Raw genomic sequence first — 46602 nt, 5'->3', positions numbered from 1 at the left:
CGCTGACTCGGAGATTTGTATAAGCGTCAGCGCCGGTCTCGAGGCTCGGCCGGGGGTTGTGGGTGCCGCCGATCGGCCGCGCCGTCGGTCTCCTCGCCTTCGCCGGCCTGCTGATCGCCGCCCTGGTGCCGCTCGCCCGCCTGCGCTTTCCCTCGACGACGATCGGGCTCGGCCGGCTCGACCGCGATTCGGGCCTCGCCCATCGCCCCGCCACGGCAGCCGCCGACACCATCGCGACGCCCTCGGACGATCCCTGGTCGGTGGCGCTGTGGCGCGCCCATGTCGAGCGCTCGCTCGCCGCCGCCCGCGCCTTCCGGGTCGGCCTGCCGACGCCGCGCCTGGTCGGACGCGACCCGTGGGCCGTGCGCATGCTGGTGCTGCTGCTGGTCGCGGTCTCCTTCGTCTCGGCCGGCGGCGACCGGATGCGGCGGATTGCCGCGGCGTTCGATTGGCAGAGCGCCACCATCCCGAGCAATTTCCGCCTCGACGCCTGGGTGTCGCCGCCCGTCTATACGGGCCGTCCCCCCGTAATCCTGCCCGGCGTGCGGCCGGGCGAAACGGTGCAGAGCGCGCTCGCCGCCGTCACGGTGCCGGCCGGCAGCGTGCTGGTGGTGCGGGCGAGTGGCCAGGCGAGCCTCGACGTGTCGACCACAGGCGGCCTCGTCGAGGCGGCGGCCGACCCGGCCACCAAGGCGCCCGCCGGGGCCGAGGAGCGCCGCTTCACCATCAAGGAGCGCGGCACCGCGACGGTGCGCGGCCTCGGCCACGACCTCGCCTGGGCCTTCAACGCGACGCCCGACCGCGTGCCGACCGTCTCGCTCACCAAGGAGCCGGAGCCGCAGGCGCGCGGCGCCCTGCAGCTCACCTACAAGCTCGAGGACGACTACGGGGTGATCGAGGCGCGCGCCACCTTCGCGGCCAAGCAAGGCGCGACGACATCCGACGCGGCGGCGCGGCCGCTGTTCGACCCGCCCGACTTCACCCTGGTGCTGCCGCAGGCGCGCACCCGCAACGGCGTCGGCCAGACCACCAAGGACCTCACCGAGAACCCGTGGGCCGGCTCCGACGTGACCATGACGCTGACGGCCCGCGACGAGGCCGACAATGTGGGCAAGAGCGCCGCGGTCGACGTGCGGCTGCCCGAGCGGCTGTTCGTCAAGCCGCTCGCCCGTGCCCTGATCGAGCAGCGCCGCACCCTGGCGCTCGATGCCGACAGCCGCGACAGCGTCGCGGTGGCGCTCGACGCGCTCACCATCGCGCCCGACCGTTTCATGCCGGAGACCGGCACCTATCTTGGCCTGCGCTCGATCTTCTGGACGCTGACGCGGGCCAAGGGCGACGAGGAGCTGCGCGAGGTGGTGCGCGAGCTGTGGGCGCTGGCGACCCAGCTCGAGGACGGCAACGTGGCCGACGCCGAGGCGCGGCTGCGCAACGCCCAGGAGGCGCTGCGCCAGGCGCTGGAGCGCGGCGCCAGCGAGGAGGAGATCAAGAAGCTGATGGAGGAGCTGCGCGCCGCCATGCAGCAGTTCATGCAGGCGCTCGCCGAGGAGCTCCGCAAGAACCCGCAGATGGCGCGGCCGCTCGACCCCAACACCCGCCAGCTCCGCTCGCAGGATCTGCAGAGCATGCTGGACCGGCTCGAGCAGCTCGCCCGCTCGGGCGCCCGCGACGCCGCGCGCGCGTTGCTCGACCAGCTCCAGTCCATGATGGAGAACCTGCAGATGGGCCGACCGGGCCAGCAGGGCGACATGGACGACGACATGATGTCGGCGCTCGACGAGCTCGGCGACATGATCCGCAAGCAGCAGCAGCTCCGCGACAAGACATTCCAGCAGGGGCAGGACCAGCGCGGGCAACGCGGCCAGCGCGGACGCCGCGGCCAGCAGGGCGACCAGCAGCAGCAGGGCGACCAGCAGCAGCAGGGCGACCCGAGCGACTACAGCCAGCTCCAGCAGAACCAGCAGGGGCTGCGCGACCAGCTCAAGAAGCTGATGGAGCAGCTTCGCCAGCGCGGGCTCGGCCAGCCGCAGGACGGCAAGGGTGACCAACCGGGTGGCGACCAGCCGGGCGGCGACCAGTTCGGCCGCGCCGAGGACTCGATGGGCGACGCCGCCGGCGAGCTCGGCCAGGGCAATGCGGACGGCGCCGTCGACAGCCAGGGCCGCGCCCTCGACGCGCTGCGCAAGGGCGCCCAGGGGCTCGCCCAGCAGCTCCAGCAGCAGATGGGCCAGGGGCCCGGCCAAGGCCAGCCCGGCCGCATGGGGCAGCCGCGTGCCCGGCAGGATACCGATCCGCTCGGCCGGCCGCTGCGCGGCCGCGACTACGGCGACGACACCACCGTGAAGGTGCCGGGCGAGATCGACGTGCAGCGCGCCCGACGCATCCTAGAGGAGCTTCGCCGCCGCTTCGCCGATCCGCTGCGGCCGCAGCTCGAGCTCGACTATATCGAGCGCCTGCTGAAGGATTTTTGAGGCGCCACGGCTCGTCGGACGCGGAGCGCCTCTGCTCCTAGTCCGTCCCAGGCGCGAGACGCGGCCGAAGGCCGGCGTCTCGGACCATCAGGTCGCATCTGCGTCAGGCTGCGCCTGCGTGTCAGGCCGCGACCTTCCGGCATTCCTCGGCACAGGCGGCACACGCATCGGCGCACGCCTTGCAGACCGCGTGGTGGTCGGCGTGCTTGCGGCACTCCTTCTCGCAATCCAGGCACACCGCCTGCGCCAGCTTGGCCATGGCCGGGAGATGCGGCGAACCCGCGCTCGCGAGCTTGGCGAGCGCGCCGCACACGGCGCTCATCTGATCGACCGACCGCGCGCAGGCGGCGAGGCTGGTGTCGCCGGCGGCCAGGCTGTCGAAACAGTGGTTGATGCATGCCAGGCCCGCCCGCACGCAGTTCGTCGCGGCCGCCACCAGCGGCGCGTTCAGCCCCGATGGAGAGTCGTGGCCCGCGTGACCTTGGGCGAAGGCCGGTCCCGCGACGACGGCCAGGGCAGCGGCGGTCGTCAGCACATGTCTCCTGTTCATGCTGTATCTCCCTCGATCTCGACTGATGGGCGTCGAAGGCCCCGCGGCGCCCGAACGTCGGCAGATTAGTACCGGTCTCCCGGTCGTCCGGGAAGGCTCGGTATCGGGACGCGGGAGCCGAAGGCGTCAGCCGCCGCGGTCCGCACGCCCTCTGCCGCGCGCCCATAGGAAAAAGATCACGGCCAGCGCCAGGGCGAGGCTGAACCAGGTCAGCGCGTATTGCAGGTGGTTGTCGGGCAGGTTCGGCTGCAGCCTGGTGACGCGCGGCAGGCCGCCCGGCGCCGGCGGCGACTCCTGCTCGACGTAGAAGGGCGCGATCGTGATGCCCTTGGCCGCGGCGATCACGCCGGGATCGCGGGCGAACCACATGTTGCGGGCCGGATCGTCGGCGGGCGCGAACATCGGCCGCGCCTCGGGCCAGCGCATCACCGCGACGATCTCGACCGGACCGGCCACCTGCCCGGCCGCGCGCGCCTCCGGCGCCTTGTCGGCCTCGGGCACGAAGCCGCGGTCGACCATCACCAGGGCGCCGCCGTCGAGCCGGAGCGGCGTGAACACCCGGTAGCCGAGCCCGCCCGCCGCGGTGCGCGAGCCGGAGCCGATGGCGTAGACCAGCGCCTCCTTGTCGTGGAGAAACGTCCCGGCGAGCCGCACGCGGCGGAACTCGATCGCCTCGCGGGTCAGGCCCGGCCAGGCGGCAGGCGGCGGCAGCGGCACCGGATCGGCAGTCAGGCTCTCGGTGAGGGTGGCGATCAGGGCGCGTTTCCACGCCATGCGCTCGAGCTGCCAGACGCCGAGCCCGATCAGCACGGCGACCCCGACGAGCGACATCAGGGCCGGACCGAGCAGGCGGCGCCGCGGCGCCGCGGTGGATGCTGAATGGGTCATGGCATCGTCAGGGCGCGTCGTCGGGGCGAAACTTCCCCTCGGCCGCCTTGTGACGGAACTGCAGCGCGATCATCAGGCCCTTGAGCGGACGCAGCGGCGCCAGCGTGGTGATGAGGATCAGGGGCAGCCACAGCACCGCATGCAGCCAGAACGGCGGCTGATAGACGATCTCGGTGATCAGCGCGGCGGCCACCACCACGAAGCCGGAGAACGACATCACGAAGAAGGCCGGCCCGTCGCCCGAATCGATGAAGGCGAAGTCGAGCCCGCAGACCTCGCAATGCGGCCTGACGCCGAGGAAGCCGGCGAACAGCCGCCCCTGCCCGCAGCGCGGGCAGCGGCATCGCAGACCCGCTGCGAGCGGGTGCGAGATGGCCGGATGGTCGGTGCGCTCGTCCATCCTGTCTCAGTGTCCTCCCGCCGCCGCCCCGGCGCCATGGCCCCACACATAGATGCAGGCGAACAGGAACAGCCACACCACGTCGACGAAGTGCCAGTACCAGGCGGCGAACTCGAAGCCGAGATGCTGGGTCGGCGTGAAGTGGCCCGCGAAGGCGCGGGCGAGACAGACGGTCAGGAAGATGGTGCCGATGATCACATGGGCGCCGTGGAAACCGGTCGCCATGAAGAAGGTCCCACCATACACATTGCCCGAGAAGGCGAAGTGGGCGTGGGCGTACTCGAAGGCCTGCACGGAGGTGAAGCACAGGCCGAGCGCGACCGTGCAGATCAGGCCCCATTTGAGGCCCTCCCGGTCGTCGTGCAGCAGCGCATGGTGGGCCCAGGTGACGGTGGTGCCCGAGGTCAGCAGGATCAGCGTGTTCAAGAGCGGCAGGTGCCACGGATCGAAGGTCTCGATGCCCTTGGGCGGCCAGACGCCGCCGAACAGATCGGTGCGCGTGACCATGTTGTGCGCATCGGGGAACAGGGCCGAGTTGAAATAGGCCCAGAACCAGGCGACGAAGAACATCACCTCGGAGGCGATGAACAGGATCATGCCGTAGCGGTGCGATATCTGGACGACGCGCGAGTGGAAGCCGCCGTGCTCGGCCTCCTTGATGACGTCGCGCCACCAGCCCGCCATGGTGCCGAGCACCCCGGCCGCGCCGAGCGCGAAGATCCACGGCGCCGCCGCGAAGGCCTTGTGCATCCAGAAAATGGCGCCCACCGCCATGACGAAGGCGGACAGCGATCCGACCGCCGGCCACGGGCTCGGATCGACCAGATGATAGTCGTGCTGCTTGGCGGTTGCCTCGGCCATCGTCGCCTCCGTGTTGCCGGTCGTCTCGTCGGTGGTCTCGTCGCTGTTGCGAAGGCGCTGTCGCGCCGTCGCGAAAAGTCGGTGGTCAGGACCCGCCCGTGCGGGCCGCGGCCGGCTCGCGGGTCGGGTAGAACGTGTAGGACAACGTGATGGTGTTGAGGTCGTTCTGGTCGGCGTCCTTGGCGAGCGCCGGATCGACGAAGAACACCACCGCCATCTCGCGCGTCTCGCCCGCCTTCAGGCGCTGCTCGGTGAAGCAGAAGCAGTTGATCTTGGAGAAGTAGGCACCCGTCTGGGTCGGCGTCACGTTGTAGGCCGCCGTGCCCGAGGTCTCGCGCGCCGCCTGGTTGGTGACCGTGTAGTAGACCGTGACCACCTCGCCGAGCCTGACCTCGACGCTCGTCGCCTCGGGTGCGAACCGCCACGGCAGGCCGCGGCTGATATTGGCATCGAACCGCACCGTGATGCGGCGATCGAGCACCTCGCCGGGTCCGACGGTCGCCACCTGCGGGGTGCCGCCGAAGCCGGTGACGCTGCAGAACCAGGAGTAGAGCGGCACCGCCGCGAAGGCCGCCCCGACCATCAGCCCGACGAAGACGCCGCAGGCGAGCGCCACCGCGATGTCGCGGCGCTGGCGCGATGTGGCGGCCGGCCGTTCGGCTCGGGCGGACGGCGATCCAGAGGCGGGTGCGGCGGGGGTGTTCACGGCGCCCTCCTCACAGCGGCCGGTTCAGCACACCGGGGCCGAGCTTGACGATCGTGATGGCGTAGAACAGGACCACCAGCGCGCCGAGCGCCACCGCGATGGCGACCGAGCGGGCGCGTTGCCGGCGCTTCTGCTCCGGCGTGAGGATGATGCCGTCGTCGTGACGCAACGGGCGTCCGCTCATGACACACCTCCCAGACCGATCGCGGCGAGGCCGGCCGACACATAGGGTGCGACCCAGTGATCGACCAGCAGCACGGCGAACAGCACGAACAGATAGTAGAGCGAGAAGCCGAACAGCTTTTTGGCGAGCCGGTCGGTCGCCTTGGCGTCATCGGCGCGCCAGAGCCGCGTGGAAAGCCAAAGCATCTTGGCGCCGGCGATCGTCGCGACGACGCCATACAGGAGGCCGGCGCTGCCGAGCAGCCACGGCGACACGCCGACCGGCGCCAGCAGGGCCGCGTGGATAAGAATCTGCCGCTTGGTCTCGGCGACGCCGGAGACGACCGGCAGCATCGGGATGCCGGCGCGGGCATAGTCCTCGCTGCGCCACAGCGACAGCGCCCAGAAGTGCGGCGGCGTCCAGAAGAAGATGATCAGGAACAGCAGCACCGGCTCGACCGTCAGGCCGCCGGTCGCCGCCGCCCAGCCGATCATCGGCGGGACGGCACCGGCGGCGCCGCCGATGACGATGTTCTGCGAGGTCGCCCGCTTCAGCCACATCGAGTAGACGACCGCATAAAAGACGATCGTGAAGGCGAGCAGACCCGCCGCGAGCCAGCCGGCGACGAGGCCGAGCACGGCGACCGAGCCGACCGCGAGCGTGAGCCCGAAGGCGAGCGCCTCCCCCTGCGTCACCCGCCCGGCCGGGATCGGGCGGCACGCCGTGCGGGTCATCACGGCGTCGATGTCGGCGTCCCACCACATGTTGAGCGCACCGGCGGCGCCGGCGCCGACCGCGATGCAGAGGAGCGCCGCAAAGCCGAGCACCGGATGCAGCCGGTCGGGGGCCACCATCATGCCGACCAGCGCCGTGAACACCACGAGCGACATCACCCGCGGCTTCATCAGCGCCACGTAGTCGCGCACCTCGGCGAGGCTCGGCTCGACGGCGGCGACCATCGCGGGGGCCAGCCCGGGAGCGGTAGCGGGACGTGACAGATCGGCGCCGTCGGTGGCGAGGGACATGCGGGGGAGCTCGTACTCGGCAGTCGGATCTCAGCGTCGGTGTAGAAGCGGCGACGCGCGAAAAACCGGCGGCGCACCGCCGGTCCGTCTCATGCGAGGCGCATCAGCGAATGCGCGGCAGCACTTCGAACTGGTGGAACGGCGGCGGCGACGGAAGCGTCCATTCCAGCGTCGTCGCGCCGGCGCCCCACGGGTTCCCGGCGGCGTGTTCCTTGCGCAGAAAGGCGCGCGCGACGCCGACAAAGAAGATCAGCACCGCGACGCCGGAGATGTAGGAGCCGATCGACGACACCATGTTCCAGCCGTGGAAGGCGTCCGGATAGTCGGCGATCCGGCGCGGCATGCCGGCGAGCCCGAGGAAGTGCTGCGGGAAGAACAACAAATTCACGCCGACGAACGTGACCCAGAAGTGCAGCTTGCCGAGCCACTCCTCGTACATGTAGCCGGTGAACTTCGGGAACCAGTAGTACCAGCCGGCGAAGATGGTGAAGACGGCGCCGAGCGACAGCACATAGTGGAAATGCGCCACCACGTAATAGGTGTCGGTGAGCAGCCGGTCGACCGAGGCGTTGGCCAGCACGACGCCGGTGACGCCGCCGACCGTGAACAGGAAGATGAAGCCGAAGGTCCACAGCATCGGGGTGCGGAACTCGATCGAGCCACCCCACATGGTGGCTATCCACGAGAAGATCTTGATGCCGGTCGGCACCGCGATCACCATCGTGGCGGCGACGAAATAGGCCTGGGTGCCGGTCGAGAGGCCGACCACGTACATGTGGTGGGCCCACACGATGAAGCCGATGAAGCCGATCGACACCATGGCGTAGGCCATGCCGAGATAGCCGAACACCGGCTTCTTCGAGAAGGTCGCGACGATCTGGCTGATGATCCCGAAGCCCGGCAGGATCATGATGTAGACCTCGGGGTGCCCGAAGAACCAGAACAGATGCTGGAACAGCACCGGGTCGCCGCCGGCCTCGGGGGCGAAGAAGGCGGTGCCGAAATTGCGGTCGGTCAGCAGCATCGTGATGGCGCCGGCCAGCACCGGCAGGGCCAGCAGCAGCAGGAACGCCGTCACCAGGATCGACCACACGAACAGCGGCATCTTGTGCAGCGTCATGCCAGGCGCGCGCATGTTGAAGATCGTGGTGATGAAGTTGATGGCGCCGAGGATCGACGAGGCGCCGGCGAGATGCAGCGACAGGATGGCGAAGTCGACGGCCGGGCCCGGATGGCCGAGCGTCGACAGCGGCGCGTAGATGGTCCAGCCGGCGCCGACGCCGTTGGCGCCGGGCTCGCCCTCGACGAACAAGGACATCAGCAGCAGCGTGAAGGCCGCCGGCAGCAGCCAGAACGAGATGTTGTTCATGCGCGGAAACGCCATGTCGGGCGCCCCGATCATCAGCGGCACGATCCAGTTGCCGAAGCCGCCGATCAGCGCCGGCATCACCATGAAGAACACCATGATGAGACCGTGCGCCGTGGTGAAGACGTTGAAGGTGTGGGCCGAGGCGAAGAACTGCATGCCCGGGTTCTGCAGCTCGAGCCGGATGCCGATCGACAGCAAGGCCCCGACGACGCCGGCCATCATGGCGAACACCAGGTACATCGTGCCGATGTCCTTGTGGTTCGTCGAGTAGACGTAGCGTCGCCAGCCGGTCGGGTGGCCGTGCGCGTGGGTGTCGTGAGCCGTTACGGTCGCATCCATGGTCGGTTCCTCGAGTCGTCGGGGCTGCCGCCGCGCGGCCGGCGCGCGGCGAACCGGCTCAATCGGTGATCCGGGGTGCGGCGGCGACCGCCACGGGCGCCGGAGACGGCGCCGGGAACGGGCTCGCGGCGAACTTCTTCTTGGCGTCCTCGACCCAGGCCGTGAAGGCCTGCTCGCTGACCACCCGCACGGCGATCGGCATGAAGGCGTGGTCGCGGCCGCACAGCTCGGAGCACTGCCCGTAATACATGCCCTCGCGCTCGGCCTTGAACCAGGTCTCGTTCAGGCGGCCCGGGATTCCGTCCATCTTCACGCCGAAGGACGGTACTGCGAAGGAGTGGATCACGTCGGCGCCGGTGACCTGAACGCGCACGACCTTGCCGACCGGAACCACCATCTCGTTGTCGACCGACAGCAGCCGCGGCTGGCTCGGCTTGAGCTCGGCGTCGGGAACCATCAGCGAATCGAACTCGAACTTGCCGTTGTCCGGATAGGCGTAGCTCCAATACCACTGCTTGCCGGTGGCCTTGACGGTGATGTCCGCCTGCGGGGTGTTGAGCTGCACGAACATGATGCGGAAAGAGGGCACCGCGATGACCACCAGGATGATCACCGGCACCACGGTCCAGATCACCTCGATCAGCGTGTTGTGGGTGGTGCGCGACGGCGTCGGGTTGGCGCGCGCATTGAAGCGCACCGTAACGACGATCAGCAGCACGAGGACGAGCGCGACGACCGCCGCGATGATCCACAGCAGCAGGGTGTGGAACCACACCACGTCGGTCATCACCGGGGCCGCCGGTTGCTGCATGCCGAGCTGCCACGGCGAGGGCTGGCCGAGGCCGGCCCAGGCGGACCCACCGATGGTGAGCAAGGCGGCGGTGGCGAGCGCCACGCAAAGCAACCGGAGAACTCCCTGCATCGTGGTCTCTGCTCCTTCGTCGGTTGACGGGCATCCGCAACACCTGCCGGGGCTGCGCACGCGAGGCGGCGAAAAGCACGGATCCAAAACCGGATGAAGTCAGGAGGTTCCGCGGCGCACACGAAGGGCGCATCTGCGGACGGCCTCGACGGCACCGGGGGTATGCACCGCGATTGAACCTTTCAAACCACACTTCCGCCCTACTCGCAATGTGCCTCATGGGGCGATGCGCACGGAATCGACGCAGGTGCGAAACGAGCCGCCAGCCGACTGTCGGCACCCGCCGCGGACGAGGACGTGAAGCAAACCGACAAGCGCCTTTGACGGCGCGACCGTGTACACAGACGGCGTGATTCCGTATCAAGACCTTAGTCACGCTCGTCCTTCGATTCTGGGGCGGCGCCGCGGACGAGGATCCGCCGCACCGTCCGACCAGGGAGCCCGCGATGGGTGCGTTCTCGAAACAATTGGCGGCTGCGCGCCGAGGGCTGCCGTCCCTCGTGCTGCGATTCGTGCTCGCCGTCACGGCGAGCGCCGCCCTCGTCTCCGCCGCCGCCGCGCAGGGCGCGGTGCGCTCGGTCCACGCCGACTGGCAGATCCGCTGCGAGACGCCGCCGGGCGCCCAGAGCGAGCAGTGTGCGCTGTTCCAGAGCGTGGTCGCCGAGGACCGCGCCAATGTCGGCCTGACCGTGCTGGTGCTGCGCACCGCCGACCAGAAGACCCGGCTGATGCGCGTGCAGGCGCCGCTCGGCGTGCTGCTGCCGGCCGGCCTCGGCCTCAAGGTCGACAATGCCGATGTCGGTCGCGCCGGCTTCGTGCGCTGCCTGCCGCGCGGCTGCTACGCCGAGGTCGTCATGGACGAAAATCTGATCAAGCAGTTCCGCAGCGGCCAGACCGCCACCTTCTTCATCTTCCAGACGCCCGAGGAAGGCATCGGCTTTCCGATGAGCCTCAAAGGATTCGGCGACGGATTCGACAAGCTTCCTTGACAGTTTTGTTGTCCAGCACACACCACGGATGGCTCGGGGACGTCGGCGGACGCGGCTGCGGGCCGGTGCCGCATGGCGGCAGGAGGTTGCAGATGATCGCGGGTGAGGTCGCAGCGCCGGCACGGCGCAGCCTGAGGGGTGCGGCGATCGCCGCCGCGGTGATTCTGGCGGTCGGCGTCCTCGGCTCCGGCGCGGCGCTGGCCCAGGCGCCGTGCCGCACCACCGGCAGCTTCGAAAGCTGGCTCGAGCGGTTCAAGCAGGAGGCGATCCAGCAAGGGATTTCGCGCAACGCCATCGCGGCGGCCTCGCCCTATCTGGTCTACGACCAGCGCATCGTGAACATCGATCGCGGCCAGAAATTCTTCGCCCAGAGCTTCCTGCAGTTCTCCGACAAGACGTTGCCGGCCTACCGGCTGCAGAAAGGCGCCGAGCAGATCGGCAAGCATGCCGCCCTGTTCGCCCGGGCCGAGAAGCAGTTCGGCGTGCCGGCCCCGATCATCGTCGCCTTCTGGGGCCTGGAGAGCGACTTCGGGGGCGACATGGGCAAGGACCACGCGATCCGCTCGCTGGCGACGCTCGCCTATGACTGCCGTCGCTCGGAGATGTTCCGCGGCCACCTGTTCGACGCCCTGCGGATGATCGAGCGCGGCGACCTGCAGCCGGCCGAGATGATCGGCTCGTGGGCCGGCGAGCTCGGCCAGACCCAGATGATGCCGTCCGAATACATGAAGCACGCCATCGACTGGGACGGCGACGGCCACCGCAACCTGCTGAAGAGCGTGCCCGACGTGATCGGCTCGAGCGCCAGCTATCTCCAGGAGCTCGGCTGGCGGCGCGGCGAGCCTTGGCTGCGCGAGGTGAAGGTCCCGGCCAGCATGCCGTGGGATCAGGCTGATCTCGCCATCCAGCACCCGCACGCGAAATGGGGCGAATGGGGTGTGACGCTGCGTGACGGCAAGCCGTTGCCGGCCGGCGGCCCGCCGGCGTCGCTGCTGCTGCCGATGGGGCGGCTCGGTCCGGCCTTCCTGGTCTATCCGAACTTCCAGGCCTACCTGAAGTGGAACGCCTCGCTGGTCTACGCGACCACGGCCGCCTATTACGCGACTCGGCTCGCCGGAGCACCGCCGATGTATCGCGGCGCGCCCGGCATTCCGGTGCTGAGCCAGGAGGAGGCGAAGGAGCTGCAGGAGCTGCTCAACCGCGCCGGCTTTCAGGGCGGCATTCCGGACGGCAAGATCGGCAGCGGCACCCGCGCGGCCATCAAGCAGGCGCAGATGAAGCTCGGCCTGCCGGCCGACTCCTATCCGACCCCGGAGCTGATCGCCCGCTTGCGCACCGGGCGGTGAGGAGCATTCGCTCGAAACCGTCCGCTCAGCGGGCGACGCGCACGCGCGGGCGACTCGCCTGCCCCTCCGACGATCCCGCCTGCATGGCGGTCTCGATGTCGCGGGCTGCCGCGATGACGTTGGGCGCCAGCCGAGCGCGCAGTGCCTCGTCGTAGCGTGCCTTGGGCACCAGGAAGCTGATGCTGCCCAGCACGGCGCGGCGCTGTCCGAACACCGGTGCGGCGATGGCGGCGCGGACCTGGTCGACGTCGCCGGAGGCCGCCGCATAGCCGGCACGGCGGAACGCGGCGAGGTGCCGGCGGAAATCGTCCCAGCTCTGGCCGAGCCCGGCCGAGGCGATCTCCGGCGCGTTCGCGGCGTACAGCGACTTCAGGGTGCGGTTCGGCAGGTGGGCCAGAATGATCTTGGAGGTGGCGCCGCGGAACAGCGGCATCGGCCGTCCGCGCTGGAACACGATCGGCTCCTGCGGGCCGCGCCCCATCTCCTGATGGACGCACATCACGCGGTCGTGGAACAGCCGGCACAGCAGCACCGCGCCGCCCTCGGAGGCGTGCTCGATCAGCTCGCTCATCACGTCGCGGGCCACCTTCAGCATCGGATCGCAGAGCTGGATCTGCCGGTCCATCTGGATGATGGCGGGCCCGAGCGTGTAGCTCGCGCCGGACACCGGGCTGATCAGCCCGGCCCGGGTGAGACGCTTGAAATAGCGGTAGGCGGTCGTCGCGGACACGCCGAGCTGCACCGCCGCCTCTTCCACGGTCCATTCGGGACGGTCGAGCGTGAACAGCCCGAGCACGGCGAGCAGCCGATCGCCGCTGCTCGGAAGCCCCCCCTCGTCCTTGGACCGACCCGGAGCCTGGCCGCGCACCGGAGTGGGATAAGACACTGTCGTCGCCCCTGCTGTTGTGGTACCGAAACACTAGTGGCACAACTTGGAGATGTTTCAAGCATTTCTTGCAAAGGATGCGATTTTAACTAAATTTTTGTGACGCGAGCCGCCATGCGCCGCCGCGCACGACACTGCGTCAGGTATTGCCCAAGTTATCGCGAGCCGATGATTGCGCCCAGATGATTGCGGAAATGATTTTTTGCGGATGATCCGAGCGGATCACACCTCGATATCAAACAGATCACGCACAAATGCACGCCCCTGCTCCGGGCTTATCCGCCTTCGCTTTTGGTCGTGCAGGCGCTCCGACCCAGGAACGTTCCGGGTCACGCCCCGTTGTAAAAGCATCGGCGGCGCGGCCCGATCTTGCTCGCCGCGACCCTGATTCGGACGGACCCGCGTGCAAGAAACCCTTTCTTCCCTGACGGTCGAGGATCCGGCGCCGCGGCACGCCATGGCACCGCCCCGGCGCGGGCCGCCCATCGAGGACCCCGGCCCCGGGGCGACCGATCCCGGGCCGATCGATGATCCGGAGGCGGACGAGGACGAGCCCGGCCCGATCGAGGATCCGGCGCCCGGGCACGACCAGCCGCCCGACATCGACGACCCGACGACGCGCCCCGAGGAGCCGACCCTGCAGGTCTCGGCGCTTCGGGGAGCCGCCGTCGACTGATCGGAGCGACCATGACGCCTGTGCGGCCCGCGGCGATGGTCGACCTCGACGAGGTCGCCCTGCTGCTCGATATCGACGGCACGCTGCTCGACTTCGCGCCGACGCCGTCCGAGGCGTGGGTGCCGCCGGCGCTGCGCCGGACGCTCGCCGGCCTGCTCGCCCGCACGGGCGGCGCGCTGGCGCTGGTGAGCGGCCGTCCCCTCGCCGGCCTCGACCTCCTGTTCGCGCCGCTGGAGCTGCCGGCGATCGGCGGCCACGGCGCCGAGCTGCGGCCGGCGGCGGGCGCATCCGCCGACCCCGACCGCACGCCCGGGCTCGATCCGCGGCTCAAGCGCACGCTCGCCACCATCGCCGAGATCGGCCCCGGCATCCTGCTCGAGGACAAGGGCTACTCGCTCGCCGTCCACTACCGGCTCGCGCCCGACAAGGGCGAGACCGTGCGCGAGATGGTCGCCGCGGTGTGCGCGTCGTTTCCGGAGCTGCCGCTCGAAATCCTGCCCGGCATGGCCGTCGTCGAGGTGAAGCCGAGCGCCTTCGACAAGGCGACCGCGGTCGCCGAGCTGATGCGGATCGCCCCGTTTGCGGGACGCCGGCCCGTGTTCGTCGGCGACGACGTCACCGACGAGCGGGTGTTTCCGATCCTGCCGCCGATGCGCGGCATCGGCTTCTCGGTCAGCCGCCGGATCGACGGCGTGGACGGTTGCTTCGACGCCCCCGCCGACGTGCGCGCCTGGCTCGACGGACTGTTGGCCAGGCAGCCTGTGGGGTGAGCCACGCGCCGTCATTCCGGGGCGCGGGCTGAAAGCCCGCGAGCCCGGAATCCATACACACTGACCGGGGTTATGGATCCCGGGCTCGCCGCTGCGCGGCGCCCCGGGACGACGAAGGCCGACGTCACGACTTCGGCGTCACGCCCCCGAGGGCGGGGCCTCCCGCCGCTCGCTCGGCGCGGGCTGGCGGGCGGCGAGCAGATAGTAGGCGCTGTTGACCAGCGCGACATGCGTGAAGGCCTGCGGGAAATTGCCGAGCTGGCGGCAGCCGCGGACGTCGTATTCCTCGGCCAGGAGCCCGACATCGTTGCGCAGCGCCAGCAGGCGCTCGAACAGCGCCTGCGCCTCGTCGACGCGCCGCTGCAGCACATAGACGTCGGCGAGCCAGAAGCTGCAGGCGAGAAAGGCCCCCTCGCCGGGCGGCAGGCCTTCGCTGGACGCCCCGGTGCGATAGCGCAGCACGAAGCCGTCCTCCAGGAGGTCCTGCTCGACGGCCGCGATGGTGGCGGCGATGCGCGGGTCGTCGACCGGCAGGAAGCCGGCCTTCGGCAGCAGCAGAAGGCTCGCGTCGAGCTGCGTCGAGCCGAAGGACTGCACGAAGCAGCCGCGCCCAGGGTCGACGCCGCGGGCGCAGACATGCGCGTGAATCTGCTCGCGCAACGCTTTCCAATGCTCCACCGGCCCCGGCAGGCCGTACAGCTCGGCGCTGGCGATGGCGCGGTCGTAGGCGACCCAGCACATCACCTTGGAGAAGGTGAAATGCCGGCGCGGCCCGCGCACCTCCCACAGGCCCTCGTCGGGCTCGCCCCAGACCCTCTCGAGATGCTCGAGCAGCTTCACCTGCAGGTCCCAGCCGGAGGCGCTCGGGGCGAGGCCGCCCCGCCGCGCATTGTGAAACGTCCCCATCACCTCGCCGAACACGTCGAGCTGGAGCTGGCCGTGCGCGGCGTTGCCGATGCGGACCGGCTTCGAGCCCTCGTAGCCGGCGAGCCACGGCACCTCCCATTCGGTGAGGCGCCGCTCGCCCGCGAGCCCGTACATGATCTGGAGCTGATCCGGGCTGCCGGCGACGGCGCGCACCAGCCAGTCGCGCCACGCCTGGGCCTCGTGGAAATAGCCGCCGTTCATCAGCGCGAACAGAATCAGGGTCGAGTCGCGATAGCGGCGCGTCACGCGCGGCGGTCGGATCACGCGGCACGATGCGCCAGTGGCCGTTCTCGGGCCCTCCGAGCAGCGCCGCGAAGCAGGCGTCGGAATCGAAGCGTGGCCAGCACAGCCAGACGATCGCGCCGGTGCGGTCGACCAGCGCGGCTGTCTCGCAGTCGCCGATCAGGGCATGGTCTTCGATGGGTGAGGACATGAAGATGGAGATACCCGGCGACCTCGGCCGTCTTCGCCCGCGAAGGCGGGCGATCCTGTGAAGACTTGGCCGTATGAGCTCTATCGGCGTCTCTCGGCGTACTGGGTGCCCCGCCGGCGCGGGGCACGACGCTCCAGCTTGTCGGGCAGCCGGCAAACGGACGCGTCAGCTCGCCGCCCGGAGATCGTCCGGCGGATGCGACTCACGGGCGACCTGCTCGGCTTCGCGGCTCGGCGGATAGGTCTGCTCGCCCTCGTCCGTCAGAGTCGGCAGCTCGCCTTCCGCGGCGGCGGGGCCGGCCGGTTCCACCCGGTCGGCCGCGATCGTGGGATCCTCCGGATCGCGATAGACCGGCACCAGCGCCAGACGGTGATTCTCCTCGATCGCCACCAGCTCCCGGGCGAGCTCCCAATGGGCATCGGCCTGCCCCTCGGGACAGCCCTGCTCCTGCCAGATCTGATAAGCGCGTTCGCGCACGCGCTGCTCGTGGTCGTGCATCGTCGTCTCCTCGCTGGTCGGTTCGAGAACCGTATGGACGCCGACACGGTCCCGCCTCGGCGACGTCCCGCGAGTCGCGATGATAGTCCCGCGGCGTGACAGGCGTAAGCGCTAACGCGACCTCCGGCCGGTTCCACGCTGCGCATCGCCGGCGCGCAGCACCGCGACCGGCAGCGGCCCGAGCAGCGCACCAGCCGGCACGCGGCCCGACGGCGGCGCCATGCCGGGCCGCAACACGTCGCTGCGCACCGCGTAAGCGTCGAGAACGACGGTGGCGTCGAGCGCCGCCGGATCGAGCCAGCGCCGTCCGCCGTCGGTGAGCGGGGCGAAATGGCGGCCGACCACGACGATCACGGCCTCGCGCCGCCCGGTGCGGGCGAAGGCGAGCACGTGGCCGGCCTGCGGCCCCTCGACCGGGACGGGCCGATAGCCGCCGTTGGCGAACAGATGCGGCAGCGTCCGCCGCAGCGCCAGCAGCCGGCGGGTCAGCGCGAGCTTGATGCGGCCATCCGGCCAGGCGGCGGCGAGTCCGTCCCAGTCGGGCACATCGTCGACCGCGTCGAGCGCAGCACGGCGCGCGGCGAAGTCGACGGCGCGGCGATTGTCCGGATCGACCAGCGACAGGTCCCAGAACTCGGTGCCCTGATAGATGTCGGGCACGCCCGGAATGGTCGCCTTGAGGGCGAGCTGCGAGAGGCTGTTCAGGGCGCCGAGCAGCGCGGTGCGACGGGCGAAGCCGGCGAAATCCTCGAGAAACTCGCGCGACACCTCGGGGTCGAGCAGGCCGGCGACGAACCTGGTGACGGCGCCCTCGTAGGCGTCGTTGGGATTATGCCAGCTCGTCTCCTGCTTGCCCTCGCGCAGCGCCTTGACCGCATAGGTCTGCATCCGCTCGATCAGCGCGGCGTCGGCGCCGCCCTGCGGCCAGACTCCGATCAGCGCTTGGTAGAGCATGTATTCGTGCGCGTCGGAGGGCGCGCGGCGCGGCTTCCAGGTCAGCAGGGACTCGTTGAGATTCCGCCAGCGACGCACGGAGGCGTCGAAGTCCTCGGCGAGCTCGGCGATCGCCAGGATGCGCATGCGCGCATCCTCGCCGCGCTTGGTGTCGTGGGTCGCGGTCGTCGTCATGGCGTGCGGCGTCTCGAGGCGCGCCCGCATGCGATAGTCGAACTCGCCGGGCGACAGCGCCGGCAGCACCGGCTCGCCGCCCACCTCGTTGAGCGCGAGCAGCCGGTGGTAGCGATAGAAGGCGGTGTCCTCCAGCGCCTTCGCCATCACGGGCCCGGTGAGCTGCTGTACCTTGCCGGAGAAGTGCTTCACGCGGGCCGAGCTGTAACCGACGCGGCCGGGCGCGATCAGATCGAGGGTCAAGACGTCTTGCAGGAAGTCGAGGACCCCGGTGTCCGGGCCGAACCAGCGCGCGCTGGCGCGGAAGATCGTCTCGACGATCAGGGCGCGGTCGTCGTCCGAGACGTGGCCGCCGCCGATATAGGTGCGGTAGACCGGGAAGTGCACCATGTAGCCGAGCAGCGCGGCGCGCAGGCGCTCGAACGTGAAGTCGCGGCTCCTCCAATGGCCGGCGGCGATGCGCGCGAGCAACCGGCACAGCACCGTGAATTCGCTCGCCAGCAGGGTCTCGAGCACGCGCACCTTGGCGCTCTCGACGATCGCCTCGAAATTCTGCCGCTCGCCCAGAATGTCGCGGTAGAGCGCGTCGAGCCGCGGCATGCCGGCCTCGTCGAGCAGCACCCGGCTGATCACGTTGAGCACGTCGTAGCCCGTGGTCCCGGCGACGCCGGGCAGCGCCGGCATCGGCTCGCCCTCGGCGAGGATCTTTTCCGCGACGATATAGAACGGCTGCGCACGCGCCGGACCGGGCCGCACGACGCGCACGACGCGCGCCAGCCGGCGCGAGTACTGGATGGGATCGAGAAGCCCGTCGACGTGATCGAGCCGCAGCCCGTGCAGGCGGCCGGTGCGGATCAGCTCGAGCACGCGGCGGTGCGCGGCGTTGAAGGTCGGCAGATGCTCGACCCTGATGCCGGCGAGATCGTTGATGTCGAAGAAGCGCCGGTAGTTGATCTCCGTGAAGGCGACACGCCAATGCGCCACGCGGTAATGCTGACGCTCGAGCAGGCGATGCAGCCGCGCGGAATCGTTGGCGCCCGGCCGGTAGGCGGCAAGGCCGCGCTCGACCACGTCCGCGCCGCCCGTGACGGCCGCGAGCTCGGCCTTGAAGGCGGGCGCGTGCTCGCGGGTCGGCTCGTTCGGATCCGGAAAGCGGTCGGCGAGGTCGAGCAGCCGGCGGCCCGCCTCGGTGCCGGCGGCGCCCGCCTCCGCCACCACGGTCTTGAGGATGTCGCCGTAGCGGTTGGGGCGGATCGGCAGGCGATGGTCGAAATACCAGACCGAGAAGCTGCCCTGCTCGGCGTCGTATTTGAGAACGAGGTCACCGTCGTCCAGCGCCTCGCCGTAGGACTTGCCGAGGATCGGGATCAGGAGCCCGCCCTGCGGCCGGTAGGGCAGCGTCTCCCATGCGATGTCGAAGGAGGCGGCGTGCGGCGACCGCTGGCCCCATTCGAGCACGTCGAGCCACCACGCATTGTCGGAATAGCCGATGCCCATATGGTTCGGCACGAAGTCGAGAATGAGGCCGATGTCGGCCTTTGCGAGCGCCTCCGACAGACGCTCGAACGCATCGTCGCCCCCGAACTCGGGATTGAGTGCGTCGTGGTCGACGATATCGTAGCCGTGCGTCGAGCCGGCGCGCGCCTTCAGGAAAGGCGAGGCGTAGAGATGGCTGACGCCGAGCGATGTCAGATACGGCACCAGCGCGGCAGCGTCGTCGAAGCCGAATTTGGCGGAAAGCTGCAGCCGATAGGTCGCGGTCGGAACGATTGGCGGCATTCGGCGTCTCTCTCCACGACCGGAAATGTTCTGATCATATAAGCGTTCCGGCTGATCAGTTCGACTGCTGCCCCCCACCCCCGACCCCTCCCCGCCACTCGCTTCGCTAGCGGGGGGAGGGGAGCAGAGGCGCTGCGGCTCCCCTCCCCCCGCAAAGCGGCGGGGAGGGGTCGGGGGTGGGGGCAGGCGCCGAGCGCAGACGTCAGTTGCCCTGGATCCGAGCTGATCACCCGGATCCCGCATTACACCACCCCGGCGGCGATATCGGGGCGTTCCACCGTCCCCCACACGACCTCGATCGCGCGCGAGCACGGTCGCGCTCGAGGAACCATCGAGCAGAGTTGCGAAGACTGCCGCGGGAGCGCGTCCTCGTCACCAAGGACGGATCAAACCCGCGCAGGCGTCATCCGGTTCCCGCGAACACCATGACGGAGTGCGAGGGGGCCGCGAGCGTCTGGCCCGGCTTCACGGGCGGCTCCTGGTGGCCAGGATCCGGCGCCGCGGTGGCGAGGATGCGGGACCAGCCGGTGCATTTCGGCCAATTCGGCAGGGTGATATCGACCGCTTGGGCGGCAGCGTTGAGCACGATCAGCAAAGGGGCCCCCGAGGTGTCGAGCGGCGCGAGCACGTAGGACAGGAAGCGCGCCTCCTCGAAGGCCCAATCCGCGCCGTCCATCTCGGTTCCACCCGGGGTCAGCCATTTGATGTCGTACTGGTCGCCGCGCCGGCCGACCAGCCAGCGGCGGCCGTGGAGTTGCGGATAGTCGCGGCGCAGGGCCGTGAGCGCCTCGATCAGCGACGTCACGTCGTCGCCGTCGCGGCCGAGGCCGGACCAGTCGACCCAGCCGACCTCGTTGTCCTGGCAATACGGGTTGTTGTTGCCGTTCTGCGAGTTGCCGACCTCGTCACCGGCCAGCAACAGCGGCACGCCCTGGGCGAGGAACAGCGTCGCCAGCATGGCGCGGCGGACGCGGCGGCGGACCTCCAGCACCGCCTTGTCGGCAGTCGGCCCCTCGACGCCCCAGTTGGCGCTGAGATTGTCGTCGGAGCCGTCGCGATTGCCCTCGCCGTTCGCTTCGTTGTGCTTTTGCGAGTAGCTCACCAGATCGGCGAGCGTGAAGCCGTCATGCACCGTCACGTGGTTGATGCTGGCCCGCGGCAGCCGCCGACGATACTTGAAGCGGTCGGCCGAGCCGGTCTTGCGGGCGGCGAGGTCGCGGATCTGGTTGGCATCGCCGCGCCAGAACGAGCGCACGGTGCGGCGGTACTGATCGTTCCATTCCGACCAGCCGGGCGGGAAGCCGCCGAGCTGATAGCCGCCCAGGCCGATGTCCCAGGGCTCGGCGATCAGCTTCACGCGCGCCATCACCGGGTCCTGGCTGACCGCGGCGAAGAAGCCCGAGGTCGGGTCGAAGCCGTGCGGCTCGCGTCCCAGCACGGTCGCGAGGTCGAAGCGGAAGCCGTCGACATGGCACTGCTCGACCCAGTAGCGCAGCGAGTCCATCACCATCTGCAGGACGCGCGGATGGGTCAGGTTCAGCGAGTTGCCCGTGCCGGTGAAGTCGTCGTAGTAGCGCGGCGCGTTCGGCCGCAGCCAATAGTACGAGGCGTTGTCGATGCCGCGGAACGACAGCGTCGGCCCGAGGTGATTGCCTTCGCCGGTGTGGTTGTAGACGACGTCGAGAATGACCTCGATGCCGGCCTCGTGGAGCTGGCCGACCGTCGCCTTGAACTCCTCGAGCCCGGTGTCGGGCGCACCGTAGCGCGGCTCCGGCGCGAAGAAGCCGACGGTGCCGTAGCCCCAGTACTGGCGCAGGCCCCTCTCGACCAGCATGCGCTCGTCGACGAAGGCGTGCACCGGCAGGAGCTCGATCGCGGTGACGCCGAGCCGCTTCATGTGCTCGATCATGGTCGGCGCCGAAAGGCCGCGGAAGGTGCCGCGCAGATTGGCCGGCACGTCCTTGCGCTGCATCGTCAGGCCACGGACATGCGCCTCGTACACGATGGTGGAATGCCAAGGCGTCCCGGGATGGCGGTCGTGCCCCCAGGTGAAGGCGTCGTCGACGACGACGGCCTTGGGAACGCCGCGGGCATTGTCGCGCTTGTCGAAGGAGAGGTCGCCGCGGGCGCTGCGCATGCGATAGGCGAAATGCGCGTCGCTCCACACGAAATGCCCGGTCAGCCGCTTGGCGTAGGGATCGAGCAGCAGCTTGTGGTGGTTGAAGCGGTGGCCGCGCTCCGGGTCGTACGGCCCGTAGACACGGTAGCCGTAGACCTGGCCCGGCACGACCTGCGGCAGATAGGCGTGCCAGATGTCCTCCGTGCAGACGGGCAGGACGACTCGCTCGACCTCACGACGGCCACTCTGATCGAACAGGCACAGCTCGATCTTCTCGGCATTGGCCGAGAAGATCGCGAAGTTGGTCCCGCGGCCATCCCACGTCGCGCCGATTGGATACGGCGCGCCCGGCTCCACCCGCATGGCGTCAGTTCTCCGGGACCAGGATGATCCCGGCGAGCGGCGGCAGGACCAGGTCCAGCATGGCGCCGTGCTCGGTCTCCTCGGCCTGGAGGCGCCCGCCGTTGCCCATGTTGCTGCCGCCGTAGATCTCGGCGTCGCTGTTGAACACCTCGCGCCAGCCGCCGCCGAACGGCACCCGCATGCGATAGCTCGGGCGCGGCGTCGGCGTGAAGTTGAGGGCGACGAGACAGACGGAGCCCGGCTCGCGGCCGCGGCGCAGCCAGGCGAACACGCTCGCGGCGGCGTCGTCGACCACGACCCACTCGAAGCCGCCCGGCTCGGACTCGAGCTGATGCAGCGCCGGCAGAGTCTTGTAGAGGCGGTTGAGGTCGCGGATCAGGTCCTTGATGCCGGCGTGCTCCTTGTTCTCGAGCAGGTGCCAGTCGAGGCTGTGGTCGTGCGTCCACTCGCGCTCCTGGGCGAACTCGCCGCCCATGAACATCAGCTTCTTGCCGGGGTGGCCGAACATGAAGGTGTAGTAGGCGCGTAGATTGGCGAAGCGCTGCCAGCGGTCGCCCGGCATGCGGCCGAAGATCGAGCCCTTCCCGTGCACCACCTCGTCGTGGGAGAGCGGCAGCACGAAGTTCTCGAAGAACGCATACAGCATCCCGAAGGTGACGTCGTTGTGGTGGTGCTGGCGGTAGATCGGATCCTTGGCGATGTAGCGCAGGGTGTCGTGCATCCACCCCATGTTCCACTTGTAGCCGAAGCCGAGCCCGCCGACATCGGCCGGGCGCGAGACCAGCGGCCAGGCGGTGGATTCCTCTGCCATCGTGGTGGTGTTGGGGAAGCGGCCGAACACCTCGGTGTTGAAGCGGCGCAGGAGGTCGATCGCCTCCAGGTTCTCGCGGCCGCCGTACTTGTTCGGGATCCAGCCGCCCTCGGGCCGGCTGTAGTCGAGATACAGCATCGAGGCGACGGCGTCGACGCGCAGCCCGTCGACCTTGTAGCGGTCCATCCAGAACAGCGCATTGGCGACGATGAAGTTCGCCACCTCGCGCCGGCCGAAATTGTAGATCAGCGTGTTCCAGTCGAGGTGGCGGCCCTGCATGGCGTTGGCATGCTCGTAGAGCGCCGTGCCGTCGAAATTGGCGAGTCCGTGGGCGTCGTCCGGGAAGTGCCCCGGCACCCAGTCGAGGATCACGCCGATGCCGTGCTTGTGGCAGGCGTCGACGAAGATGGCGAAGTCGTGCGGCGTGCCGAACCGGCTGGTCGGGGCATAGAGGCCAATCGGCTGGTAGCCCCAGGACGCGTCGAACGGGTGCTCGGCGATCGGCAAGAGCTCGACATGGGTGAAGCCCATCTCGGCCACATAGGGCGGAAGCTGCTCGGCGAGCTCGCGATAGGTCAGCCAGGAATTGTTGAGATACGGATTGCGCCGCCACGAGCCGAGATGGACCTCGTAGATCGAGATCGGCGCATCGAGCCGGTTGATGCCGGCCGGCCCCGGCATGATCGGCGGCAGCGTCGACGGATCGACGACCACCGAGGCGGTCAGCGGACGCACCTCGGCCGAGAAGGCGTAAGGGTCGGATTTCAGCATCGGGGCCGACTGGTGTGGCCCGACGATCTCGAACTTGTACTTGTCGCCGGCCTTGACGTCCGGAATGAAGATCTCCCAGAAGCCGTTGCCGCGCACCCGCATGGCATGGCGGCGGCCGTCCCAGAAGTTGAAGTCGCCGACCACGCTGACCCGGCGGGCATTCGGCGCGAAAACCCCGAAAGCCACCCCGGCGACGCCCTCGTGCACCATCGTATGGGCGCCGAGCTTGTCGTAGATCTGCAGGTGGGTGCCCTCGCCCAGCAGATAGAGGTCGAGGTCGGAGAACACGGGCGCGAACCGGTACGGGTCCTCGACCTCGACCGGATCGCGCTGGCCCCAGCGGGCCAGCAGGCGGTAGTCGCGCCCGCCGGACGGCACCCGCCCGGCAAACAGCCCGGCGTCATGGATGCGCTTGAGCTCGCCCTCCTGGCCGTCGGCAAAGCGCACCCGCACCTGGCGGGCGCCCGGCAGGAACGCCCGCACGATCGGGGCGCCGTGGTCGATATGCGGTCCCAGATAACGGAAAGGATCGGCGTGATAGCCGCCGATGATGGCGTGGCCTTCCGGGGCGACGAGTTCAGTCATGGCTGCGCGCCCGCGGCAGGAAAAAGCGCCCGTGCCAGCCCGGCGAGCGGCACATGGACCCAGTCCGGACGATTGGCGAACTCATATCCCACCTCGTATACGGCCTTTTCCACGATAAAAAAGCGCAACAGCCGGTCCGCCGCGGCCTGGTCGGAGGGCCACAGCCGGCTGCCAGCCGTCGTTTCGCGCATGCACATCAAGAACGCATCCGTTGCTGCATCGCGCCAGGAGTCAAGTACCTCCGTGAGTCGGCCCGGCTCGTCTACCGCCTTCTCGAGGTGCCGGCTCAGCGCCGCCGTGGCGGCGTAGTCGAGCGAACGGACGAATCCGGCGGCGTCGCGGGCCGATGGCGCCTTGCGGGTCCGCTCTGACAGCGGTCGCTCCGGCTCACCCTCGAAGTCGACGATCTGGATGTCGTCCTTGGCGATCAGAATTTGCCCCAAATGATAATCTCCGTGATGTCTGATCTTGTCGACGTCGATCGGCCCGGCCAGCAGGCCGCGCAGGATGTCCAGCGCCTCGTCCTTACGGGCGAGCAGCAGGCGAGCCGCGGGCTGCGCTGCCGCGGTAAGCTGCGGCTGGCGGCTGGCGAGTTCGGCGAGAACGGCTTCGGCTTGGCGCAGGAGGTCCGATGTCCAGGTGTCGACATCCGACGCCGTCACCGGCTCGGGGGCGAAGCCCGGCACGTCCGTGCGGCTCGCCAATGCGAGGTGCATCTCGGCGGTGCGCCGGCCGATCTGGCGGGCCCGGTTGAGGAAGGCGACGTCCGGCTCCGGGGCGACCTCGCCCTCGGTCCGCAGCACGGCGGCGTCCTCGACGTAGCGGTCCAGGGCCGCCGCCGTATGGGCCCAGGCATCGCCCTGATTGCCGACGAACTGGTGCAGGACCGCGACGGTCGCACGCCCGTCCTCCTCGATGAGCTCGATCGTCCCCATCAGGCGCGGCGTGTTGCGGAAGTCGACCGCGTCGGTGAGGAAGCGCCCCATCTCGACCTCCGGATTGGTCCCGGCCGTCAGACGGCGAAAGACTTTCAGGACGAAGGAGGCGTCGATCAGGGTGGTCGAGTTCGACTGCTCGACGCCCGCCCCGCGCACCACCGCGATGTGCGGCAGCTCGGCCTGCGCGAACCGTGCAGTCGGCACGAACTCGACGGCGAGGCCGTGGCCCGCCTCGCGCCGGCCGCCGGCATGGATCTGGCTGACCAGGGTCGAGACCACCTCGCGGTCGGCGACCGCGTCGATCAGGGCACCCTCGCGATGGGTGCGACGGACCGGGGCGAGGATCGCGGCCGGCGGATGGTCGGTATTGTGGTCGATATGCCCCCAGCGTACCGCCAGCGGCAGCGCGTAGCGGGCGGTGCCCCGGGACGAGGTGTGGTCGATCACCGCGAGCACGGGCGGCAGCTCGCCGTCGGCGAGCGGCAGCAGGCGGGCGAGGCGCGTCTCGCCACCGTCGGCGCCCTTGCCGGCGAACCAGCGCCGCGTCGCCAGGAAGGACGGCAGCACCTCGCGCTCGAGATGCTGGCGGGCGCGGCCCTCGCCGAGCGAGCGCCAGCCGGCATGCAGCACCAGGGTCACCCATTCGCGCGGCATGGTCGTCTCCGTCGCGATGCCGCCCGAGTCCTCGGCGAGCTGAAACCAGAAGAACCCATAGGGCCCCAATGTGACGCCGAACGGACCATCCTCGATCCGCTTGAAGCGGGCGCGCCCGAGCATCTCGATCGGCACCCGGCCGCGCCAGGCCGGCAGGTCGATCTCGGCCCACTGGGCGGAGCGTGACAGATTGGCGACGCAGAGCATGACCTCGTTGCCGTGCTGGCGCAGATAAGCGAGCACCGAACGGTTGGACGGCCGCAGGATCGTCATGGTGCCGCGCCCGAGCACCTTGCTGGTCTTGCGCACGGCGATCATGCGCTTCATCCAGTTGTAGGGCGAGGAGATGCTGCGGCCCTGCGCCTCGACGTTCACGGCCTGGTAGCCGTAGACCGGGTCCATGATGGGCGGCAGATAGAGCTTGGCCGGATCGCAGCGCGAGAAGCCGCCGTTGCGGTCCGACGTCCACTGCATCGGGGTGCGCACGCCGTTGCGGTCGCCCAGATAGATGTTGTCGCCCATGCCGATCTCGTCGCCGTAATAGAGAACCGGCGTGCCCGGCAGCGACAACAGCAGGCTGTTCATCAGCTCGATCTTGCGCCGGTCGTTGTCCATCAGGGGCGCGAGCCGACGGCGGATGCCGAGATTGATGCGCGCGCGCGGGTCGGCCGCATAGGTCGACCACAAATAGTCGCGCTCGACGTCCGTCACCATCTCGAGCGTCAGCTCGTCGTGATTGCGCAGGAACAACGCCCACTGGCAGTTCGCCGGGATGTCCGGGGTCTGGCGCAGGATGTCGTTGATGGGGAAACGGTCCTCCTGCGCGATCGACATGTAGATGCGCGGCATCAGCGGGAAGTGGAACGCCATGTGGCACTCGTCGCCGTCGCCGAAATAGGCGCGCACGTCCTCCGGCCACTGGTTCGCCTCGGCGAGCAGGAAGGTGCCGGGCGCATAGGCGTCGAGCTCGGCCCGCAGCTTCTTGATGACCGAATGGGTCTCCGGCAGGTTCTCGTTGTTGGTGCCCTCGCGCTCGCACAGATAGGGGATGGCGTCGAGCCGGAAGCCGTCGACGCCGAAGTCGACCCAGCGGCGCATCACCTGCACCATGGCCCACAGCACCCGCGGATTGTCGTAGTTGAGGTCGGGCTGGTGCGAGAAGAAGCGATGCCAGTAATAGGCGCCGGCCTCCGGATCCCAGGTCCAGTTGGACTTCTCTGTGTCGGTGAAGATGATCCTCGTGTCGAGGTATTTCTGGTCGGTGTCGCTCCACACATACCAGTCGCGCGCGTTCGACCCGCGCTTGCTGCGCCGCGCCCGCTTGAACCAGGGGTGCTGGTCGGAGGTGTGGTTGATCACCAGCTCGGTGATCACCTTCAGGCCGCGCCGCTTGGCCTCGCTCATGAAACGGCGGAAGTCCTTCATCGAGCCGAAATCGGGATTGATGCGGCGATAGTCGGCGATGTCGTAGCCGTCGTCGCGGCCCGGGCTCGGATAGAAGGGTAGCAGCCACAGCGCCGTGACGCCGAGATCCTGCAGATAGTCGAGCTGATGGGTCAGGCCGTTGAAGTCGCCGATCCCGTCGTTGTTGCTGTCGAAGAACGACTTGACGTGGATCTGGTAGATCACCGCGTCCTTGTACCAGAGCGGACCGCCGGAGAGATCGTGTGCCGCCGCGGTCGCGATGTCGGAAAGAATGTTCATGGGCTCTCGGTTTTTCGAAAAACGTGATCAGGCGACGCAACGGACCCGCATGACAGGATCGGCGGCGGGATAGACGTCCGCGATGACGGACCACCGCCGATTGACCTCGGAGTCGAGCGGCGTCGCGTCCAGGGCCGACGACAGGCGCGGATCGTACATCATGAGCAAAGCTGGTCGCGTGGTCGGGAGCATCCCACCGGTGAAAGAAAACGCATACCGGCCGCTCCGGTTCCATGGTCGGCCGTGCCGACCCCACCCCGGGGCACCAATGCACAGAGTACATCGCCCGTGGGCCGGAGGATGCAGCCACCTCGGTGTCGTTTCGTCGCCGGACCATCTCGCTCGGTTCGCCCGGCTTTTGGCGGGAAGGCAGCCGACCGGAACCCGCGGCAAGCCAAGTTGTTGTTTCGAGGCGTGAACATAGAACCCGCGTGCGGGGCCAGGAGGTCGACCGTGGACATCGTCGTGGTTTCGAACCGGGTGGCCCGCGGGAAGGCCGACGAGCCGGTCACGGGCGGGCTCGCCGCCGCGCTGCTGCCGGCGGTGACGGAGTCCGGCGCCATCTGGGTCGGCACCAGCGGACGCACCCGGGACGTCTGCGCCAAGGAGCCGTTCGTCGAAATCGAGGCGCTCGGCAAGGGCGTGCTCGCAACCCTCGACCTGCCGAGCGCGCATTATCGCGGCTACTACGAGGGCTTCGCCAACTCGGCCCTGTGGCCGGCGCTGCATTCGCGATCCGATCTGATCCGCACGACGCCGCAGGACTACGCCTCCTATCGCGAGGTGAACTGCATCATGGCGCGGGCGCTGATGCGCTTTTGCCGCACCAAGACGATGGTTTGGGTGCAGGATTATCATTTCCTGCCGCTCGGCGCGGAGCTGCGCAAGCTCGGCGTCACCAAGCCGATCGGCTTCTTCCTGCACACGCCGCTGCCGAGTCGCGACATGCTGCTGGCGATCCCGCATCATCGCGAGCTGGTCGAGGCCATGCTCGCATATGACCTGATCGGTTTCCAGACGATCGATTCGCAGCGCAATTTCGAGGACTATCTGCGGTGCGAGCTCGGCCTTCCCGGCACGGGCGCGACGGTGCGCTCGCGCCACGGCGAGACCCGGCTCGGCACCTTCCCGATCGGCATCGACGCCGAGCTGTTCGCCGACCGCGCCACCAAGGCGGCGGCGCGCCCCGAGGTGTCGCGGCTGCGCTCCAGCCTGCAGGGAGCGAAGCTGGTCGTGGGCGTCGACCGGGTGGATTATTCGAAGGGCCTCGCCAACCGGATTCACGGCTTCGCCCATCTCCTCGAAACCGAGCCGTCGTTCCGGCGCGCCGTCACGCTGATGCAGATCGCCGTGCCGTCGCGCGGCGGCATCCCGGCCTATCGGGCGCTGAGGACGGAGATCGCGACGCTGGTGAGCGACGTCAATGGCCGCTTCGGCGAGCCAGACTGGACGCCGATCCGCTATCTCAACAAGGGCTTCTCCCAGACCGCGCTGGCCGGGTTCTACCGGACCGCCAGTGTCGGTTTGGTGACGCCCCTCGAGGACGGCATGAACCTGGTGGCCAAGGAGTATGTCGCCGCGCAGAACCCGTTCGATCCCGGCGTGCTGGTGCTGTCCGAGTTCGCCGGCGCCGCGCGCGAGCTCGACGCCGCCGTGCTGGTGAACCCACACGACACCAGCGCGATCGCCCGTGCACTGCGCCAGGCCCTCACCATGTCGGGTCCGGAGCGCTGCGAACGCTGGCAGGCCATGATGAAGATCTTGCGTGCGTCGTCGGTCCAGCTATGGTTCGCAGACTTCGTTCGCACGCTCGACGACTCGGCCCGTATGGCGCTGCCGGTCGTTACCGAGGTCCCGACGGTGCCCGTCGCCGCATCGCGCGGGTCGGACGCGCCGGTGGCGGCGCCGGTGGTGCGTTTGGAGCGCCACTGATATTTGCGCCACCGAACTTTGTGCCACCGAACTTTGTGCCACCGACCAGCACGGGACGAACCGAGCACTATGACTGAAGGCGAGCTGAGCCGTCGGGCCGCGAATTTCGGGGTCGAGACGAGCTATTACGACGCGCGCGGCACCTTCCGTGTGGCGAGTGACGATGCCATCAGGGCCATCCTCGACGTACTGGGGCGCAACGGTCCGGCGCCGGGCGCCGAGCCGCGCGTCCATGTCGTCCGCAAGGGACGCATCGGCCCACTGCACGGCGTGTGCGACGACGGCGCCGGCTGGCGCCTGATGCGGGGCAACCGCGCGGTCGCTACCGGCACTTGCGAGCACGGCGGCGTGACGCTGCCCGACAAGGTGAAGGTCGGGTCGTATCGATTGTCGATCGACGGCGCCGACCCTTCGGCGCGGCCCGAGGCCGTGTTGGTCGCGCCGGCTGCGTCCTGGCAGCCGGAGACGTTCGATCAGGGCGGCCGCGTCTGGGCGCTCGCCATTCAGCTCTACGGCGTGCGCTCGCGCCACAACTGGGGCATCGGCGACTTCACGGATTTGGCCGCACTGGTCGAGGACGCCGGGCGTCTCGGCGCCGCCGGCGTCGCACTCAATCCGCTGCACGCCATCACGCTCGACGATCCCGGCGCCATCAGCCCCTATTCGCCGACCAGTCGACTGTTCCTCAACCCGCTCTACATCGACGTCGAGGCGATCCCGGAGTTTCCCGGCCTCGCCGCCGCGGGTCTCGCCGAGGAGGTCGAGCGGCTGCGCGGCACGGCGCAGGTCGACTATGCCGGTGTCATTCCGGCCAAGCTGAAAGGACTGCGGCTCGCCTTCGAGGCGTTCCGCAAGGACGCGAGCACGGCGCGGCGTGCCGACTTCGCCGCCTTCAAGACCGAGCACGGCGACTGGCTCACCGGCTACTGCGCCTTCGTGGTGCTGCGCGGTCGCCATGGCGGTCCGTGGTGGGACTGGCCACAGGAATGGCGCGCACCCTCGCGCGAGGCGCTGGCGGCGCTCTCGCGCGAGGACGCCGAGATGGACTTCCTCGCCTTCGTGCAGTGGACAGCCGACCGCCAGCTCGCCGCCTGCGCCGCGGCGGCCGAGCGAGCCGGCATGCCGATCGGCCTCTATCTCGACGTCGCCGTCGGGGTGGCGGCCGACTCGGCCGACGTCTGGGCCAACCAGGGCGCCTATGTGCGCGAGCTGTCGGCCGGCGCACCGCCCGACATGCTCAACACGGCCGGGCAGGACTGGGGCCTCGCCTCGTTCAATCCGCGCGTCCTGCTCGACACCGACTTCGCGCTGCTGCGCGAGACGCTGCGCGCCGTGATGCGCCACGCCGGCGCGATCCGGCTCGACCATGTGCTCGGCTTCAACCGGCTCTACATGGTGCCGCACGGCTTCAAGCCCGACCAGGGCACGTATGTGCGCTTCCCGCTCGACGCCATGCTGGCCGTGGTGGCGCAGGAGAGCCAGGCGGAGCACTGCCTGGTGATCGGCGAGGATCTCGGCACCGTGCCGGACGGGTTCCGCGAGACGCTGGCCGACTGGAACGTCTGGTCCTATCGGGTGATGCTGTTCGAGCGCATCCACGACTACTCGTTCGCGCCGCCCTCCGCCTATCCGGGCCAGGCGCTGGTGTCGTTCGCCACCCACGACCTGCCGACCTTCTCGGGTTGGCTCTCGGGCCACGACCTGGGCGTCAAGCACGGGCTCGGCATCGATCCGGGCGAATCCGAGGACGCGCGGCGTTACGCCCGCGAGATGATGGCGCAGGCGCTGCGCCGCGACGTCGGCGCCGATCACCTGTCGTTCGACGGCGTCGTCCGCTTCCTCGCCCGCACGCCGAGCCGGCTGATGGTGGTCGCCGCCGAGGACGCCTTCCAGGTGATCGACCAGCCGAACGTGCCGGGCACCATCAACCAGCACCCCAACTGGCGCCAGAAGCTGCCGGTGCCGCGCGAGGATTTTTCCAGCGCCCCCCGCCTCGGCGAGATCGCCCGGATTCTGCGCGAGGAAGGCCGCGCGATCTCCTGAAGACGCGCGCGTGGAGCGTGCCGACGTATTCTCCGTCATTCCGGGGCGCCGCGCAGCGGCGAGCCCGGAATCCATACTCACAGACCGGGGTTATGGGTCCCGGGCTCGCGGCCTACAGCCGCGCCCCGGGACGACGAAGGCTGCGGATATCGGCTCCTCCATCGCCCGGTCGTCAGCGCCTATGCGCTTTCGCGGGGACGAACGGAGTCTCGAGCCTGCCGCATCTCGGCAGCGGCGGCGCGGACGGCGGCGATGATGCCCTGATAGCCGGTGCAGCGGCACAGATTGGACGCCAGGAGGTCCACCATCTCGGCGTCCGAGATCGCCGGATCGCGCTCCAGCACGCTCGCCGCCAGCATCAGGAAGCCGGGCGTGCAGAAGCCGCATTGGAGCCCGTGGTGATTCATGAAGGCGCGTTGGAGCGGATGCAGGGCGTCGCCGTCCGCCAGCCCCTCGACGGTGCGGATCGCCCGCCCCTGCGCCTGCACGGCGAACATCAGGCAGGCCCGCACCGCCTCGCCGTCCACCATCACGGTGCAGGCGCCGCAGACGCCGTGCTCGCAGCCGACATGGGTGCCGGTCTGGCCGCAGTCCTCGCGGATCGCGTCGGCGAGCGTGCGCCGCGGCTCGACCCGGACCGCATGGTCGCGGCCGTTGATCGTCAAGGTGATGTCACGCGTCTCGGTCATGGGCGGCGTCCATCCGGACGGATCGGCCCGGCGCGCCGGACTATGCCGGTCCGGCGGGAGCGCTTCAATGCCGCGGCAGGAGCGGATTCGCCCGGGCGCGACGCCGGGCGCCGTTGCACAATCGCCTGGATCATCCTAGGTCCACTGACGAGCAACCGCACGATGGAACCCATGGCCGCGCAAACTCATCTGTTCAAGTGCCTGACCGACAATTACGGCGTTCTGATCCACGATCCGGCGACCGGCGCGACCGCCGCCATCGACGCGCCCGAGGCCTGGGCCGTGGACGCGGCGCTGAAAGAGACCGGATGGCAGCTCACCGACATCCTGGTCACCCATCACCACGGCGACCATACGGGCGGCATCGAGGAGCTGAAGGAGCGGCACGGCTGCAAGGTCACGGCGCCGCGCCGCGAGAAACAGCCGATCCCCGCCGTCGACGCCACCGTCGCCGAGGGCGACACCGTCAAGGTCGGCTCGCTGACGGCAAAGGTGCTCGACACGCCCGGGCACACGATCGGCCACATCGCCTACGTGTTTCCAGACGACAAGATCGCCTTTGTCGGCGACACGCTGTTCTCGATCGGCTGCGGCCGGGTGATCGAGGGCACGCACCAGGCGATGTGGGAGTCGCTCGTCAAGCTGCGGGCGCTGCCGGACGACACCAAAATCTTCTGCGGCCACGAATACACCAAGGCGAACATCCGCTTCGCCCTGACCATCGAGCCCGACAATCCGGCCCTGAAGGCGCGCGCCGAGGAGGCCGACCGACAGGTCGCCGCCGGGCAGCCGACCATTCCGGTGACGATCGGCGAGGAGAAGCGCGCCAACCCGTTCCTGCGCGCCGACGTTCCGGTGGTCGCCACCGCCGTGAAGATGAGCGGCAAGCCGGCCGCCCAGGTCTTCGGCGAGCTGCGCGAACGCAAGAACCGATTCTGATCGTGATCAAGACCGCCGCCGACGTGATCGACCTGCTGGGCTTGGCGCCGCATCCCGAGGGCGGGCATTTTCGCGAGACGTTCCGGGACGCCGCGGAGCCGGCCGGGCGCTCCGCCTCGACGGCGATCTATTTCCTGCTGGCGCGCGGCGAGCGCTCGCGCTGGCACCGGGTCGATGCCGTCGAGGTGTGGCACTGGTACGCCGGCAGCCCGCTGCGGCTGGAGATCGCCGCCGACGGCGAATCCGCGACGGCCCACCGGCTGGGCCAGGACCTCGACGCCGACGAGCGGCCGCAGGTTGCGGTGCCGGCCGGCGCCTGGCAGGCGGCCGAGACGCTCGGCGACTGGACGCTGGTCGGCTGCACGGTGGCGCCCGGCTTCCTGTTCGACCGTTTCGAGCTCGCCCCACCGGACTTTTCGCCGCCCGTCGCGTGAGACGAGATCAGCCCATCGCCTGCTGCAGCGCCCGGCGCACCACGGTGCCGGCGAGGTCGCGGCGATACGCGGCGCTGGTGTGGACATCGTCCATCGGATCGACCGCGGCCATGACGGCCTTCGCCGCGGCCTCGAAAGCCTGCGGCCCGGCCGGCGCACCGACCAGCGCCGCCTCGGCCTCGACGATCCGCCGCGGCTGCGGCTCGACACCGCCGATCCCGAGCCGCGCCTCGACCACGACGCCGGCTTTCTCGCGCAACGTCACCAGCGCCATCGCCAGCGCGTAGTCGCCGGGCCTGCGGTTGAACTCGCAGAAGCCGACCCGCGTGTCGGCGGCAATGAGCGGCAGCCGCGCCTCGACCAGAAGCTCGTCCGCCTCCAGCGCCGTCGTCATCATGCCCTGGAACCAGTCGTCGGCGCTCACGCTGCGGCTGCCGCGGACGCTGCGCACCCCCATCTCGGCGCCGAGCGTCGCGACGAGCAGGCCCCATTCGGAGGCCGGATCGGCATGGGCGAGGCTGCCGCAGAAGGTGCCGCGGGTGCGGACCGGATGGTGCGCGATGTGGCGTACCACCGCGGCCAACAGGATGCCGAGCGGCCCGTCGACGGGTGGTCGGTGAAAGGCCGCATGCCGCACCAGCGCGCCGATGGCCAGTCGTCCGTCCGCGATCGCGAGGCGATCGAGCCCGGCGACGCCGTTGATGTCGACGAGATGCGCCGGCCGAGCCAGCCGGAACGCCATGGTCGGCACCAGACTCTGGCCGCCCGCCAGCACCCGGCCGTCCTCGGGCGCGAGCGCCGCCAGCAGCGCCACCGCCTCCTCGACGGTCGCCGGTGCGTGATGCCGGAACGGGGCCGGCTTCATCCGGCCAGCGACGGCAGGCGGATCGAGGGCATGTGGTCAGTGGCCGTCAAACGTCACCAGCGTGCGCACCGGCACGTCGAGCGCCCGCAGCTTGTCGGCGCCGCCGAGCTCCGGCAGGTCGATGACGAAGCAGGCGGCCAGGACCTCGGCGCCGAGCTGGCGCAGCAGCGTCACGGCGCCCACCGCGGTGCCGCCGGTGGCGATCAGGTCGTCGACCAGGACGACGCGCTCGCCCGCCACCACGGCGTCCGCATGAACCTCCATCTCGTCGAGCCCGTATTCGAGCGAATAGGCGATGCTGACGCGCTTGTGCGGCAGCTTGCCCTTCTTGCGGATCGGCACGAAGCCGGCGGAGACCTGATGGGCCATGGCGCCGCCCAGGATGAAGCCCCGCGCCTCGATGCCGGCGACCTTGTCGATCTTCATGCCGGCCCAGGGCTGGACCAATTCGTCGACGGCGCGGCGGAAGGCGCGGGCGTCGCCGAGCAGCGTGGTGATGTCGCGGAACAGGATGCCGGGCTTGGGATAATCCGGGATGGTGCGGATCGCGGCCTTGAGGTCGTTCTCGAAATTGGTGTTGGTGATCATCATTCGGCCTGGTGGGGGTGGGGAACGGGGCTTGCAGGGCGGCTCACGCTTGCAGGGCGCCCCGGTATGGCGAAGCATGGCACCGAACGCAACGGAGACCCCCTATGGACGAAATTACGCAGAAGATCGTCGTCGTCGACCTCCGCATCCCCTTTTTCCGGCTGGTGTTCTTCCTCGTCAAGCTCAGCCTCGCGGCAATTCCGGCCGCCCTCATCCTGGCGGCGGTCGGCTTCGTGCTCGCGGCGATCCTCGCGGCCCTGTTCGGCGGCCAGATGGACGTGCTGATGCGGCGCTGGAGCCTGTGAAGAGATTTTGGACCGTCGTCATTCCGGGGCGCGGGCCAACGGCCCGCGAACCCGGAATCCAGCGGCGAGTCCCGCGTCTGCGGCTGGATTCCGGGTCCGCGCCGTCGGCGCGTCCCGGAATGACTGCCCTCACCAATAGCTCTGCATCAGGTCGCGCACCCAGGTCGGCTCGCGGATGACACCGCGCGGCGCGAAGCCGGTGATGTGTGGCTTGATGTCGAGCACCGGGGTGCCGTCGATGGCGTCGAGGCCGCGCACCCGCAACGTGAGCCCGTCGACCGCGACCAGCGCGACCGTGGTCACGCCGATCCGGTTCGGCCGAGATCGCGCCGGCTGGGCCAGGATGCCGAGCAGCGGCCAATCCTCGCGCTCGCGCGGATGGCGAGCGCCCGTCTCGACCTTGTCCTCGGCGACCTTGTGCATGTGAAAGACGACCACGACGTGGCTGAAGGCGGTCAGCCCCAGCGTCGCCTCCGGTTTCAGCCGGGCCGGATCCAGCACGATGTCGGCCTCGACAAGGCCCCAGCCGTCGTCGACCGCCTCGGCGCGGCCGCCCCGCACGATGCCGATTGGTTCCAGAACGATGGCCATGGTTCCCTCCTCTGCCGTCGCCGTTGGGCCGGCGAACGAACGCACGTCTCAGGCGTGTCCCTGCGTCTTGGCCGGGCTCGTCCCAATAGGCGCTGACCCACGGTCTCGGTCGTTCCGGGGCGCGGCCGACAGGCCGCGAGCCCGGAACCCATAACCCCGGTCTGTGTGTATGGATTCCGGGCTCGCCGCTGCGCGGCGCCCCGGAATGACGGAGTGTTGGTGGCTCGCCTCACCCCTTCAGCACCCGCCCCGCCACCGCGTCGAGTTTCGCCAAAAGCGCCGGATCGCGGGCGTCCGGCGCCGTGATGAGGGCGTTGTCGAGGGCACGGTCGGAGCCGATGGGGCACGGCTCGTGCTCGCGCGGAAAATCGCGGGCGAGGCGGGCGACGAGTTGCTTCGCCTTCTCGGCGTTCTCGACCAGCACCTTGATGATGTCCTGCACCGTCACGGCGTCGTGGTCGGGATGCCAGCAGTCGAAATCCGTCACCATGGCGACGGTCGCGTAGCAAATCTCCGCCTCGCGGGCGAGCTTGGCCTCCGGCATGTTGGTCATGCCGATCACCGAATAGCCGAGCTGCTTGTAGGTCATGCTCTCGGCGTAGCTGGAGAACTGCGGGCCCTCCATGCACACATAGGTGCCGTCGCGCACCACCCCGATGCCCTCGGCCCGCGCCGCCTCGGCGATGTGGATGCGCAGCCGCGGCGACACCGGATGGGCCATCGACACATGGGCGACACAGCCGGTGCCGAAGAACGAGCTCTCGCGCTTGTGGGTGCGGTCGACGAACTGGTCGACCAGCACGAAGGTGCCGGGTGGCAGCTCCTGCTTGAACGAGCCGCAGGCCGACAGCGTGACGATGTCGGTGACGCCGACGCGCTTGAGGATGTCGATGTTCGCCCGGTAATTGATGTCGGAGGGCGAGATGCGATGCCCCTCGCCGTGGCGCGACAGGAAGACGATCGGCAGGCCGGCGACCTCACCCATCACCACCGGCCCGGACGGCTCGCCCCACGGGCTCTCCACCCGCTTCTCGACCACGTTCTCCAGACCCGGCAGGTCGTAAATGCCCGATCCGCCGATGATCCCCAGCACCGCCTTGGTCATACTCGCCCCAATGTCTCGCGTCAGTATCCGCAATGTCGACCGTGCCCCTTGCCAATCGGCGCGCCGTGTCCGATCGAGCCGCGCGGGGACGATGCGACCGGGGTTGTGAACGAAGCCCCGGCCGCCGGTCAACGTGATTCGGCGGGGCGGCCAGGGCTGCGCCCGCTAGGCCGGCCGGGTTCGCCCGGTGCGGCCTTGGTCCAGGAGGTTTCGAGAACTGCCATGTCCCAGCGGAAGTCCGAGACGAAGTCCCAAGCGAAGCCCGCCACGAAAACCGAAGTGGCGGCGGGCGCGAGCCCGCTCGGCGGGCCGAGCCCGCTCGGCGGGCCGAGCCCGCTGCGCGCCGTCAAGGGGCCGATCGTGCTGGTCGGCGCCGGCAAGATGGGCGGCGCCCTCTTGGACGGCTGGCTGCGCCTCGGCCTCGACGCGCGAAAAATCGTGGTGCTGGAGCCCCACCCCTCGGCCGAGGTCGCCGCCCAGGCGATCGGCGGCCTGCGGCTCAATCCCGATCCCGCCGGCCTGAAGCCGGAGGCGATCGTGCTCGCCGTGAAGCCGCAGATGGCCCCCGACGCCCTGCCCCCGCTGGCGCCGCTGGTCGCCTCCGGAGCCGTGGTGATCTCCATCATGGCCGGGCGCACGCTGGCCTTCCTGGAGCAGATCTTCGGAGCCGGGACTGCCGCCGTGCGGGCGATGCCCAACACGCCGGCCTCGATCGGCCGCGGCATGACGGTGGCGGTCGCCAATGCGGCCGTGACCCCGGCAGGGCGCGCGCTCGCGCAAAACCTGCTCGGCGCCACCGGCAAGGTCGACTGGGTCGCCGAGGAGGGCCTTATCGACGCCGTGACGGCGGTCTCGGGCTCGGGGCCGGCCTATGTGTTCCTGCTCGCCGAGAGCCTCGCGCGCGCCGGCGCCGCGGCCGGGCTGCCGCCGGACCTCGCCCAGAAGATCGCCCGCGAGACGGTGGCGGGCGCCGGCGAGCTTCTGTTCCGCTCGCCGCTCGACGCGGCGACGCTGCGCAAGAACGTCACCTCGCCGGGCGGCACCACGGCCGCGGCCCTCGACGTGCTGATGGGGCCGGACGGCTTCGACGCCCTGCTGGAGAAGGCCGTCGCCGCAGCGACCAAGCGCTCCCGCGAGCTCGCCGGGTAACTTGCGACGGGTGAGACGCTGCGCCGCAGCGACGCCCTGGCACCCGCTCCTCCGGGGAATTACATAGAACGCGGATCGACCCAGCCACAGGAGTCCAGGCCATGGCGCGCAAGCCCCGTTCCCCCGCGAGCGACGACGGCGGAAGCTTCGAGGACACCCCCGAGGGGGTCGGCGGGACCGGCCCGGAGCGCAACGCCCGCAAGCCGGGGCGGATCGGCACGCCGCGCGGAAAGATGATCGAGGCGTTCATGGACCTGCTCGCCGAGCAGTCCTTCGAGACGATCGGCTTCGGCGACATCGCGGCGCGGGCCGGCGTCACGCTCGCCGAGCTGCGCGGCCAGTTCGGCTCCAAGCTCGCGATCCTGGCCGCCCACATCAAGGAGATCGACCGCGAGGTGCTGGACGGAGACCACTCCGACATGGCCGAGGAGCCGACCCGCGAGCGGCTGTTCGACGTGCTGATGCGCCGCTTCGAGGCCTTGGCGCCCTACAAGGAGTCGGTCCGCTCGCTGCTGCAGTCGGCGCGTAAGGACCCGCCGCTGGCGCTCGCCCTCAACAGGTTCGCCGTGACGTCGCAGCAGTGGATGCTGGCGGCCGCCGACATCCCCTCCGCCGGCCCGTTCGGCCTGGTGCGAGCGCAGGGGTTGGCGCTGATCTATGCCAGCGTGATGTCGACCTTCCTGGACGACGACGAGCCGGGACACGCCCGCACCATGGCGGCGCTCGACCGGGCGCTCGGCCGCGGCCAGCAGATCTCCGGCGTGATCGACCGGGTGTGCCGGTTCCTGCCCGGCTGCAGCCCGCGCCGCCATCCGCGGCCGCAGCACTCGACCGACGTGTCGGGCGGAGACGCCGTCGCGGTGTGACGGCGGTCGTTTCGCGACGTCGTGCCCCGGACACGGTGCAGCAGGCCCAAGGCCTGGTGCACCGCTGATCCGGGGCTTTTTCGTTTCGTGACGGCAGGAGGTGGGGATCGCCCGTGCGTCGCGCCAGGAAGTGGCATGGATTGCAGCGAGGTGCTGAAAACAGATCTCTGCGTGCGATCACCCGACAAGGCCTCCCTGATCTCGCTGCACCTGATCAGGATGGTCTTCCGGATGATCCCGCTTCTGCCAGTCCGGCTCGGTCGGCCGGTGACGCCTTGCTCAAGGGCTGATGCTGATGTTGTTGGTGCGGATGATCTCGCTCCACCGCCTGGTCTCGGACAGCCACAGCCGGGTGGCGGCGTCGGGCGTCTGCGCGTCGGGCGGAAACAAGTCCATGCCGTTCGCCTCGAACGTCCTGACGACGGCGGGGTCGGCGAGCGCCTCCCGAAGCGCGGCGTTGAGGCGCGCGATCACCGGGGCGGGCGTGCCGGCCGGCGCGAACAGGCCCTGCCAGAACGTGATCTCGAGCTCCGGATGGCCGAGCTCGGCCACGGTCGCCACCTCGGGCAGCGCGGTGTAGCGACGTCGCGAGGTCACCGCATAGGCTCTCATCCGCCCCGACCTGACCTGCTCGAGGACGACGCCGGCGCCCGGACAGAACAGATCGACATGGCCGCCGAGCAGATCCGTGACGGCCGGGCTGCCGCCGCGATAGGGGATGATGTTGATCTCCGCCCCCAGCGACTTGGCGAACGCCACCGCGCACAGATGCGACAACGAGCCGGCGCCGGCATGGGCGACGCGGGTCCGGCCGGGGTTACGTTTCATCCACGCGGCGAGCGCGTCGAAATCCTTGGCGTCGAGCGACGCGGGACCGACGATCAGGGACGGATTGGTGTTGATCAGGCCGATGCCGGTGAGGCTGGTCTCGGGGTCGAAGCCGAGTGTCTTGTACAGCGCCGGCATGGCGGCGAGCGCCACCTGATGCACCAGGATGGTGTAGCCGTCGGGAGCCGCCCGCGCGACCCGGGCCGTGCCGATCGTGCTCCCGCCTCCGGCGATGTTCTCGACCATGACCGGCTGGCCGAGCACGGCCGCCATCCGATCGACCAGAGGCCGCACCGCCATGTCGGTCGCCCCGCCGGCCGGATAGGGAACGACGATCGTGACGAGGCGATTGGGAAAGCCCTGCGCGAGCAGGACATTCGACGACAGAACGAGCGCCGACACGGCGATGGCGGCGACGCGTCCGATGACGGACATGGCCGGGACTCCCTTGTTCGATCCGACTGTTCGGCTCTCGTCGCGCTCGATGCTACGGCGCCTCGTCGACGATGCCGTTGCGCAGCACGCCGAGCCGCTCGACCTCCACCTCCACCACGTCGCCTGGCTTCAGCCAGATCGGCGGCGTCCGCTTGGCACCGACGCCGCCGGGCGTGCCGGTGACGATCACGTCGCCCGGCTCCAGCCGCGTGAACATCGAGCAGTATTCGACCAGCCGCGGGATATCGAAGATCATCTGTGCGGTGGTGCCGTCCTGCATCACGGTGCCGTTCAGGCGCGTCGTCACCCTCAGCGAACCGACATCACCGAGCTCGTCGGGAGTCATCATCCACGGCCCGAACGCTCCGGTGCCGGGAAAATTCTTGCCCGGCGTGAACTGGAGCGTGTGGAGCTGAAAGTCGCGGACGCTGCCTTCGTTGTAACAGCTGTATCCGGCGATATGACTCGGGGCGTCCTGGCGGGTGATGTAGCGTCCGGCCTTGCCGATCACGAGCGCGAGCTCGCCTTCGTAGTCGAGCTTGGATGACACGCGCGGCCGCACGATGTCGGCAAGATGGGCGGTCTGGCTGTTGGCGAAACGGCCGAACACGCTCGGGTGATCGACCTTCGCGCGGCCCGTCTCCTGGCGGTGATCCTCGTAGTTGTGACCTATACAGAGAATCTTGTCCGGGTTCGGGATGACGGGCAGCCACGTGATCGAGGCGACGGGGTGGCGCTTCGCGCCCGATGCCGCCGCCGAAAGGTCCGACAGAGCGCCGGCGCCGATGACGGCTTTCAGGTCCGGATAGCGGTCGCGGAGGACCAGCCCGACATCGACGGCGTCGTCACCCTCGATGATGCCCCAGGTCACGCGGTCGCCGATCCGGAATGTCGCAAGTCGCATGGGAAGTCCTTTCAGAGGTCGCCTTACGGCTGGCGCGGTTCGGCGCCGGTTTCCGATCACGGCGCGGCTAGACGCGGTAGCGCTCGATCAATTCGGGTTCAGGGTCGGCGCCGAGGCCCGGTCCGTCGGGAACCGCGATGACGCCGTCTTCGACCCGGACGGTGCGTTCGAACGGCACCATGCCGAGATCACAATAGAACCGCTCGATCGCGCTCTCGCGCGGCTTGGCGGCGAGGACGTGCAGGGTGGCGAGGTAGCCCGGCCCGAAATACGGAGAGTGCGGCGCGCAGGTCGCGCCCGCCGCTTCCGCCTCGGTGCAGATGCGCCACAGCGTCGTCAATCCGCCGATCTTGACGGCGCTCGGCTGGACGTAGTCGACCGCGTTCGCCGCGATCATCTTGCGGAAGTCGAGCGCGCCGGTGGCGTTCTCGCCGATCGCCGTCGCCAAGCCGGTGGCGCGGCGAAGCACGGCGAGCGAAGCAACGTCCTCGGGCGGCCAGATCGGCTCCTCGATCCACGTCAGTCGCGAGGCCGCCATCGCCGTCACGGCGGCGATCGCCTCGTCCGGCGACCACGCGCAGTTCACGTCGACCATCATGGGAATGTCCGGCCCCATGATCTCGCGGGCGGCGGCCACCGCGGCGGCGGTGCGCTCATGCAGCTTGATCTTGCGATAGCCGGCCTGGAGCGCACGCGCCGTGACCCGCCGGACGTTGTCGAGCACACCGTCGTAGTGCAGCAGGGATGCATAGACCTCGATGCGGTCCCGCCGCCGTCCGCCGAGAAGCGTCGAGACCGAGGCGCCGGCGAGCTTGCCGCGGATGTCCCACAGCGCGATGTCGAGCCCGCTGATGGCGTGGAGGCTCGGCCCCGCGCGGCCGAAATTGTGCAGTGTCCGTTCCAGCCTCGTCGTCAGCTCCAGATCGTCGACGTCCTGACCGATCGAGAGCGGCGCGATCCAGTTCTCGTAGGTCGGAACGGTGGCCTGCCACATCGGCCCATAAGCTTCGCCCCAGCCGACGACGCCCGCGTCGGTGGTCACGCGGACCAGCAGCGTGTCGATCGCCGTTCTGGGCTTGCCCGCGTGCATCGGCGGCGGAGCCCAGTGGTCGAAAGGAATGCGAACCGGGATCGGCTCGATGCCGGTGATCTTGGTCATGAGCTTGCTTCAGGGTTGTGCCGGCATGCGGGCCGGGTCCGCAATGGGCGAGTTCGGAAGGGTCGAGGCGAGCGGGCTCCGGCCCGACCGGTCGACCGGATCGGCCCGCCGGAACGCGGGCCGATCCGGGCCGGGACGAGGCCTGCATCACTACATGCGCTCGATGTTGGCGTCGCGAATCACCTTGGCCCACATGGCGACTTCGACCTCGATCTGCTTGGCAAACTCGGCCGGCGTGTTGACGACCGCGTTGAAGCCGAGCTCGGTGAAGCGCTCCTTCGTCTCGTTGCTTTTCACGACCCTGGCGATCTCGGCATAGAGGAAGTCGATGATCGGCTTCGGCGTTCCGGCCGGCGCCAGGAACGCCATGAACGTCGTCCCCTCCTGGTCCTTGATGCCCGCCTCCGAGATGGTGGGAACCTCGGCGATCGTCGCGAACCGCTCGAAGCTCGTCACCACGAGGGGCCGCAACTGGCCGCCCTTGATGAGTCCGTAGACGGGCGGAATGGTCGCACAGCCGACCGGCGTATGGCCGCCGAGCACGGACTGGACGGCCGGGCCGGCGCCGCGGAACGGGATGTGGGTGAACTCGAGCCCATATGTCAGCTTGAGGCGCTCGGTCGACAGATGCGCGGGCGTGCCGGCCCCGGGCGAGGCGTAGCTGTATTTGCCCGGGTTCTGTTTGATCAGCTCGATGAGCTCCTTCATCGAGGTCGCCGGCACGGACGGATGCACGAAGTACACGTGCGGCGACTCCGCCGCGATGGTGATCGGCGCGAAGTCTTTCACCGGATCATAGGGGCAGCTCTTGTAGAGGCTGGGATTGATGACGAAGGTCGACGACACCGACACGAGGGTGAGCCCGTCCGGCGTGGCGCGCGCGACCGCGCCCATTCCGAGGTTGCCGCCCGCGCCGCCCTGGTTCTCGACGAAGAAGGTCTTGCCGAGGTTTTCGGAGAGCTTCGGGACGATGAGGCGGGTGACGATGTCGTTCGGCCCGGCGGGCTGGAACGGGACCAGGATCTTCACGGCACGGGACGGATAGTCCTGCGCCGAGCTGGTCGACGCCGGCGCGAGCGCGGCACCGGCCGCGCCGGCCAGAAGCGACATCGCAGCCCGACGCGTGAGCGGCATTTTTGAACGAGACATCGCAAGCTCCTTGGTTGGGACACGCCGGAGACGCGGCGCGATCGTGCCGGTGCGTCCTCATTTTCCGACGGGTTGGTCCGCGATCAGGCGACGGACGCCTTCGGTCCGACCAGTCCGGCATGGCTCAATGCCGCGCGGATGACGCCCCGCGTCGCGTCGTCGACGTCGATGGCGGGCGGTCGCACGCGGGCGGACGGGATCCGGCCGAGTTGAACCAGCGCCTCCTTGGTGGCGGCGCTCTCGGCCACCAGACGGGTCGGCTGCTGGTTCTCGAACACGGACACCATCAGCGGCTTGCAGATCTTCTCGTAGAGCGCATCCGCAGCGGCGCGATCGCCCTTGTTCACGTGGTCCAGGATGTCGGCCCAGACCTGCGGCAGGATCGCGCTGATGCCGATCAGCGCCCCGTGGGCGCCGTGTCGGAGCATGTCGATCAGCGGCGGCGAATCGACCCCCACCAGGATGGAGAGCTGGTCCTTCAGGGCATCCCAGACCTCGCCGTAGGCCTTCATGTCGCCCATGGTCGCGACCTTGACGGCGACCACGTTCTCGAGGTCGGCGATCGCCCGGAGCACCTCGACCGGGTAGGCGCATCCACTGTTGGGGGGATACTGGAAGACGATCATCGGCAGGCCGACGGCGCGGTCGAGCTCGGCGAAGACATGGTGGACGGTCGGCGCATGCGCGGCGAGGCGGCGGTACGGCCGCTTGTCGAACGGCGGCAGGACCAGGAGCGCATCGGCCCCGGCGACGCGGGCGCGCAACCCGGCCTCGATGCACTCGGCGGCGCCGCGGCCGTCGATGCCGGCGACAATGCGTTGATCCGGGCGTCGCACGCGCAGCGCGATCCGGATGATGGCGTCGCACTCGTCAGGCGTGAGCTGCAGCAGCTCGCCGATGCCGCTGTTGACGACGATGCCGCTGACCCCGGCGACCCCGGCCATCTCGCGGAAGTGCGATTCCAGAGCGGCGTAGTCGACCGACAGGTCGGCCGCGAACGGGGTGATGGTGGCAGGAAACAGCCCCCGGGGGCTCCACGGCTTGGCAGCACTCGCGCCGGTCTGCGCCTTCATCGATTGCCCTCCAAAGACGAGTAAGACAACGTTGTCTCGGCTGAGACAACGTTATCTTCGTGACCGCGACCCGTATATCAGGAATAATGCGGTGTTCGTTGCCGCGGCCGTGGCGGCCGCCTAGGGTGCCGCCGGACGGCGGTGGAAGGCAGGGCGGAGCCGAGTTGACAGGGCGGAAAGCGCGCAGGTCCGGTTCGACGACGATCGTCGACGTCGCCCGTGAGGCCGGGGTCTCGGTGAGCACGGCCGCGCGCGTCATCCGCGGGTCGGATGCGACCGTGGACGCGAGCCTGAAGGACCGCGTCCACGCGGCGGCGGCGAGCCTGTCCTACGTGCCGAACGTGATGGCGCGCAATCTGCGGGCCGGTGCGCCGACGCTGGTCGGGCTCGTGGTCGGCGACATGCTGGATCCGTTCTACGGCGAGATCGCCGAGGCGATCACCGAGCAGGCCGAAACCATGCATTCGATGCTGGCGGTCGTCTGCAACATGCACCGCGATCCCGAGCTCGAGCTGAAATACTGCCGGCGCCTGCTGGAGTATCGTGTCGGCGGTCTCATCCTCGCCGGCGGCGGCTTCCACCAATGGAGCCACCGGGACCGCCTCGCCGAGCTGACCGCCCAGATGGTGGCGAGCGGGGTCGTGGTGACGACGCTCACGCCTCGCGGAATCGACGTCCCCGCCTTCCATGTCGACAACGAGGAGGTCGGCCGCCTGGCCGCCGAGGAGCTTCTGTCGGCCGGCCACCGCCGGATCGGCATCCTGATCGGCACCCAACAGAACGACGTGACGTGGCAGCGCATCCGCGGCATGGAGGACGCGCTCGTCCGCGCCGGCGCCGAGTATCACATCACCCACGTCGAATACACGTCGCCGGCCGCGGAGGCGGGGGTCGCTTCGCTGTTCACGGCCTATCCCGGCATCACCGGCGTCATTGCCGGGTCTTACGCGATGTCGATGGGCATCTTCCGATGGCTGCGCGCCTCCGGCCGCTCGGTGCCGAACGACGTGTCGGTCGTCGGCATCGGCAACACCCGGATCGCCGAGTGGATGTCGCCCAAGCTCACGGCCATCAACCTGAAGCTCGACCAGTTCGGCTGCGCGGCACTGAGCTATATCGCCGCCAAGTCCGGCAGGTCGGAGCCGACTGCGCCTCCGAGCACGATGCCGGAGATCGTGCACGGCGAATCAGTCAGTCGCGTGTCGCAGGGACCCCATGCCGGTGGCGGACAGACGCGTCTCAGCGAGTGATCGGCGCCGTCGAGGCCGGTTGACGCGAGGCTCCGACGGCCGACGTCCTGGCCGGGCGGCACCGACGATGATTGCGACATCCGGATCAAGTCACGAACGGCTGTCGAGCCTGCCGACCGCCCGACCGGAGACGTGACGTCGTCCTCACACCGGAATCCGCACCGTCGCCCGCAGGCCGCCGAGGGGCCTGTCGCCGAGCGAGATGTCGCCGCCGTGCGAGCGACGGCGATTACGGGTCGACCGGCCCCTTGTCGGTCCACGCGGGAGGCAGGCCGATTGCGCCGCCGATGGTATCGCCGAGGCCCGGATCCTTTCCGAAGCGGCGGCACGCGGCATACTTGGCCTCCGCGCCGAAATACTCGCCGACGCGCTCCTGAGTGGGCACGAGAGGCGTGAGGTCGGAGATCGGGTCGCCGCCCGTGACCAGCAGCTTCGCGAAATCCCCCGCGAATGCCGCGGCGAGCTCATGGGCGTCGCTTTCGTTGGCGACGCGCGCCTTGGTGGTGAACATGTCCGCGCCGCGGGCCCAGACAAGCGCCGCGACCTGAAGTCCGGTCTGGTCCTTCGCCTCGGCCTCCACGGTCAGGCTGCCGAGCCCGATCGGAATTCGCATCGAGGGAATCGGTGCCCCGGTGACGGCACCGGCGACCTTGCTGCCGATTCCGGTAACGACGGAGGCACCGGCGGCGGTCGTGTCCGTCTTGTCGATATGCGTGATCGTGACCGCCAGAAAGAGGTCGGCCGGCTGTCCGCTCTCGACCATCACGAAGCGCCGGCTGAGATCACGGCAGAGCGCCCGGTCGACCGCATTGCCGACGAGCCGCAACTCCGCCGGCGACAGCCCGGATGCCGAGGCGTCCGACGTGACCTTCGTCGGGCTCATGGCGGCCGTCCGCGCCGCCAGCACGGCGGCCTTGTCGGCCCGCACCTTCGCTCGCGTGAGCAATCCGTTGCTCGTCTCGAGGCCGCTGTAGGACGACAGATGCCCGCTCTCGGTCAATATCGCCGAAGCGCACGACACCAGCGTGGTCGCCGCCAATAAGAGAGCTAAGAAACGCATGAACACTGGCACCTCGGCGACCTTGCAGCTCAAATTAATAAACTATTGAGTTTCTTAATTCAAGAGGGAGCCGAAGCGTCGAGCCCTGGAGAACAGCATGCGTAGCCCGGCTGGAGCGCAGAGACTGGGCAAGAATCGGCGGTGCGAGCTGATGTAGGCTTCGTCGC

The 46602-nt window shown here is 69.3% G+C and carries 39 protein-coding genes and 1 pseudogene; 13 read left to right on the top strand and 27 right to left on the bottom strand.

Annotation, left to right across the window (positions count from 1 at the left end; genetic code table 11):
* Positions 1–62 precede the first annotated feature (62 nt).
* Positions 63–2471, top strand: a complete 2409-nt coding sequence (locus HXX10_RS25985) for a TIGR02302 family protein (RefSeq protein ID WP_296526214.1) — start codon at positions 63–65, stop codon at positions 2469–2471.
* A gap of 121 nt (positions 2472–2592) precedes the next feature.
* Here the strand turns inward: HXX10_RS25985 and HXX10_RS25980 are convergent, their stop codons facing one another.
* The 9 genes from HXX10_RS25980 to coxB form a co-directional block, all read right to left on the bottom strand.
* On the bottom strand, positions 2593–3048 hold the full coding sequence (locus HXX10_RS25980) for a Csp1 family four helix bundle copper storage protein (protein ID WP_296526219.1): 456 nt from the start codon (positions 3046–3048) through the stop codon (positions 2593–2595).
* Positions 3049–3147: 99 nt separating this feature from the next.
* Positions 3148–3909: an SURF1 family protein gene (locus HXX10_RS25975; protein WP_296526213.1), complete on the bottom strand. Its 762-nt coding sequence runs from the start codon at positions 3907–3909 to the stop codon at positions 3148–3150.
* Between the two features lie 7 nt (positions 3910–3916).
* A complete protein-coding gene (locus tag HXX10_RS25970; RefSeq protein WP_296526212.1) occupies positions 3917–4309 on the bottom strand; it encodes a DUF983 domain-containing protein in 393 nt (130 codons plus the stop codon).
* A gap of 6 nt (positions 4310–4315) precedes the next feature.
* Positions 4316–5170 (bottom strand): cytochrome c oxidase subunit 3, encoded by an 855-nt coding sequence (locus tag HXX10_RS25965; protein WP_296526211.1) that lies wholly within the window; start codon positions 5168–5170, stop codon positions 4316–4318.
* 85 nt (positions 5171–5255) lie between these two features.
* Positions 5256–5876 carry a cytochrome c oxidase assembly protein gene (locus HXX10_RS25960; RefSeq protein WP_296526210.1) on the bottom strand — a complete coding sequence of 207 codons (621 nt, stop codon included), beginning with the start codon at positions 5874–5876 and terminating at the stop codon, positions 5256–5258.
* Positions 5877–5886: 10 nt separating this feature from the next.
* Positions 5887–6060, bottom strand: coding sequence for a hypothetical protein (locus HXX10_RS25955; RefSeq protein ID WP_296526209.1), 174 nt, complete (start codon positions 6058–6060; stop codon positions 5887–5889).
* Positions 6057–6998 (bottom strand): heme o synthase, encoded by a 942-nt coding sequence (locus tag HXX10_RS25950; protein ID WP_296526218.1) that lies wholly within the window; start codon positions 6996–6998, stop codon positions 6057–6059. The genes HXX10_RS25955 and HXX10_RS25950 overlap by 4 nt, the downstream gene beginning before the upstream one ends.
* Positions 6999–7167: 169 nt before the next feature.
* Positions 7168–8772, bottom strand: a complete 1605-nt coding sequence (ctaD, locus tag HXX10_RS25945) for a cytochrome c oxidase subunit I (protein WP_296526208.1) — start codon at positions 8770–8772, stop codon at positions 7168–7170.
* A gap of 58 nt (positions 8773–8830) precedes the next feature.
* Positions 8831–9694 (bottom strand): cytochrome c oxidase subunit II, encoded by an 864-nt coding sequence (coxB, locus tag HXX10_RS25940; protein WP_296526207.1) that lies wholly within the window; start codon positions 9692–9694, stop codon positions 8831–8833.
* A 446-nt stretch (positions 9695–10140) separates the two neighbouring features.
* Between coxB and HXX10_RS25935 the strand changes: the two genes are divergently transcribed.
* Together HXX10_RS25935 and HXX10_RS25930 are read left to right on the top strand one after the other, a co-directional pair.
* Entirely contained in the window at positions 10141–10683 is a 543-nt protein-coding gene (locus HXX10_RS25935; protein WP_296526206.1) for an invasion associated locus B family protein, read from the top strand.
* A gap of 92 nt (positions 10684–10775) precedes the next feature.
* Positions 10776–12029 (top strand): lytic murein transglycosylase, encoded by a 1254-nt coding sequence (locus tag HXX10_RS25930; protein WP_296526205.1) that lies wholly within the window; start codon positions 10776–10778, stop codon positions 12027–12029.
* A 25-nt stretch (positions 12030–12054) separates the two neighbouring features.
* On the opposite strand, the gene HXX10_RS25925 is transcribed toward HXX10_RS25930, so the two are convergent.
* Entirely contained in the window at positions 12055–12915 is an 861-nt protein-coding gene (locus HXX10_RS25925; protein ID WP_296526204.1) for an IclR family transcriptional regulator, read from the bottom strand.
* Between the two features lie 403 nt (positions 12916–13318).
* On the opposite strand from HXX10_RS25925, the gene HXX10_RS25920 reads away from it, so the two are divergent.
* Both HXX10_RS25920 and otsB read left to right on the top strand, forming a co-directional pair.
* Entirely contained in the window at positions 13319–13591 is a 273-nt protein-coding gene (locus tag HXX10_RS25920; RefSeq protein WP_296526203.1) for a hypothetical protein, read from the top strand.
* Positions 13592–13602: 11 nt separating this feature from the next.
* Entirely contained in the window at positions 13603–14361 is a 759-nt protein-coding gene (otsB, locus tag HXX10_RS25915; RefSeq protein ID WP_296526202.1) for a trehalose-phosphatase, read from the top strand.
* 138 nt (positions 14362–14499) lie between these two features.
* Here otsB and HXX10_RS25910 read toward each other — a convergent pair.
* From HXX10_RS25910 to treS, 6 genes and pseudogenes are all read right to left on the bottom strand, one after another.
* A pseudogene (locus HXX10_RS25910) lies at positions 14500–15721 on the bottom strand (glycoside hydrolase family 15 protein).
* Positions 15722–15886: 165 nt separating this feature from the next.
* The gene (locus HXX10_RS25905) at positions 15887–16219 is read right to left on the bottom strand and encodes a DUF2934 domain-containing protein (protein ID WP_296526201.1); all 333 of its coding nucleotides are present in this window, start codon (positions 16217–16219) and stop codon (positions 15887–15889) included.
* Positions 16220–16330: 111 nt separating this feature from the next.
* Positions 16331–19126, bottom strand: coding sequence for a malto-oligosyltrehalose synthase (gene treY / locus HXX10_RS25900; protein ID WP_296526200.1), 2796 nt, complete (start codon positions 19124–19126; stop codon positions 16331–16333).
* Positions 19127–19529: 403 nt separating this feature from the next.
* A complete protein-coding gene (gene glgX / locus HXX10_RS25895; RefSeq protein ID WP_296526199.1) occupies positions 19530–21608 on the bottom strand; it encodes a glycogen debranching protein GlgX in 2079 nt (692 codons plus the stop codon).
* A 4-nt stretch (positions 21609–21612) separates the two neighbouring features.
* Positions 21613–23775, bottom strand: a complete 2163-nt coding sequence (glgB, locus tag HXX10_RS25890; RefSeq protein ID WP_296526198.1) for a 1,4-alpha-glucan branching protein GlgB — start codon at positions 23773–23775, stop codon at positions 21613–21615.
* A complete protein-coding gene (gene treS / locus HXX10_RS25885) occupies positions 23772–27071 on the bottom strand; it encodes a maltose alpha-D-glucosyltransferase (RefSeq protein ID WP_296526197.1) in 3300 nt (1099 codons plus the stop codon). The genes glgB and treS overlap by 4 nt, the downstream gene beginning before the upstream one ends.
* A gap of 453 nt (positions 27072–27524) precedes the next feature.
* On the opposite strand from treS, the gene HXX10_RS25880 reads away from it, so the two are divergent.
* Positions 27525–29003 carry a trehalose-6-phosphate synthase gene (locus tag HXX10_RS25880; RefSeq protein WP_296526196.1) on the top strand — a complete coding sequence of 493 codons (1479 nt, stop codon included), beginning with the start codon at positions 27525–27527 and terminating at the stop codon, positions 29001–29003.
* A 69-nt stretch (positions 29004–29072) separates the two neighbouring features.
* On the top strand, positions 29073–31046 hold the full coding sequence (malQ, locus tag HXX10_RS25875) for a 4-alpha-glucanotransferase (protein ID WP_296526194.1): 1974 nt from the start codon (positions 29073–29075) through the stop codon (positions 31044–31046).
* Between the two features lie 179 nt (positions 31047–31225).
* On the opposite strand, the gene HXX10_RS25870 is transcribed toward malQ, so the two are convergent.
* Complete coding sequence (locus HXX10_RS25870) at positions 31226–31735, bottom strand: (2Fe-2S)-binding protein (protein ID WP_296526192.1); 510 nt, start codon at positions 31733–31735, stop codon at positions 31226–31228.
* A gap of 171 nt (positions 31736–31906) precedes the next feature.
* On the opposite strand from HXX10_RS25870, the gene gloB reads away from it, so the two are divergent.
* Positions 31907–32674 carry a hydroxyacylglutathione hydrolase gene (gloB, locus tag HXX10_RS25865; RefSeq protein ID WP_296526191.1) on the top strand — a complete coding sequence of 256 codons (768 nt, stop codon included), beginning with the start codon at positions 31907–31909 and terminating at the stop codon, positions 32672–32674.
* A complete protein-coding gene (locus tag HXX10_RS25860) occupies positions 32674–33108 on the top strand; it encodes a cupin domain-containing protein (protein ID WP_296526217.1) in 435 nt (144 codons plus the stop codon). Before gloB ends, HXX10_RS25860 begins: the two co-directional genes overlap by 1 nt.
* Positions 33109–33115: 7 nt before the next feature.
* On the opposite strand, the gene HXX10_RS25855 is transcribed toward HXX10_RS25860, so the two are convergent.
* Positions 33116–33973, bottom strand: a complete 858-nt coding sequence (locus tag HXX10_RS25855) for an FAD binding domain-containing protein (protein ID WP_296526190.1) — start codon at positions 33971–33973, stop codon at positions 33116–33118.
* A gap of 36 nt (positions 33974–34009) precedes the next feature.
* Complete coding sequence (locus HXX10_RS25850; RefSeq protein WP_296526216.1) at positions 34010–34561, bottom strand: adenine phosphoribosyltransferase; 552 nt, start codon at positions 34559–34561, stop codon at positions 34010–34012.
* Between the two features lie 104 nt (positions 34562–34665).
* Between HXX10_RS25850 and HXX10_RS25845 the strand changes: the two genes are divergently transcribed.
* Positions 34666–34866, top strand: a complete 201-nt coding sequence (locus tag HXX10_RS25845) for a hypothetical protein (protein WP_296526189.1) — start codon at positions 34666–34668, stop codon at positions 34864–34866.
* Between the two features lie 129 nt (positions 34867–34995).
* Here HXX10_RS25845 and HXX10_RS25840 read toward each other — a convergent pair whose 3' ends face one another.
* Both HXX10_RS25840 and HXX10_RS25835 read right to left on the bottom strand, forming a co-directional pair.
* Positions 34996–35457 carry an SAM-dependent methyltransferase gene (locus HXX10_RS25840; RefSeq protein ID WP_296526188.1) on the bottom strand — a complete coding sequence of 154 codons (462 nt, stop codon included), beginning with the start codon at positions 35455–35457 and terminating at the stop codon, positions 34996–34998.
* 229 nt (positions 35458–35686) lie between these two features.
* Entirely contained in the window at positions 35687–36562 is an 876-nt protein-coding gene (locus HXX10_RS25835) for an S-methyl-5'-thioadenosine phosphorylase (protein WP_296526187.1), read from the bottom strand.
* A gap of 222 nt (positions 36563–36784) precedes the next feature.
* Here HXX10_RS25835 and proC point away from each other — a divergent pair, with 222 nt between their 5' ends.
* Complete coding sequence (gene proC / locus HXX10_RS25830) at positions 36785–37711, top strand: pyrroline-5-carboxylate reductase (protein ID WP_296526186.1); 927 nt, start codon at positions 36785–36787, stop codon at positions 37709–37711.
* A gap of 101 nt (positions 37712–37812) precedes the next feature.
* A complete protein-coding gene (locus HXX10_RS25825; protein ID WP_296526185.1) occupies positions 37813–38577 on the top strand; it encodes a TetR/AcrR family transcriptional regulator in 765 nt (254 codons plus the stop codon).
* A 279-nt stretch (positions 38578–38856) separates the two neighbouring features.
* On the opposite strand, the gene HXX10_RS25820 is transcribed toward HXX10_RS25825, so the two are convergent.
* The 5 genes from HXX10_RS25820 to HXX10_RS25800 form a co-directional block, all read right to left on the bottom strand.
* A complete protein-coding gene (locus HXX10_RS25820; RefSeq protein ID WP_296526184.1) occupies positions 38857–39840 on the bottom strand; it encodes a tripartite tricarboxylate transporter substrate binding protein in 984 nt (327 codons plus the stop codon).
* Between the two features lie 52 nt (positions 39841–39892).
* Positions 39893–40744, bottom strand: coding sequence for a fumarylacetoacetate hydrolase family protein (locus tag HXX10_RS25815; RefSeq protein WP_296526183.1), 852 nt, complete (start codon positions 40742–40744; stop codon positions 39893–39895).
* Positions 40745–40811: 67 nt separating this feature from the next.
* The gene (locus tag HXX10_RS25810) at positions 40812–41903 is read right to left on the bottom strand and encodes a mandelate racemase/muconate lactonizing enzyme family protein (protein WP_296526182.1); all 1092 of its coding nucleotides are present in this window, start codon (positions 41901–41903) and stop codon (positions 40812–40814) included.
* 150 nt (positions 41904–42053) lie between these two features.
* The gene (locus tag HXX10_RS25805) at positions 42054–43052 is read right to left on the bottom strand and encodes a tripartite tricarboxylate transporter substrate binding protein (RefSeq protein ID WP_296526181.1); all 999 of its coding nucleotides are present in this window, start codon (positions 43050–43052) and stop codon (positions 42054–42056) included.
* Between the two features lie 83 nt (positions 43053–43135).
* Positions 43136–44125 carry a dihydrodipicolinate synthase family protein gene (locus tag HXX10_RS25800; RefSeq protein ID WP_296526180.1) on the bottom strand — a complete coding sequence of 330 codons (990 nt, stop codon included), beginning with the start codon at positions 44123–44125 and terminating at the stop codon, positions 43136–43138.
* Positions 44126–44211: 86 nt separating this feature from the next.
* Between HXX10_RS25800 and HXX10_RS25795 the strand changes: the two genes are divergently transcribed.
* Positions 44212–45375 (top strand): LacI family DNA-binding transcriptional regulator, encoded by a 1164-nt coding sequence (locus HXX10_RS25795; protein WP_296526179.1) that lies wholly within the window; start codon positions 44212–44214, stop codon positions 45373–45375.
* Positions 45376–45604: 229 nt separating this feature from the next.
* On the opposite strand, the gene HXX10_RS25790 is transcribed toward HXX10_RS25795, so the two are convergent.
* On the bottom strand, positions 45605–46435 hold the full coding sequence (locus tag HXX10_RS25790) for a DUF3313 domain-containing protein (protein ID WP_296526215.1): 831 nt from the start codon (positions 46433–46435) through the stop codon (positions 45605–45607).
* Between the last annotated feature and the right edge of the window lie 167 nt (positions 46436–46602).

The organism is Rhodoplanes sp. (genome assembly GCF_013377085.1).
Lineage (GTDB): Bacteria > Pseudomonadota > Alphaproteobacteria > Rhizobiales > Xanthobacteraceae > Rhodoplanes.
The sequence above is the reverse complement of the archived record's forward strand: the minus strand, read 5'-3'. Positions and strand labels throughout refer to the sequence as shown.

What these genes read in the sequence shown, in the direction of transcription:
- treY (WP_296526200.1), bottom strand. Translation starts at nt 19,126, where the DNA reads ATGCCGCCAATCGTTCCGACCGCGACCTATCGGCTGCAGCTTTCCGCC.
- HXX10_RS25845 (WP_296526189.1), top strand. Translation starts at nt 34,666, where the DNA reads ATGGACGAAATTACGCAGAAGATCGTCGTCGTCGACCTCCGCATCCCC.
- HXX10_RS25935 (WP_296526206.1), top strand. Translation starts at nt 10,141, where the DNA reads ATGGGTGCGTTCTCGAAACAATTGGCGGCTGCGCGCCGAGGGCTGCCG.
- gloB (WP_296526191.1), top strand. Translation starts at nt 31,907, where the DNA reads ATGGCCGCGCAAACTCATCTGTTCAAGTGCCTGACCGACAATTACGGC.
- HXX10_RS25975 (WP_296526213.1), bottom strand. Translation starts at nt 3,909, where the DNA reads ATGACCCATTCAGCATCCACCGCGGCGCCGCGGCGCCGCCTGCTCGGT.
- HXX10_RS25815 (WP_296526183.1), bottom strand. Translation starts at nt 40,744, where the DNA reads ATGCGACTTGCGACATTCCGGATCGGCGACCGCGTGACCTGGGGCATC.
- HXX10_RS25905 (WP_296526201.1), bottom strand. Translation starts at nt 16,219, where the DNA reads ATGCACGACCACGAGCAGCGCGTGCGCGAACGCGCTTATCAGATCTGG.
- HXX10_RS25795 (WP_296526179.1), top strand. Translation starts at nt 44,212, where the DNA reads ATGCGGTGTTCGTTGCCGCGGCCGTGGCGGCCGCCTAGGGTGCCGCCG.
- HXX10_RS25855 (WP_296526190.1), bottom strand. Translation starts at nt 33,973, where the DNA reads ATGAAGCCGGCCCCGTTCCGGCATCACGCACCGGCGACCGTCGAGGAG.
- HXX10_RS25840 (WP_296526188.1), bottom strand. Translation starts at nt 35,457, where the DNA reads ATGGCCATCGTTCTGGAACCAATCGGCATCGTGCGGGGCGGCCGCGCC.
- HXX10_RS25870 (WP_296526192.1), bottom strand. Translation starts at nt 31,735, where the DNA reads ATGACCGAGACGCGTGACATCACCTTGACGATCAACGGCCGCGACCAT.
- otsB (WP_296526202.1), top strand. Translation starts at nt 13,603, where the DNA reads ATGACGCCTGTGCGGCCCGCGGCGATGGTCGACCTCGACGAGGTCGCC.
- treS (WP_296526197.1), bottom strand. Translation starts at nt 27,071, where the DNA reads ATGAACATTCTTTCCGACATCGCGACCGCGGCGGCACACGATCTCTCC.
- HXX10_RS25850 (WP_296526216.1), bottom strand. Translation starts at nt 34,561, where the DNA reads ATGATCACCAACACCAATTTCGAGAACGACCTCAAGGCCGCGATCCGC.
- HXX10_RS25835 (WP_296526187.1), bottom strand. Translation starts at nt 36,562, where the DNA reads ATGACCAAGGCGGTGCTGGGGATCATCGGCGGATCGGGCATTTACGAC.
- proC (WP_296526186.1), top strand. Translation starts at nt 36,785, where the DNA reads ATGTCCCAGCGGAAGTCCGAGACGAAGTCCCAAGCGAAGCCCGCCACG.
- malQ (WP_296526194.1), top strand. Translation starts at nt 29,073, where the DNA reads ATGACTGAAGGCGAGCTGAGCCGTCGGGCCGCGAATTTCGGGGTCGAG.
- HXX10_RS25790 (WP_296526215.1), bottom strand. Translation starts at nt 46,435, where the DNA reads ATGCGTTTCTTAGCTCTCTTATTGGCGGCGACCACGCTGGTGTCGTGC.
- HXX10_RS25810 (WP_296526182.1), bottom strand. Translation starts at nt 41,903, where the DNA reads ATGACCAAGATCACCGGCATCGAGCCGATCCCGGTTCGCATTCCTTTC.
- HXX10_RS25970 (WP_296526212.1), bottom strand. Translation starts at nt 4,309, where the DNA reads ATGGACGAGCGCACCGACCATCCGGCCATCTCGCACCCGCTCGCAGCG.
- HXX10_RS25930 (WP_296526205.1), top strand. Translation starts at nt 10,776, where the DNA reads ATGATCGCGGGTGAGGTCGCAGCGCCGGCACGGCGCAGCCTGAGGGGT.
- HXX10_RS25955 (WP_296526209.1), bottom strand. Translation starts at nt 6,060, where the DNA reads ATGAGCGGACGCCCGTTGCGTCACGACGACGGCATCATCCTCACGCCG.
- glgX (WP_296526199.1), bottom strand. Translation starts at nt 21,608, where the DNA reads ATGCGGGTGGAGCCGGGCGCGCCGTATCCAATCGGCGCGACGTGGGAT.
- HXX10_RS25825 (WP_296526185.1), top strand. Translation starts at nt 37,813, where the DNA reads ATGGCGCGCAAGCCCCGTTCCCCCGCGAGCGACGACGGCGGAAGCTTC.
- glgB (WP_296526198.1), bottom strand. Translation starts at nt 23,775, where the DNA reads ATGACTGAACTCGTCGCCCCGGAAGGCCACGCCATCATCGGCGGCTAT.
- HXX10_RS25820 (WP_296526184.1), bottom strand. Translation starts at nt 39,840, where the DNA reads ATGTCCGTCATCGGACGCGTCGCCGCCATCGCCGTGTCGGCGCTCGTT.
- HXX10_RS25805 (WP_296526181.1), bottom strand. Translation starts at nt 43,052, where the DNA reads ATGTCTCGTTCAAAAATGCCGCTCACGCGTCGGGCTGCGATGTCGCTT.
- coxB (WP_296526207.1), bottom strand. Translation starts at nt 9,694, where the DNA reads ATGCAGGGAGTTCTCCGGTTGCTTTGCGTGGCGCTCGCCACCGCCGCC.
- ctaD (WP_296526208.1), bottom strand. Translation starts at nt 8,772, where the DNA reads ATGGATGCGACCGTAACGGCTCACGACACCCACGCGCACGGCCACCCG.
- HXX10_RS25965 (WP_296526211.1), bottom strand. Translation starts at nt 5,170, where the DNA reads ATGGCCGAGGCAACCGCCAAGCAGCACGACTATCATCTGGTCGATCCG.
- HXX10_RS25800 (WP_296526180.1), bottom strand. Translation starts at nt 44,125, where the DNA reads ATGAAGGCGCAGACCGGCGCGAGTGCTGCCAAGCCGTGGAGCCCCCGG.
- HXX10_RS25950 (WP_296526218.1), bottom strand. Translation starts at nt 6,998, where the DNA reads ATGGTCGCCGCCGTCGAGCCGAGCCTCGCCGAGGTGCGCGACTACGTG.